The 57,671-nt window shown below is 65.5% G+C and carries 51 protein-coding genes and 1 pseudogene (2 of these 52 cut by a window edge); 28 read left to right on the top strand and 24 right to left on the bottom strand.

Translation table 11 applies throughout. From position 1 onward, the window contains the following. The 10 genes and pseudogenes from ACFW6D_RS11190 to ACFW6D_RS11145 form a co-directional block, all read right to left on the bottom strand. A protein-coding gene (locus ACFW6D_RS11190; protein WP_379327159.1) for an ATP-binding protein crosses the window boundary here: on the bottom strand, positions 1–932 show its 5' portion. The gene continues 487 nt to the left of window position 1, outside the view; the window shows 932 of its 1,419 coding nt (coding positions 1–932); its start codon is at positions 930–932; its stop codon lies beyond the left edge, outside the window. 57 nt (positions 933–989) lie between these two features. Then, positions 990–1,775, bottom strand: coding sequence for an ESX secretion-associated protein EspG (locus tag ACFW6D_RS11185; RefSeq protein ID WP_379327083.1), 786 nt, complete (start codon positions 1,773–1,775; stop codon positions 990–992). Then, positions 1,772–3,163 carry a hypothetical protein gene (locus ACFW6D_RS11180; protein WP_379327081.1) on the bottom strand — a complete coding sequence of 464 codons (1,392 nt, stop codon included), beginning with the start codon at positions 3,161–3,163 and terminating at the stop codon, positions 1,772–1,774. The genes ACFW6D_RS11185 and ACFW6D_RS11180 overlap by 4 nt, the downstream gene beginning before the upstream one ends. Further along, on the bottom strand, positions 3,163–3,522 hold the full coding sequence (locus ACFW6D_RS11175; protein WP_379327079.1) for a hypothetical protein: 360 nt from the start codon (positions 3,520–3,522) through the stop codon (positions 3,163–3,165). The genes ACFW6D_RS11180 and ACFW6D_RS11175 overlap by 1 nt, the downstream gene beginning before the upstream one ends. A gap of 47 nt (positions 3,523–3,569) precedes the next feature. Beyond that, a complete protein-coding gene (locus ACFW6D_RS11170) occupies positions 3,570–4,106 on the bottom strand; it encodes a DUF3558 domain-containing protein (RefSeq protein ID WP_379327157.1) in 537 nt (178 codons plus the stop codon). A 319-nt stretch (positions 4,107–4,425) separates the two neighbouring features. Next, positions 4,426–5,526, bottom strand: a complete 1,101-nt coding sequence (locus ACFW6D_RS11165; RefSeq protein WP_379327078.1) for a hypothetical protein — start codon at positions 5,524–5,526, stop codon at positions 4,426–4,428. Between the two features lie 298 nt (positions 5,527–5,824). Then, on the bottom strand, positions 5,825–6,205 hold the full coding sequence (locus ACFW6D_RS11160) for a hypothetical protein (RefSeq protein ID WP_379327076.1): 381 nt from the start codon (positions 6,203–6,205) through the stop codon (positions 5,825–5,827). A 14-nt stretch (positions 6,206–6,219) separates the two neighbouring features. Next, the gene (locus ACFW6D_RS11155; protein WP_379327155.1) at positions 6,220–9,312 is read right to left on the bottom strand and encodes a toxin glutamine deamidase domain-containing protein; all 3,093 of its coding nucleotides are present in this window, start codon (positions 9,310–9,312) and stop codon (positions 6,220–6,222) included. Positions 9,313–9,605: 293 nt separating this feature from the next. Continuing rightward, positions 9,606–10,133, bottom strand: coding sequence for a hypothetical protein (locus ACFW6D_RS11150; RefSeq protein ID WP_379327169.1), 528 nt, complete (start codon positions 10,131–10,133; stop codon positions 9,606–9,608). A gap of 100 nt (positions 10,134–10,233) precedes the next feature. Continuing rightward, positions 10,234–10,659, bottom strand: a pseudogene (locus ACFW6D_RS11145) (toxin glutamine deamidase domain-containing protein); the annotation flags it as partial. On the opposite strand from ACFW6D_RS11145, the gene ACFW6D_RS11140 reads away from it, so the two are divergent. The 3 genes from ACFW6D_RS11140 (at position 10,660) to ACFW6D_RS11130 (ending at position 12,121) form a co-directional block, all read left to right on the top strand. Next, a complete protein-coding gene (locus ACFW6D_RS11140) occupies positions 10,660–11,097 on the top strand; it encodes a hypothetical protein (protein WP_379327167.1) in 438 nt (145 codons plus the stop codon). A gap of 103 nt (positions 11,098–11,200) precedes the next feature. Further along, entirely contained in the window at positions 11,201–11,419 is a 219-nt protein-coding gene (locus ACFW6D_RS11135) for a hypothetical protein (RefSeq protein ID WP_379327165.1), read from the top strand. 243 nt (positions 11,420–11,662) lie between these two features. After that, positions 11,663–12,121: a hypothetical protein gene (locus ACFW6D_RS11130; RefSeq protein WP_379327163.1), complete on the top strand. Its 459-nt coding sequence runs from the start codon at positions 11,663–11,665 to the stop codon at positions 12,119–12,121. Positions 12,122–13,572: 1,451 nt separating this feature from the next. On the opposite strand, the gene ACFW6D_RS11125 is transcribed toward ACFW6D_RS11130, so the two are convergent. The 7 genes from ACFW6D_RS11125 to ACFW6D_RS11095 form a co-directional block, all read right to left on the bottom strand. After that, positions 13,573–13,893 carry a type VII secretion target gene (locus ACFW6D_RS11125; protein ID WP_379327074.1) on the bottom strand — a complete coding sequence of 107 codons (321 nt, stop codon included), beginning with the start codon at positions 13,891–13,893 and terminating at the stop codon, positions 13,573–13,575. Beyond that, complete coding sequence (locus tag ACFW6D_RS11120; protein ID WP_379327072.1) at positions 13,890–14,396, bottom strand: YbaB/EbfC family DNA-binding protein; 507 nt, start codon at positions 14,394–14,396, stop codon at positions 13,890–13,892. Before ACFW6D_RS11120 ends, ACFW6D_RS11125 begins: the two co-directional genes overlap by 4 nt. A gap of 265 nt (positions 14,397–14,661) precedes the next feature. Beyond that, positions 14,662–14,814 carry a hypothetical protein gene (locus ACFW6D_RS11115; protein ID WP_379327070.1) on the bottom strand — a complete coding sequence of 51 codons (153 nt, stop codon included), beginning with the start codon at positions 14,812–14,814 and terminating at the stop codon, positions 14,662–14,664. Then, positions 14,811–15,395, bottom strand: coding sequence for an ADP-ribosyltransferase (locus tag ACFW6D_RS11110; RefSeq protein ID WP_379327068.1), 585 nt, complete (start codon positions 15,393–15,395; stop codon positions 14,811–14,813). Before ACFW6D_RS11110 ends, ACFW6D_RS11115 begins: the two co-directional genes overlap by 4 nt. A gap of 684 nt (positions 15,396–16,079) precedes the next feature. Beyond that, the gene (locus ACFW6D_RS11105; RefSeq protein WP_379327066.1) at positions 16,080–17,045 is read right to left on the bottom strand and encodes a hypothetical protein; all 966 of its coding nucleotides are present in this window, start codon (positions 17,043–17,045) and stop codon (positions 16,080–16,082) included. A 46-nt stretch (positions 17,046–17,091) separates the two neighbouring features. Then, complete coding sequence (locus tag ACFW6D_RS11100) at positions 17,092–18,441, bottom strand: SagB family peptide dehydrogenase (protein WP_379327064.1); 1,350 nt, start codon at positions 18,439–18,441, stop codon at positions 17,092–17,094. A 38-nt stretch (positions 18,442–18,479) separates the two neighbouring features. Beyond that, complete coding sequence (locus ACFW6D_RS11095; RefSeq protein WP_379327062.1) at positions 18,480–19,457, bottom strand: ABC transporter substrate-binding protein; 978 nt, start codon at positions 19,455–19,457, stop codon at positions 18,480–18,482. Positions 19,458–19,671: 214 nt separating this feature from the next. Here ACFW6D_RS11095 and ACFW6D_RS11090 point away from each other — a divergent pair, with 214 nt between their 5' ends. The 5 genes from ACFW6D_RS11090 (at position 19,672) to ACFW6D_RS11070 (ending at position 23,251) form a co-directional block, all read left to right on the top strand. Then, a complete protein-coding gene (locus ACFW6D_RS11090) occupies positions 19,672–21,525 on the top strand; it encodes an ABC transporter ATP-binding protein/permease (RefSeq protein ID WP_379327060.1) in 1,854 nt (617 codons plus the stop codon). 282 nt (positions 21,526–21,807) lie between these two features. Next, positions 21,808–22,176 carry a 50S ribosomal protein L14 gene (rplN, locus tag ACFW6D_RS11085; protein ID WP_056818394.1) on the top strand — a complete coding sequence of 123 codons (369 nt, stop codon included), beginning with the start codon at positions 21,808–21,810 and terminating at the stop codon, positions 22,174–22,176. A gap of 2 nt (positions 22,177–22,178) precedes the next feature. Continuing rightward, positions 22,179–22,496, top strand: a complete 318-nt coding sequence (gene rplX, locus ACFW6D_RS11080; RefSeq protein WP_056818391.1) for a 50S ribosomal protein L24 — start codon at positions 22,179–22,181, stop codon at positions 22,494–22,496. A 1-nt stretch (position 22,497) separates the two neighbouring features. Then, a complete protein-coding gene (gene rplE, locus ACFW6D_RS11075; protein ID WP_056818389.1) occupies positions 22,498–23,061 on the top strand; it encodes a 50S ribosomal protein L5 in 564 nt (187 codons plus the stop codon). A gap of 4 nt (positions 23,062–23,065) precedes the next feature. Beyond that, positions 23,066–23,251, top strand: a complete 186-nt coding sequence (locus tag ACFW6D_RS11070; protein WP_056818387.1) for a type Z 30S ribosomal protein S14 — start codon at positions 23,066–23,068, stop codon at positions 23,249–23,251. Between the two features lie 97 nt (positions 23,252–23,348). Here the strand turns inward: ACFW6D_RS11070 and ACFW6D_RS11065 are convergent, their stop codons facing one another. From ACFW6D_RS11065 to ACFW6D_RS11050, 4 genes are all read right to left on the bottom strand, one after another. Then, positions 23,349–23,750 (bottom strand): PIN domain nuclease, encoded by a 402-nt coding sequence (locus tag ACFW6D_RS11065; protein WP_379327058.1) that lies wholly within the window; start codon positions 23,748–23,750, stop codon positions 23,349–23,351. Continuing rightward, complete coding sequence (locus ACFW6D_RS11060) at positions 23,747–23,971, bottom strand: type II toxin-antitoxin system VapB family antitoxin (RefSeq protein WP_379327056.1); 225 nt, start codon at positions 23,969–23,971, stop codon at positions 23,747–23,749. Before ACFW6D_RS11060 ends, ACFW6D_RS11065 begins: the two co-directional genes overlap by 4 nt. Positions 23,972–24,249: 278 nt before the next feature. Beyond that, positions 24,250–24,903, bottom strand: coding sequence for a Uma2 family endonuclease (locus ACFW6D_RS11055; protein WP_379327054.1), 654 nt, complete (start codon positions 24,901–24,903; stop codon positions 24,250–24,252). A gap of 135 nt (positions 24,904–25,038) precedes the next feature. After that, entirely contained in the window at positions 25,039–25,389 is a 351-nt protein-coding gene (locus ACFW6D_RS11050; protein ID WP_379327052.1) for a hypothetical protein, read from the bottom strand. 144 nt (positions 25,390–25,533) lie between these two features. Between ACFW6D_RS11050 and ACFW6D_RS11045 the strand changes: the two genes are divergently transcribed. Beyond that, positions 25,534–25,746: a hypothetical protein gene (locus ACFW6D_RS11045; RefSeq protein ID WP_379327050.1), complete on the top strand. Its 213-nt coding sequence runs from the start codon at positions 25,534–25,536 to the stop codon at positions 25,744–25,746. Here ACFW6D_RS11045 and ACFW6D_RS11040 read toward each other — a convergent pair. Then, positions 25,739–26,980 carry an alpha/beta hydrolase gene (locus ACFW6D_RS11040; RefSeq protein ID WP_379327048.1) on the bottom strand — a complete coding sequence of 414 codons (1,242 nt, stop codon included), beginning with the start codon at positions 26,978–26,980 and terminating at the stop codon, positions 25,739–25,741. The genes ACFW6D_RS11045 and ACFW6D_RS11040 overlap by 8 nt on opposite strands. A 664-nt stretch (positions 26,981–27,644) precedes the next feature. Between ACFW6D_RS11040 and ACFW6D_RS11035 the strand changes: the two genes are divergently transcribed. The 14 genes from ACFW6D_RS11035 to ACFW6D_RS10970 all read left to right on the top strand — a co-directional run bounded on the left by ACFW6D_RS11035 (position 27,645) and on the right by ACFW6D_RS10970 (position 39,400). Beyond that, positions 27,645–28,373 carry a YoaK family protein gene (locus ACFW6D_RS11035; RefSeq protein ID WP_379327046.1) on the top strand — a complete coding sequence of 243 codons (729 nt, stop codon included), beginning with the start codon at positions 27,645–27,647 and terminating at the stop codon, positions 28,371–28,373. Positions 28,374–28,629: 256 nt separating this feature from the next. Then, entirely contained in the window at positions 28,630–29,028 is a 399-nt protein-coding gene (gene rpsH / locus ACFW6D_RS11030; RefSeq protein WP_194825885.1) for a 30S ribosomal protein S8, read from the top strand. 15 nt (positions 29,029–29,043) lie between these two features. Continuing rightward, complete coding sequence (rplF, locus tag ACFW6D_RS11025) at positions 29,044–29,583, top strand: 50S ribosomal protein L6 (protein WP_379327044.1); 540 nt, start codon at positions 29,044–29,046, stop codon at positions 29,581–29,583. 2 nt (positions 29,584–29,585) lie between these two features. Continuing rightward, complete coding sequence (rplR, locus tag ACFW6D_RS11020; protein WP_378903950.1) at positions 29,586–29,993, top strand: 50S ribosomal protein L18; 408 nt, start codon at positions 29,586–29,588, stop codon at positions 29,991–29,993. 31 nt (positions 29,994–30,024) lie between these two features. Next, a complete protein-coding gene (gene rpsE / locus ACFW6D_RS11015) occupies positions 30,025–30,681 on the top strand; it encodes a 30S ribosomal protein S5 (protein WP_379327042.1) in 657 nt (218 codons plus the stop codon). Between the two features lies 1 nt (position 30,682). Beyond that, positions 30,683–30,862 carry a 50S ribosomal protein L30 gene (gene rpmD / locus ACFW6D_RS11010; RefSeq protein ID WP_056819257.1) on the top strand — a complete coding sequence of 60 codons (180 nt, stop codon included), beginning with the start codon at positions 30,683–30,685 and terminating at the stop codon, positions 30,860–30,862. Between the two features lie 2 nt (positions 30,863–30,864). Next, entirely contained in the window at positions 30,865–31,308 is a 444-nt protein-coding gene (rplO, locus tag ACFW6D_RS11005; protein WP_101464424.1) for a 50S ribosomal protein L15, read from the top strand. 165 nt (positions 31,309–31,473) lie between these two features. Further along, entirely contained in the window at positions 31,474–32,796 is a 1,323-nt protein-coding gene (gene secY, locus ACFW6D_RS11000) for a preprotein translocase subunit SecY (RefSeq protein ID WP_379327040.1), read from the top strand. After that, positions 32,793–33,338: an adenylate kinase gene (locus tag ACFW6D_RS10995; protein WP_379327038.1), complete on the top strand. Its 546-nt coding sequence runs from the start codon at positions 32,793–32,795 to the stop codon at positions 33,336–33,338. The genes secY and ACFW6D_RS10995 overlap by 4 nt, the downstream gene beginning before the upstream one ends. Positions 33,339–33,363: 25 nt before the next feature. Beyond that, positions 33,364–34,161, top strand: a complete 798-nt coding sequence (gene map, locus ACFW6D_RS10990) for a type I methionyl aminopeptidase (protein ID WP_379327036.1) — start codon at positions 33,364–33,366, stop codon at positions 34,159–34,161. A gap of 92 nt (positions 34,162–34,253) precedes the next feature. Further along, positions 34,254–35,333 (top strand): BMP family protein, encoded by a 1,080-nt coding sequence (locus ACFW6D_RS10985; RefSeq protein WP_379327034.1) that lies wholly within the window; start codon positions 34,254–34,256, stop codon positions 35,331–35,333. 10 nt (positions 35,334–35,343) lie between these two features. Next, the gene (locus ACFW6D_RS10980; protein WP_379327032.1) at positions 35,344–36,855 is read left to right on the top strand and encodes an ABC transporter ATP-binding protein; all 1,512 of its coding nucleotides are present in this window, start codon (positions 35,344–35,346) and stop codon (positions 36,853–36,855) included. An 8-nt stretch (positions 36,856–36,863) separates the two neighbouring features. Then, positions 36,864–38,126, top strand: coding sequence for an ABC transporter permease (locus ACFW6D_RS10975; protein ID WP_379327030.1), 1,263 nt, complete (start codon positions 36,864–36,866; stop codon positions 38,124–38,126). Continuing rightward, on the top strand, positions 38,123–39,400 hold the full coding sequence (locus tag ACFW6D_RS10970; RefSeq protein WP_379327028.1) for an ABC transporter permease: 1,278 nt from the start codon (positions 38,123–38,125) through the stop codon (positions 39,398–39,400). The genes ACFW6D_RS10975 and ACFW6D_RS10970 overlap by 4 nt, the downstream gene beginning before the upstream one ends. A gap of 3 nt (positions 39,401–39,403) precedes the next feature. Here ACFW6D_RS10970 and dtd read toward each other — a convergent pair whose 3' ends face one another. Beyond that, positions 39,404–39,847, bottom strand: a complete 444-nt coding sequence (gene dtd, locus ACFW6D_RS10965; RefSeq protein WP_379327026.1) for a D-aminoacyl-tRNA deacylase — start codon at positions 39,845–39,847, stop codon at positions 39,404–39,406. 44 nt (positions 39,848–39,891) lie between these two features. Then, the gene (locus ACFW6D_RS10960; RefSeq protein WP_379327024.1) at positions 39,892–41,391 is read right to left on the bottom strand and encodes a hypothetical protein; all 1,500 of its coding nucleotides are present in this window, start codon (positions 41,389–41,391) and stop codon (positions 39,892–39,894) included. A gap of 298 nt (positions 41,392–41,689) precedes the next feature. On the opposite strand from ACFW6D_RS10960, the gene ACFW6D_RS10955 reads away from it, so the two are divergent. The 5 genes from ACFW6D_RS10955 to ACFW6D_RS10935 form a co-directional block, all read left to right on the top strand. Further along, positions 41,690–43,642 (top strand): hypothetical protein, encoded by a 1,953-nt coding sequence (locus ACFW6D_RS10955; RefSeq protein WP_379327022.1) that lies wholly within the window; start codon positions 41,690–41,692, stop codon positions 43,640–43,642. Next, positions 43,639–44,445 (top strand): ESX secretion-associated protein EspG, encoded by an 807-nt coding sequence (locus ACFW6D_RS10950; protein ID WP_379327020.1) that lies wholly within the window; start codon positions 43,639–43,641, stop codon positions 44,443–44,445. Before ACFW6D_RS10955 ends, ACFW6D_RS10950 begins: the two co-directional genes overlap by 4 nt. 154 nt (positions 44,446–44,599) lie before the next feature. Next, positions 44,600–44,950, top strand: coding sequence for a hypothetical protein (locus tag ACFW6D_RS10945; protein ID WP_379327018.1), 351 nt, complete (start codon positions 44,600–44,602; stop codon positions 44,948–44,950). 2 nt (positions 44,951–44,952) lie between these two features. Then, complete coding sequence (locus tag ACFW6D_RS10940; RefSeq protein ID WP_379327016.1) at positions 44,953–45,471, top strand: YbaB/EbfC family nucleoid-associated protein; 519 nt, start codon at positions 44,953–44,955, stop codon at positions 45,469–45,471. An 11-nt stretch (positions 45,472–45,482) separates the two neighbouring features. Beyond that, positions 45,483–57,671 carry the start of a hypothetical protein gene (locus ACFW6D_RS10935; protein WP_379327014.1) on the top strand. It continues 18,675 nt past the right edge of the window, so only the first 12,189 of its 30,864 coding nucleotides appear in the window; its start codon is at positions 45,483–45,485; its stop codon lies off the right edge, out of view.

The following is a 57,671-nucleotide window of genomic DNA, read 5'->3' as shown; positions in this document are numbered from 1 at the left end:
CGTTCCTTCGACGGGGTGAGACCGATCGGCAGTTCCCCAGCCACGATTCCCTTGTCCACCAACAGGTTCAGCGCACGCGTGAGGCTCGTACCGGCCAGACCGCCTGCAGCACGGGCAATATTGGTGAACGTTCGTTCGCCGCTGCCGATCGCGGAGAGGACCTGTCGCGCCAAGGTGTGATCGGGGAATTCGGCGGCCAGAGACAGCTGCGCGGAGACGATCAGCGGGCTGACCGGGTCGGCCAGTTCTCTGTTCAAGAACGCCCACACGTCCTCGCCCGCGCGCCATCGCGCGCAGATGATCGGCAATCCGCCGGTGATGAGAGTGGCATCGAAGGCCTCCGCGGCACCGGAATCGGTCATGGCCGCGACATCGGCCGGGTTGAGCGGTCCCAAGCGCATCTCGGTACCACGCTGATGAAACGGGCGCCCATACGACGTGAGCGCCGCCATCATGGCGAGATCGGAACCGATCAGGATCAACAGCACCGGTTTGCGGCACAGTTCGCGATCCCACGCGCGCTGCAAGACACTCTCGAATGCCCCGGACTCGTCCATCAGATACGGCAACTCGTCGAGAACGACGATGCTCGGCTCATCGTCGGGCAGAATGCCGGCGAGCTGACGCAGGGCAGCGGTCCAGTTGGCCGGAAGTGCCTCGTCGAAGACTTCGGCATCGGGCAGCGAGGAACGCGCGACCGTGTCGGAGAACTCTGCCAGCGGGTCGGCTCCGAGCCCGATCTCGCTGGTGTAGAAGACATTCGGCACACCACTGCGCTGGGTGAACTCCTCGATCAGCGCAGACTTACCGATCCGGCGACGGCCGCGAAGGATCAGGCAACGCCCCGGTTTCGAGGTTCCGATCGCGGAACGGACGCCGGACAAGGCGTCGTCCAGGGTGTGCAGCTCGTGCCATCGCCCGACGAAGTCCATCACACCTCTTAGTATCATTGATGATAGTAACTTCGATGATACTCCCAAAACTGGGCGTTATATTTGCCGCCGCTCGGTGAACATGGCGATGTGCTTGGCCAGGCGGTGTTGGAGTTCGGCGGGTGGGCCGGGGATGACGGTGAAATTGTCGGCGTCGTGGTGCTGGATGAGGTAGCGGCCGTCGTTCGGATAGTCGAGCCAGAGAAAGGCCTTGCCGTCGGTGGAGGGGCGCGAATCCACTTGGAAGCCCGGGTAGACCGTGATCTCGCCGGTGCTGGTGCGGGGGCGACGGAAGAATCGCTGTGTTTGCTCGACGGGGGACAGGCGCGTGGGGTGGCGGGCGTAGGTGGCGGCGTCGAGGTCGCTGCGTCGACCCTCGAAGCGAGGTGTGGAACCACCTTGTGCGCGAGGAAGTTTCGCGACGATGGCGGCGGCCAACTCTGTCAGCGGAACAACGCTCAATGCGATGTCGCCACCCAGTTCGCGGGTGGGGCCGGATGCCTGGACGGCCAGAGCGGCGTGGTCCTCGATGATCCCGGCGAACACGCGGACCGCCTCGGACTGACCGGGACCGTGCAATCCCTCGATCTCCACGCGAACCTCGGGTTCGAGCAGTGCGCGGAACACTTTGTGCAGACCGTCGTCATAAACCTGCTGCAACCTGGTGAAGGCGGCCTGGCGACGTTCCTCGTGGATCTCGTAGGTTTCGGCGAACTCCGGCTGGAATGTCAGCGGGTAGGGGAGGCGGTCGCGGCCGTGGGCCTCGAGTCCGATCGCGAACGCGTGGGGGTCGAGGTCCCAGCGGCCCGTGATGCGCTGTTCTGTCGCGGTGTTCCAGCTCACGCGCCGATCACCCCGCCCGGCGGAAGGGTCGGCGGGAGCAGCCCGATGAGTTCGTCTTCTCGATCCTGGATGAGGTAATCGGGTATGGCGTGCTCGCTGTCGTCGTCGCCTTTGCCGCCGCCACGGCCGCCGCCACGGCCGCCGCCACCCATCATGCCGGGCATGCCGCTCATGCCCCTGCCGCCTGTGCCTGCAGCTGTTCCCGCGCGATTGCCCGACCCTGCGGCCGCGCCCGCACCGCCGGGAGTGCCCGGCACGGCGGCACCTGGTGCGCCAGCGCTCGGAACTCCGGATCCGGGTGCACCCGAACCCGGCGAGCCCGAACCCGGCGAACCGGAACCAGGCGATCCGCCGCCCGGCGTGGTCGGCGTGCCGGTTCCGGCCGGAGTGGTTCCGGCGGGTGTGGTCGCGGATGGGTCGGTAGAGCTGGGCGTGGTGTCGTCGCTGCTGGTGTCGTCGTCGTCCTGATCGTCACCGGGGTCGGTCGACTGGGGCTCAGTAGTTGCCGGGGTCTCTTGCGTGCCAGCGGGATTCGTCGATGGGGTGCCACCATTGTTGCCGCCGCTGTTGCCGTTGGAACCCCCGTTGTTGCCGTTGTCTCCGCCGTCGGGGACGCTGCCCGGATCGCCGATATTGTTGTGGGGCAGGGGTAAGACCGGAGTCTGTTTGTCGACGGTGATCGAACCGGGCTGATAGGTGCCGATCATGAACAGCCGGGCGTCTTCCTCGGCTTCACTGGCACGATGCTTCGCTGCTTTGACCACGCCGTTACCTGGTATATGGCTGACGAACTCGTCGAAGGAGGAAACTTCCTCCGGCTTCGGGATGGCGATCTTCGCCTGTCCGAGAACACCTTCCATGTAGTCGATGCCGTTGGCGACCATCTGGAATGTGGCGGGCAGCTTCGCGGCTTCGGCCGTGTAGCTCTTCACCCCGTCGATCGCCGCGTTTCCGGACGCGCCCGACCACTTCTCGGACAGCACTCGCTCGAAACTCGTTCGGTAGTTGTTGACCGCGGTCTCGGTTCCCGTGGTAAGCCGCCGCCAACCATCGGCGCTGGCATTGATCTGCCCCGCATCGACGCCCGGCTGACCGTTCTCCGGGTTCAACGCATCCCAGATCCTCTTGTGTGGCCAGGCGCTGAACGGCTCCGGGACTACCTTCTCCCCCTCCATCGTCACGTTCGTCCCAGCGAGCAACCGCGACCATTCGGCACCGATGATGCTGCGGTCGCCCTCCCACTTCTGTTTGCCCTCGTTGTCCGCATCGCGACGTTGCTCGTCGGCGTTGTCAGACCGGTCGTGGTTGTCCAAGATCTTGAAGCCACCGACAGTGCCCACGTGGAAGACGAACATGCCGATGTCGCCGGGGATATCCCAGAAGCCCATCAGATGCTCGCCCCCGTCGCGCCGAGGGCGCCCGCGGTCTGCTGGTCGACGGCTTGCAGCTTGCCGATGGCGGCGAGGAAGGTGTCGCGCTGGTCGCGGGCGATGGCGATGTGCTGGTCCAGGCGTTTCACCGCGGAGTCGTCGGCATCGCCGCCGCCTCCTGCCACTGCCTTGGCTTCGTACTTGGCACGGATGGCGTCGGCGGACGGGAGGCTACCCCAACCGGTCAGGCGATTGAGAGCCTGCGCATATGTCTTCTGTCGCTCCAGGTCTGTGATGTATTGGCTGACCACACCGGCGAGCGCTTCACCTAGATCTTCGTCGAGCTTGAACTCACCGTTGACCGCTTGAGTCTTCATGTTTCGCCAATACGTGGCGTGGTCCTGCGTCATCTGGTCCCCCGGGCTTACTTCGGTAGGTGCGGTTCAATTGCCGCAGCGTATTTTTCTGTCATTCCGCAAAGATCTCCGACCCGAGGTCCTTCTGTGCTCAACCATGAGGTGCGGATTTCGAACATGCCCTGTTCGGCCTTGAAGGACACGTAGCAGGCATCTGGATCGCCCTTCTCCTTCGACACCAGGCCGGGCCGCGCGTTGACGGTCGTGTCTCGAATGACTTCGGCACTCGCCTTCACGCGTGCTTCCTCGAGTGTGTGACTCGTGGACATCACCATGACACTCCGGGACCCGGATCCGTACCGGTTGTCTAGCGGTATCCAGTCGCAGGCCCTCCAGGCCGAGACGCCGGTCGGCGGATCGGTCAAGATACCTTTCGACGCAGGATCGAGCCCCACACCCAGCAATACCTCATCCGACAACGCCCCCCGACACGGATTGAACAGCTCGAGAGCGTCCGAAGTCGTAGGCCCAGCCGACCCCTCCTCAGTCCCCCCGCACCCCGCAAGCACAGCCGCCCCGACCGCACCGCAGACCACAGCCCGCATCACCACAACGCTTCGCACAGCACTCCTACCTGGTCGGACACGGCAGCAACCCGCCTACATCAACTTAGACGCAACCCGAAGCTGGTCGGTTCCATCCCATCACAACCAGTCTTCACAACGCGTTGGGAATTCCCAACGCCGCAGGTAGGACCAGGAACATGGACGCCAACGAGGACGCGGTGGCGGTCGGTGCTGGTCTCTAGCTCGTCACGAGCGAACAGGATCCCCGTCGGGGCCGGATCGCCGCCTACAGCGCGGCCTTTCCGACCTCCGCCCCGCCGACCCCGAAACCCCGCAGTTGGCTGTGATCGTTCGATATTCAGACAGCAGAGTGATACTCAACTTGGTTGTCATCGATTGCCGCACCCTGGCGACGTAGGCTGTCCAGAACCTGTCGGGTGAATTTTCGAGTGGGTTGGTAGTGGGTGCTGTGGTCGCTGATCATGATGACTTTCCCATCGCGTGCTGCGATTTCTCCGGCTCCTGCGGCCGGCGCTCCCGCCAGGAAGCTCGAGTGATGGAACTTTCCGAGGATATGAAATGGGGCCGAATACAGGTTGCCGTCTTGATCCATGGCAAAGATCGCTCGACCTCCCTGCGGAGTCCACAAGGTTTGTGCAGACGTGGTGTCGAACAAATCTCCTCCGACGGTGTGTAACAATCCGTCGTAGCCGTGCAACCGAAAGCGCTGACGCTCGTTGTAGTCCAGATATTGGACTTGCGTTTTTCCCCAAACGGAATTATCGACAAGGTGCTCACCCCGGAAGGTGGCCTGAATTGGCGTCGTCTCATATCGAGTAGCGAGTGGCGAGCACCGTGCGTCCTCGCTGTCGAGAACGAAGATACTCTCCCATCCCAACCTGCCGGTGCTGGTCAGTTCGCGGAGGGCACCCATCGGATCGTGGTCCGGGTTTCCGCTGGCCACCATGGGATCATCGCTGCTCTCCCAATATGGCGAGAAGAAGCCGATGACGGCGCCTGATCGCAGGCGTAGCACGAGAGATACGGCGCCGCTGTCATCGCGATCGAATCGACGGGCCAGTCGGCCTTCGATGTTGTTCATCGATAATGCAATGCGTGCGATTGGTTGTGCTCCGGCGAAGGCCGGAAGCCAGTCGCTCGAAAGCTGGACGTACTCTGGATCTGTCCAAGGGCGCAATGCGTCCATCTGGTCGACAATGCGGTACAGAAACTGATACAGCTCGCCGGGGCTTTGCTTCATCTCCACGACTGTCGGAAGAGGCGCAGAAATCGTGAGGCCTTCGCGGAGCGCGGCGTATTCTTCTTCGGCGGTGTACGTTCTGAGCGGCTCTACGATCAGTGCGTTCGCAATTCTGTGAACTATATCGTCGCCTAGCTCTTTCTCGAACTGGGTCCGATAGAATATGACCGTAACTATTTCCCGCCAACTGTGTTCCACCCGAGCTCCATCTATACTTGCGCCCACCTGCGCCTACTGTGCCGTACGTAAGCTGGCACCTAGGACTGACGGCTACCGAACTTCATCCATGTCCCATCAGTACGGTGCCGGGAAATAGCCATCCCGGCTACCAGTACGGCCATCCTGTCTTCTTTTCCATCCGCGAACGTTACCGTATAATCTGACTTATGGATCCTTACCGTCTGATCGAATTCTCGTTCCGCTCCGCCGAATTCATATATCACCTCGTCATCGGTTTCTGAGGCAAGTTTGAAAACTAGGTAGATCGCCAAAGCTGCTACTTACCTTTCCTGCGAGCGGCAAGCTCCTGTACGGCGCGTTCTCGCGCTTGAGCATCGGGAGTAGCGGCCTGATGGTCGCATGATTCCATATGCGACAGAAACTCTTCCTCGGGCGCTATCCCGTACTCTTCCAAGTAGTACCTCGATGCTGCCGTCCAAATCCATTCACCATCGGTTTTGAAAATGCGTGGAACGACCTTCCCTTTTGATGGGTCGATCTGGTCTTTGGATTTTCCATTGGCTGCTCGGATAGGTGACCCCCCTCTGAGGAATTCCAAGATTCTCTCTTTTTCCGCGGGGTCTGCAACTATCCGTCTCGACGCCGTTATCGGCGCGCCATTGTCGTCTATTCCGTCAAATGGTCGAGAAAACTTCACGATGCAGAATCTCCTCACTGCTGGTTCTCGGGCTCGAACAAGATCCAGTCTCCATCCGGCGGATCTTTTGCATCAACTTCGCCGGTCAACGGGTCTTCGACCTCGGTCGCGACCACGACAGTTCCATCCTCGTCGGTCCAAGCAACCTCGTTCGGTGCCCACACTTGAACGCCCAATTCATTGGCAAGATGCTGAGCGAAAGGATCTTGACCCTGGCCAGTCTCGCAGCAAAGTAACCGGATCGAGCGATTTTGCCAGCGTGGGTCGGCTCTGATGAGCGCGGCGAGGTCTTCCGGCGAAAGTTCATCATCACCGATGAAGACTGCTTCGGGATCTCCGTGCATATCAATGGTGTAGAAGTTGGGCAACGCTCCAACCCACTGGGCGTACTCTCTCATTTCGGAGTCGGATTCCTCGAAGTAGGACCGACCGGCGGGAGTACTTTCCCCAATGTCGAAATATCCTTGCAGGCGTGCAGACAACGGAATCGCCGACAGTACGGGAAGCGGTTGGGTCGGTGAGTCGTCGGGTCCTTGGGAAGTGTCCGGCGGAGGAGCGTGATCGGGTGCCGTGTTGGGGTGAGTTCTTCCCAAACGTCGAGGATCATCAGCAGGCGGGCCATCCTCGTCGGTGTCGATCCGACGGACGTCTGGATCCGGGCTCAGGACTGAATTAGTCCTCCCTTCGGCCAGGACCCTTCCGTCCTGAGCTTGTGCAGAATTCGGCCTGCTGTCGCCCGTGCTATCCCGTCCATCGGGCTGTTGGTTGTCTTGAACTCGCGAGTCTGCTTGTCGATCACCAACGTGCGGTCGCGGTCCGTCTCCGTCGTCCCGAACCGGTATTCGACTTGCGTCGAGGTCTCCTGCACCCGGTCGAAGAACACCAGTAGTGCCATTGTCGGTCTCCAACGTCTGGTCGTATCGCTCGCCGGTGCGAGCAGGGATGTCGTCTTGCCAATTGTGTTGCTGGTTGGCTACGGCGTGCGCATCGGGGTAGGTCGAGTCGGGGTGAGCGCGCATATAGTTCGACTCGGTCAACTCGTGTTCGAGCATCACGATGTCTTGGGACAATGGTCGACCTGCAATAAGGCGAATCCACGCCTCGGCCTGATCTGCTGACGGATCGAACCGACCGAGCACGAAGCCACCGGTGTCGTAATCGCGAAGGAGGTGCTGTTCGCGCATCAGGTGATTCTTGATCTGGGCGATCTCACTGTCAGTAAATCCAGTGGACCCGTCAGACCTCTGGACATCGGCCAACGCTGCCGCGATTCGTGGGACGTCGTCGTCGGAAGCCCGGAAATGGTCGTATGCCTCGGCGGCCCACGCGTCGTCGAAACTTGGGTCGTGTGGACGCATCGCTGCGCCTGACTGGCTCCATTCCTGGTCGGAGTCAATTGAGGTCGCTCCGTCATCTACGTCCAGAGCGATCCTTGGCTGATCAGATCCGGTCTGGCCGACTAATCCTCGATCGTCCCGTCCCTCGGCCAACTCTGCTGCCGTCGGCTGAGCCACTGTGCCTTCGAGATCACCAGTGAGTCCATCGGGCCGTGTTGGTCCCGCTTCAGGGTTTGTTTGTCGAAGGTCAGTTGGTAGGTCTCGGTTGGTTCCGTCGGGTTCTCCAGCGACGTCACTGTCACTTGGTACGTGATCGTCTCGGGAGTCTCGGCCAGGCGCTGGAAGTTCGCCTGTCGGCGTTTCGGGTAGATCTGTCGGCCGTTCACCGGCTGGCCGGTCTCGACCGCCTGGTCGTAGTTCTCCCCGATCGTCCACGGGTGCAGGCTCGGATGCACTGTCACTATCCCGGTCTGCTTGTTGAGGACGTAGCTCGTCTGGCCGAGTCCCTGGCCCGCTGCTTTCTGTTCCGGGCTCAGCTCCGGTCGACAGACCCACCCGTGGTTGAACTCGATCACCGAGAACGTCTGGGTTGGGAACGCTGCCGCCAGGTATGCCTGCGCTTGTTCCTTGGTGACCAGCGGTGGAACCGGCATTTGCTACTCCTTGCGTATCGACGGGCATCGACCAGAGTTCGACCGTTCCGCTGGTCAGATAATGCGGCGGGGTTTCCGAGTATGCCGATAATTGAGGGTCCCACCACACTGGCCCCGTGGCACCGTGTGGATAGACGACGACAGTCGCGTGCGAGCCGTCGACCTGGGGCGACCCATCCGACTCGTACAGCAGTTCGCCGGTATCGCTGTCTCGCGCGTGCCAGGTGTTGACGACCAGTGCTGACGCGCCGGGGCCCATGCTGCGGATCTGGTCGTGCAGCGCCTGGAACTGAGCTGAGACAGCCTGGTTGGCGTCGCCGAGTTGCCAGGTACCGCCCAACCATGCTGTCGCGCGATCGATTCCGTCTTCCTCGCCCCTTCTGGTGTCGAGTTCGCCGTCGTCGTCGAGGTCGGGCCAGCGCGGTGAACCGACTTCGGGTCTGCCGTTGAACGATGACAGTGCGGCCAGTGACCCGTCGAGGCAGTTGTTGCTTCGACCCTGTTCATCCGGTCCGCCGTCGTTTATGAGGTGGCCGTAGTCGTTGGTTCGCGGGTCGGCGCCGACCAAGAACCGGTTGCCGTCGCGCAGAGCGTCTTCCACGTCGTGCTGGTATTCGGCCTGTTCGAGACTGTCGAGTGCCTTCGGGCCTTCGACCCGGGTGTCGGGCAGGCCGTCCAGCGCTGCCGGTGTATTGGCGCGAGCGATGCTGTTGCTCAGTTCGCGTAGGTCGTTCGGATCCAGGTCGGTGCCGTTGGGAGGCAATCCGAGCTGTTCTCTCAGTAGCTCAGTGAGGGTGTCGAAGTCGGCGTCGATCGATGTGCTGTGGGGGCTCGCCGCATCGAGATCGATAGTCATGTCGGCCGCGGCCGGGTCGCTGACTGGGACCAGGTCGACCATCATCCAGTCGCCGGACAGGAGTCGATCGCCACGGTTGAAATGCAGGTCGACGGCCAATTGTGCTCGCTCGAGCAGCGCTTGGACGACCGCGGGATCGAGGTTGCCGGTACCGGTTACGCGGATTCCGATTCGGAGCATCGACACCGGTGCGTCGAACGCGTTGGTGAACCTGCTCCAGGTGAAGCTTCGGCCACTTTGCGGGTTGCCGACATGGCGCACTCCGCCGTCAGGGTGCTGGGAACGAAGGTTCTCGCGGGCTGAACGTGACTGGTTGGCGTTGTCTACCTGCTGCGGAGTCGGGGTTGATTGCGTTGGAGTAGACGGCTGGTGGGAGGTGGGCGTTGTGTCATTGACGGGTGTTGGGGACGTACCAGGGGTCGACGGGGGCGGTGATGTTTGGGTCTGGCTGGTAGGCGTCTTCGGGCCATCTGTCGGGTTCGACGTGGCTTCTGGAGTGGTCGGCGAGGCTTGGGGCGCGGTCGCCGGAGCAGTGAAGTCGCTCGGTCGATCGCCTACTGCTCGATCGTCCCCTCCTCGGGCCACATCCCCGTGTTCTGACTCTGCTCGTACGCCCACGACGTCGCTACCGCCGAGACGCGGTCCGTCGGACGGTGGCGGATCGGATTCTTGGTGATCTCGACTTCCTGGGTGATCCCCGGATCGTCCGGGCTCGCCAAGAAGGTCAGGTGCACTCGGTACACGATCGTGTTCTGATCCTCGAACCGTCGAGTCAGGTGAATTCGGCGCTGTTTCGGGAACACCTGGTAGCCCTGTGGAGGTAGGCCTGCTTCCGTCGTCGCGTCGAATTCCTCCGCGATCACCGGCATCGCCATGCTCGAGTGCGCCGTAATCACCCCCGTATGCTTGTTGATCACGTAATTCCCCAAGCCCATCCCCCGCTGGGCGTCCTCCTGCGGCGACAGCATCGGCTGGCATACCCAGCCGTGTTTGCCCTCCAGAATGCTGTACTCCGGGCTCGGACCGAACACTTGGGCCAGCAAATGTCTGGCCTGTTCCCGGGTGGGTACTGGTTCCGCCATGAGTCGGTCCTCCGTTTGCGTCGATGGGTATGCACTCCAAGGCCGCCGAGTTGTTGGTCAGGTCAGGCGGTGGAGCGTCGAATGTTTGACCGGACTGCGGATCCCACCACACCGGGCCTGTTGCTCCCGGCGGGAAGACGATCACTGTGGCGTGACCGCCGCGGAATACGGGTGAACCGTCCTGGTTGTAGAGCTTGTTGCCGTTGGCGTCACGCGCATGCCACCTGGTTCCGACCATGGCCGCAGAACCCGGGCCGAGGCCGGCGACGTAGTCGTGCAAGGCCTGGTACTGGTCCGGAATCGACATTCCCGAAAACGACGCCCATTCCGCGCCCAGGCAGGCTGCGGCACGTCCCCGCCCGTTCCATTCTCCTGACACGTTGTCCAACTCGCCATTCGGCGTCCGGTCGGGCCACCGGGGCGCGGACACTCGAGGAAGGCCGAAGAACGACGACAAGGCGGACAGTGAGCAGTCAAGGCAGTTGTTGCCGCGGCCTGGGACACTGCGTCCGCCATCGTTGGTCAGATGTCCGTACGGGTGGGTGCGGGGGTCCGCGCCCTGGATGAAGCCGTTACCTGCGCGAAGCGAGTCTTCGACGTCAATTTGGTACTGGGGGTCCTCGACGTCGGTAAGTTCGCGATGATCGATCACTCGGGAATCTGCGGGATCACTGATTCTCGACGGTGTATTCGCGCGGGCGATGTCATTGCTGATCTCGCGAAGATCGTTCGGGCTCAGGAGTTGTCCGGGCGGAGCGGGGAACAAGCCTATGTGGTCGCGGAGCGCGTTGGCGATGCCGGTCGGCCGACTGGGATCCAGGTTTGTGTCGGCGGACGCGGGATCATTGGTGAATTCCACGTCGACCAGGAAACGATCGTCACTGAGCAGAGGGCTGCCGTTGTTGAACGTCGCATCGACGGTCGCCTGGATGTTCTCCATTGCTTGACGCAGGTCGTTAGGTGACATCAAGTGGGCGTTGGGGATATGCGCGCGGATCGTGGCGACGGCGACCCACCGGTTTCCGCCCAGGTGGAACCGGCGAATTCGGTAGGCGGGCGGACGCTGGATGAACGGGCTCCGATTCGCGTCGACCGCAGTGGTTCGACCGTCCTGGGACGGCAAGTTACGCAACGATTCACGGAGTTCGCGGGCCCGATTTCCGGGCGGTGGACTCGTGATGCTCGGCGGGCTGGGACTGCTGGTCGGTGTGGAGTTCGGCCCGAACGGCTGGTGGGTGTTGGGTGAGCTCGGCGGGGTGGGGTTGGTACCGAGCGTCTGCTGTTGAGTCGGGGAAGACGGCTGCTGTGTGACCGGTGCAGGGGTGGGGTTGGGTGTGGTGCCAGGCGTGTTCGACGGCGTTGTCGTTGGTGGAGCGCCGGTGGTTACCGGGGGTGTTGTGGTCGACCTAGGCGATAACGGTGTCGAGATCGGGGTTTGGGTGATCGGGGGTGTCGGCGGAGTGCTGGGCGGGGCGGGAGTCGTTGTGGGCGTCGGGTTTGCGGTTTGAGGTGGAGGAGCCGTTGCTGTGGTGGCGGTGGCGGTCGATGTGTCTGTGGATGTTGGGCGGGTGGTGTCGGAAGGGGTGCTGCTGGGGTTGGTCGTCGGGATCGAGGGTGAGGCGGCGGTCGGTGTGGTCGGCTGTTGGGGTGTCGCCTCTGTGGTTGTTGTTGCGTGCGTTGGCGATGTTGTCGGGGGGTTCGCGGGCGGCATCGCGGTGGCGCCGTCGTCATTCGGGGTTGTCTGCTGCGGATTCGGCTGTCCGGTAGTGGGATTCGCGGGGCTGTTATCGGTCGGAGGGTTCTGGGCCGGGGTGTCTTGGGACGGGAGGTCCAGTGACGTGTCGGGTGTGCTGGGTGTTTCGGTTGTTGGGGTGATTGCGGCAGCGGCGCTGCTGGGCGATGGCGTGCCGGACTCGGCGGGCGTTGATGGCGTTGCCGCGGCCGGTCCCTGGTTTTCGGTGGGGCTGTTGCTATTTGGAGGTTGCTGAGTGGTGTCGTTCGTCGGCGGAGTGTCGGTGGTGCTACTCGGGTTCGGACTGGATGGGGTGGCGTCGCCTGAAGGGCTCTCCGGGGAAGCTGCGCCGTTCGGGGTGGATGGCGGGGCGGTTTCTCCAGGGTTCGGGGTATTCGAATTCGGCGATGCTGAGTCGCCGGGAGCGGGAGATCCGTTCGCGCCGTTGCTATTCGGAGTTTCGGCGGAAGGAGTTCCTCCTGTGGGTGTGTCGGGCGCGCCGCTCTGTGGAGAGGATGCTCCGTTGGCCGCTGAGCCCTGTTCGCCCGTGGGTGCCGATGGGGATTCGGTGTCGGTTCCAGCCGGTGCGGTGGGAGCACCGTCGGTCGGGCTGCTGGTATCGGTCCCGGCCGGGGCCGTAGGGGCGCCATCAGTAGGGCTACCGTTGTCGGTTGGCGATGGGTCACCGCCCCCTGGCGGTGTGTCAGTCCCCGCAGGCGAGGTCGCACCAGGTGCTTCGGTATCTAGTCCGGGAACGGTTGGGGCCGTGGAATTTCCGCCGCTACCACCAGATTCCAGTGCGCTCTGTACACCTCCGGCACCAGCGCTGGTGAACGTATCGACACCGAAATCGAGCTGGAATTCCCGATCGTACAAAGCCGCACCCATACCAGCTGCAGCAAGCTGGGCCGACACGTCGGCACCCAATTCGGTGGCAGTGCCACCGATGACCTTGGTCGCGGCCTTACCCGCGGTCGATGACGCGACATCACCGAGAGCGCCGGTCCCGCCGCCGAGGACACCGCCGACCGCGCCGCCGACCGCACCACCGACAGTCGCCAGACTCCAGTCCTGCCAACCGAACTTGTCGCCGGTGCGGTCGCCGTTGGCGACCTGGATCAATCGGGCGGCCATATCGAGGCCGCCCTCTTCCAACGCTTCGAATGCCGCGCCACGCAACGCCAGTCGAGCGGCGGCTTTCGCGGCGGCGCGGGTGAGCATGCGGGCGATGAGTTGTTTGATCGCCGCACGGATCGCGACCTGCGCCGCGACTCGTGCGGCGACACCTGCGGCCGCTCCGACACCGGTCCAGGAGGTCGCGAGGGCCGCGACGAGCGAGACCGCGGTCACGATCATCGTGCCGATGATCACGAGCTTGGTGTGCTCGATGTCGTTGGCGCCGTCGTTGAGGATCTCGGCTTGGGCTTCGCACCATTTCCGGACCGCGGTGAAGGTGGCCTCGTCACCGGACAACAGTTTGTCGCGGAAGGTAGCGATCGAGGTGTGTGTTTCGCCTTCGGAGATCGCCGATAGCACCACGTTGAGCACTTTGGCGGCATCGTCGTCGACGGTGTTGAGGGTGTTGGCCATCGCGGTCCACCCATCAGCGACCCTTCGCATCGCGGTTTCGTCACCGTCGGGCCAATCACCGGCTCCGAGAACGTATTGCGCGACCCATTGCAGGTCGCCGGGGATATTGATGCCCATTTACAGCGAACCCGCTGCCTGGCCGATAGCGCCGGCCTGGGTGGTGTCTTGGTTTTGGAAGGTGTTCGCGACGGTGACCATGTTCTCGCCCAGCTGGGTCATCGTGGTCGCCAACCCGGTCACTGCTTTTTGGCCGGGGTCGACGCCGGGGGTGTAGTTCTTGGCGAACGCGGAACCGACCTCGTCACCACCCCAGCACTCACCCTCCGCGGCGATGACCGCGGCCAACGCTTGGGCGGCAGTCGTGATCGTGGATGCGACCGCAACGAATCCCGGTTGGGTATTACGCAACGCTTCGGGATCAACGTTGACCGAACTCATCGCAGATAGCTTCGGTTACGGAAGTAATCGCCTTCTTCGTCGTCGGAGTCATCAACGAGACTGGGGGCAGCCTCCACTACCGGCTCCGGCAGCGGTGGTGGTGGTGGGGTCAGCTGGGCGATGAGGTCTTTCATGCTCGGGGCGCCGGGGACCAGGTCCGACAGATCCGGCATCGACCCGGTCAGCGAACCCAATGCCTGTTGTTGGACCTGCGTGGTCTGACGTGCCAGTTCGGCGATGGCTTCGGTGACCGAGCTACCCAACGATTCCGGGGTCGTCCGTTTGAACGCATCGGCGACGATATGGACTTCCGACACGCCCGCGATCGTCCCCGACACCCGCACCAACCCGTCGGCGGACCATACGCTCACCAACTCGGCGGCCTGGGACTGGGCATCGAGCAACGCTGACTTCTCGGCATTGAAGGTCTCGAGCATCGAATCGATCTGCGCACGCAACGCGTTGTTCTCAGCCCGGGTGGGAGCCGACCAGTCGTCGTTCATGAGACCCTCGCTCTGTCAGGAAGCACGTCACTAGTTTGGACGCGCGGGAGTCGTCGTCGGTTGCATTATGTGACGCACGTCTCGCGCGAGGACGGGGATCGTCATGGAGCCGAAGCATTCGACGCCTGCCGGGTAGGTCGCCGAGCAGACCGGCGAAATCGAGACGTGGTTGCGGGCCAATCTGCCGATGGTGTCGATTCGTGGGGAATGGGGTTCGAGGTCGATCCGGACGTGCTCCCTGGGAGCTCGATCGACGGGACCAGGACTAGCGGGAGCGCGAGCCGACCGCAGCCGTCTTGGACCGCGGCGGAAGAGCCTTGCCAAGGAGCTTCTCGGCCTGGCGCCGATGCTCCTCAACCTGCTCCGGCGACAACTCCACCTCGACGACACGCAACGATTCTTGCGTCAGTGCACTCATCGCTCGTCCTCCGTCACAATCGCGTGGATACGCCACATGCTACGCGCCTGGTCCCAGGCGACGCCAACAACGAAGTAGCTGCGTGCGTCGATGAGTAGCACCTCGCGTTCGTCTGGGATCTCGGCGAGTTCACCCAGTCTCAGGGCTGGAGTGCCTGCGGGAACGATCAGGTCCAGAATCACCGGATCGGTGTGTCTCGTTGATCGTGGAGGGTTGGTCGTGCCGCTCGCGGAGAGGAATCCGAGGTGCGTGAATTTCCGGTCGATCAGCGCATAGGCGGACTCGTCACTGACGATGCCCATGTTGCGTGCCTCATCTTCACGGGTGACGCGCACCGTGGTCGGCAGCGGATACTTCATCAGGCCCGATCTGATGGCATCGATGCACTGAGCGAGGGCGTTGGCGATCGGTGTCTGATCCCAGAGAGCCTTATTGATCCGTTCGAACCCGTTGAGCGCATAGGACTGGATCGCGTCGCGCTCGGGGCCGGTGAGTAGGTCTGGCCCCTGTCCGGCGAGTGCTACCCCGGCGACGGGAATCTCCTCGAATCTGAAGCCCTCAGGTTCATCAGAGCTCGCCATCGCTTCCTCCTGCTCGATACGGAGCGGGCTTCGCCCGCACTGTGTTGGACCTCGAGGAGCACCCAGGGGTGCCGGTGTCGTAACCATCCCTGCCCGGTTCCCCGCACCGAACCCCGATTTGCGTCCTCGGCCAACACGATTGGCCCCACGCCTGTTTCGGCATGTGGCGATGTTGGACCTGGGCGAAGGTGTGCACTCCCGAACCGACCAGGTGCGTACGTGCGAGGCGTACGACGAAGGTGCTCGCAGGAGGCTGGGTTAATAGGGTTGTCTGTCCCTCGGTCGGGCTCTCCGATAACGACCGACAGGAGCGGCACACGGCCCAGGGCACGACACAGGTAGCCCGTCGTCGGGGCAGATTTCACCCATGAAACGACGAAAGCCCGACGCAGGGTGCGCCGAGCCGTTGCATGTAGGATTTCATCCCACGGTGCGAACAGCTGTGACTGTTTCGTACCTAGGCCGTTCGGTGAGTTGGTAGCTCACCGGGCGGCCGTTCTTGTTCGTGTGACGCTACACACTCTGGACCTTGCGAGCAACTACTGAGTTCTCGCTCCGGCCAGGCATTTCCGCGTGCGGGGTCTATTCTGGCGAACGTCTGGCCGTGAGCGCGTTCCGGTTTCGGCGGCGCCCCGCGTCACGCGTGGTGAAGTCGCAGTGCGACAACCGTTTCGGTCGTGAGGTCTAGTGGTCGAACGTCCCCTCTGCGGGCCAGGTGCCGGTGGTGTTCTTGCGCATCAGGGCCCAGGAGGTCGCGACGGCGGAGGTCCGGTCGGTCGGTTTGTGACGGATCGGGTTCTTGGTGATCTCGACGTGTTGGGTGGCTGTGTCGCTCTGTCGGTCCAGTCGGGTGACCTCGACGCGGTAGTTGACGGTTCGGGCGTCCTCGGACGTTCGAAAGAGGGCGATTCGTTGAAGTGGTGGGTACACCTGGTAGCCGGCGACTCGCTCGCCCGCTTCGATCGCCGCATCGAACTCCTCGCCGATCAGGTGGGGCGGCAGGCTCCGGTGTGCGGTGATAGCGCCGGTCTTCTTGTTGAGCACGTAGTTTCCGAGACCGAGTCCGGCCCCGCTGGCGATCTCTGCGTCGGTCAAGACCGCCCGGCCGACCCATCCGTGCGTGCACTCGATCATGCCGAACTCTCGACCGGCTCCGAACACGTTGCCGAACAGTTCCTTTGCCTCCGCGCGTGAGGTCACCGGCTCTCGTCGCAGCCGAGGATCCGATGCCGCCGATATCGACGCGTTCACCTCGGCGAGCCACGGCGGTTCAGGCGGGCCGAGGTGGGCGTCGCAGCCTTCGACTACGCGCGGACCGTCGCTGTCGGCATCGGTGGGGGCCAACCAGCGCACCGACTCTCGCGGTATTCCCGTCGCCTCCATCAGGAACTCCACCTGCGGTCGCACGTCTCCGTACCCGCGTACCGCCACATAGGCGCAGGTGCGATCCGGTGGCGCGAACAGGCCGAGCGGCGCGCCCGTTCGCAGCACGAGCAGGAGAAAGGCGCCACCGGTCGGGGAGTGGCTGAAGGCCTGCGAGAATCGTGCTTCCATGGCGGTGACGGGACTGTCGATCACCGCGCACAACGACACGGACCCGTAGTAGGGAAGTTCACTGTCGGGCGAGACGGTGTACGCGAGTTCCCTCATTCGAAGGAACGTACCTGATGCGAGTTCGTCGGTGCGACGGACAGGATCAGCGGGCGGGGGAGCCCACGATGATGCTGCCGACGTTGCATTCTTCGAGTTCGTCGAGGCCGGTGGCGGCGGCGAAAGCTGTTGTGTCGCTGAAACCTTGGGCGACCACGCCGAGGTTCATGGCGGTGGCGGTGAGGTAGACGGTCTGCATGAGGACGCCGACGTGTTTGAGGATGTTGGCGTAGGCGACCTGTTCGTAGCTCCACATGACGCGGCCCGCGCGGGCTGAAACCAGTAGCAGGACTTGCGGTTGCGCGCCGCCTGCCAGGGTTGCCGAGGTGGATTTGAGGAGCTTCTGCACGGCGGGGGAGTCGGTGGGGGCGACGAGGCGGAGGGTGTGGTCGGCCGAATCGTAGTGGTACATGCCGTTTTCCAGGCCTGCGACGTTGCGCACCACGGGGTAGATCTCGAGTTCGTAGGCTTCGCCGCCGGAGGGGTAGGGGCGGGAGCCGTCTTCGCGGGTGCGGGCGGTGCGGAACAGCAACTCGCCCAACTGAACTGACGTGATGGGGGCGGCGTCGTCGAAGGCGCGGGTGGAGACGCGATCTTCGATGGTGGCGGCGAGGCTGGGATCGGAGACGCGCAGCGCGACCAGGTCCGGCTTCGCCAGGTAGATCGGTTCGCCGGTGAATGGTGCACGGCGGGCGGGCAATTCGGGGAACTGGCCGTCGGCCCAGCGGGTGGGGCCGAAGTCGTCCCAGGTGATGGTGCGGGCGCCGAGGGTGCTGCGGCGGTGGAACCACAGATCGGGGGTGTTCCAGGAGCGGGTGGTGAACTCGCGCTCCTCCTCGTCGCCGTCGACCAGGAAACCGCACCACTGCAGATCGGCCATGAACTGGGTTTTCACGGCGGCGGGCACCGGGGAATCGGCGGCGAGCGGGCCGTCGAGGAGGGCGAGCAGGCGCGGGTCGTGGATGCGAAGGTCGCACCAGGACCGGGGGTGTTCGAGGACGAAACCCTGGCTGTCACGGTGCAGGACAGCGAATTTCGACAGTGTCGCCGACCAGGTGGGAAGGGCGGCCTCTGGACGCGGGGCGGGGTCGGCGAAGGGGCGGATGCTGTAGAGATCGCGGCCGCCGTCGCGGACGGTCACCGAGAGCCAGCCGCCGTCGGTGAGCTTGCGCATCAGGGCGGTGATGTCGTCGCCCGCGGCGGCGGTCGCCATCTCCGCGGCCGTCGCCGGGCCCTGGTTGAGGGTTTTCAGTGCCTGCAGCGCACCCGCGCCCAGCCCGGTCAGCTTCTCGTTGCGCGGCGGATTCAGCAGCACGGCGCCCGCGGGAGTCGTCAGGCAGGTCACGCCCGCACGGAGGGCGAATCGGGTCTGGGCGGGGTAAGCGGAGGCGAGCACGGTGAATCCTCGGGGTAGAACTTGAGTTGGGGCAGAACCTATTTCGCGGCTGCGGCGAACGCGGGCTCGAGCTTGTCCAGCATGTACGGCACCGATAATGCACTGGGCTGGTTGATCGCGCTGATCTCCTGCGTGGTCAGGAACACGACCGAACCCTTGCGCACCGACGGCAGATCGGCGTAACCCGGCAGCTGCCGGTACTTCTCGTCGAGGCCGGGGGAGTAGCCGGCCAGCAGCAGGTCGGCGGTTAGCTCGTCGACCTTCTCCGGCGACAACGCCAGGCGACCCTGGTTGGCGGGCATCGCGGTGAGATTGGCGGGGATGCCCATGCCCAGCGCGGTGAACACCTTCGCCGAACCGTCGTTGGGGTCGGTCAGCACCATCAGCTGCGCGGGGCTCGCGAGCCAGGTGCTGGCGAAGGTCTTGCCCTTCAGGCCGGGATTGGCGGTGGCGATGGCGGCGATCTTGTCGTCGACCTTCTTGATCACCGCGCCCGCGTCGGACTCCTTGTGCAGCACCTTGCCCAGTGCGGTGACCTGGTCCTGCCACGGGGTGACGGCGTCCTTGGTGAGCGCGGGAAGGGTGGGGGCGACCTTGGACAGGTCGTCGTAGGTCTTCTGATCAGCGATGAACGGATCGGCCAGGATCAGGTCCGGCTCCAAAGCGGCCACCTGCTCGGCGATGCTGCCGGTGGTGTTGAGGGCCGTGGACTGCTTGAGCGACTCCGGGGTCCACGGCGGGGTGCTCTTGGAGACGGCGGAGACATTGTCGATGTAGCCGACGGGGACCACGCCGAGGGCGAGGGAGCTGTCGAGCCACTGGTTGCCGAGGGCGACGATCTTCTTCGGGGTGGTGGGGACGGTGGTTTCGCCGCGGGCGTGGGTGATGGTCACCGCTTCACCGCCCGTTGCCGCATCCTCGGAGGAGCCGCAGGCTGTGGCACCGCCGAAGGCGAGGGTGCCTGCCAGCACGGCTACCGCCATGCGGCGCCACCCGAGTGAAGTCCGAGCAGTCATTGTTGCGTCCCTCCGACATCGAGGAAGTGGTCCCCGAGCGGCTCTGACGAGCCTGTTCCAGCATAAGTCAGCCTAGGCTAACCTACGTCGTTTCGGGTTGGTCAATCGATGGGCCGAGCCGTGGCCACCGCACCCCGCTCGCGGCGACCGGCGAAGACGTGTTCGGCGGGTTAGACTGCGCCGAATTTCGGCCTTCTTCGGATGGGATGCGTGCGTGGAGACGTCTAGAGACTGGAGCGTCGAGTGGTTCGAGAGCCTGAAGTGGCTCGGGATCGCCTTCCTCATCACCGCAGTGGTATTCGTGGTGATCGCCGCACTGCTGCTCCGGCTGACGAAGTGGGGTCGCCAGTTCTGGTATGTCAGCGGTGATTACTTCCGTGGGCCCGGAGCTTGGCGCACTTGGCTTTTCATCGCGGCATTGTTGTTCATGGCCATGCTGACTGTTCGATTGAGCGTGCTGCTCAGCTACTGGGGCAACGACATGTTCGCCTCGTTCCAGCTCGCCGCATCCGCTTTGAACTCCGGTGACGACGCATCCCTGTCGGACGCGAAAACCGGGTTTTGGAACTCGGCGAAGCTGTTCACCCTGTTGATCTCCATCTGGACGGTCAAAGAGTTGGTGTACCTGTACGCCAAGCTCGCCTTCGACATCCGCTGGCGGGTGTGGTTGACCGAGCGCGTCACCGGCGACTGGATGGAAGGCCGCGCCTTCTATCGGGCTCGGTTCATCGACAACACGATCGACAACCCCGACCAGCGAATCCAGGCCGACACCGACACATTCACCGCACAGTCCCGCGCACTGGCGCTCGGCGCGGTGACGGCCGTCGTCTCGGTCGTGTCCTTCACCAAGGTCCTGTGGGATCTGTCGGGGCCGATGACGATCCTCGGCGTCACCATTCCCCGAGCTGCGCTGGTCATCGTGCTCACCTATGTCCTGGTTTCCACCGTGATCGCCTTCTGGATCGGTCACCCGCTGATCCGGATCAACTTCCTGAAGGAGCGGACCACCGCCGATTTCCGCTACGCGCTTGTGCGGGTGCGTGACGCGGCGGAGAGCATCGCGTTCTACCGGGGGCAGCGCGTCGAACGGACCAATCTGCTCAGCCGATTCGCCGAGGTGATCCGGGTCCAGTGGACCTACATCTACCGGTACATCAAGTTCACGGGCTGGAACTTCGTCGTCAGCCAATCCGCCTATCTCTTCCCGTATCTCATTCAGGCGCCGCGCTTCTTCAGCGGCTCGATCACCCTGGGTGGAATGAATCAGACGGCCACGGCATTCCGGGAGATTCAGGACTCTCTGTCGTTCTTCCGCGAGTCCTACGACGACTTCGCCGAGTATCGGGCCTCCCTGATCCGTCTCGATGGATTGCTGCTCGCCAGCAAGGAATCCCGTGACCTCCCCAAGCTCGCCGCCGTCGACCTGGATGACGCCGTGCGCCTCGACAAGGTCGACGTCCGCAAGCCCGACGGTGAAGTGCTCATAGATGATCTGAATCTGCGGCTCGTCCCCAGTGACGCATTGGTCGTCAAGGGCGCCTCGGGTAGCGGAAAGACCACGTTGCTGCGCGCGCTCGCGCAGATGTGGCCGTACAGCGACGGCGAGATCGGCCGCCCCGCGGGGGCCGAGACGCTGTTCTTGTCCCAGCTGCCCTACCTTCCGCTCGGTGATCTGCGGACTGCGGTCGAATACCCGGCCAAGTCCGAGGACGTCAGCGACGACACCCTGCGCGAGGTCCTCGGCAAGGTTCACCTCGGCCACCTCGTCGACCGCCTCGACGAAGAGGACGACTGGGCGAAGATCCTGTCCCCGGGTGAGCAGCAGCGCCTGGCCTTCGCCCGCATCCTGCTGGTCCGGCCCAAGGTGGTCTTCCTCGACGAGGCAACCTCCGCCGTCGACGAGGGCTTGGAGTACTCCCTCTACAAGCTGATCCGCACCGAGGCTCCGGACACCATCGTCGTCTCGGTGGCCCACCGCAGCACCGTCGACCAGCACCACACCCAGATGCTCACCCTCGACGGTGACGGTGCCTGGCAACTCGGACCGGTATCGCTCCAGAAGTAAGGAATCGGCCGGCTTCCACACTCGGGCAGCCGGCCGATTTCGTTGGACCAGTCACTGCAAGTCGAGTACGAGATCGGCGACTTCTGACCCCGGTTTGGGTCGACCAGCGGGGTCACCTACACTAGAACGGTTGCCTGCGGGAGCTATGCCCTCGCAATCCGGCAGTGAACCCCCAGTGGAAGGTATTTCCGCTGGCAGGCGCGCGTCCGGTGGGCAACTGACCATGTGCGTCGGGTCGGCAATCCGGCGTACGTATACATCCAGGTCCAGGAGGTGCTGAAGTTGATTCAGCAGGAGTCGCGACTGCGCGTCGCCGACAACACCGGGGCGAAGGAAATCCTTTGCATCCGCGTGCTCGGTGGCTCGTCGCGTCGCTATGCCGGTATCGGTGACATCATTGTCGCCACCGTGAAGGACGCCATCCCCGGCGCCAACGTGAAGAAGGGCGACGTCGTCAAGGCTGTCGTCGTTCGCACGACCAAGGAGCGTCGTCGTCCGGACGGTTCCTACATCAAGTTCGACGAGAACGCTGCCGTGCTGATCAAGCCGGACAACGATCCTCGTGGCACCCGCATCTTCGGCCCGGTCGGCCGCGAGCTGCGTGACAAGCGCTTCATGAAGATCGTTTCGCTGGCCCCGGAGGTGCTCTGACTATGAAGGTGCACAAGGGTGACACCGTGCTCGTCATTTCGGGCAAGGACAAGGGCGCCAAGGGCAAGGTCATTCAGGCTTTCCCGGCGACCGGCAAGGTTCTCGTCGAAGGCGTGAACCGCATCAAGAAGCACGTCGCGGATTCCGCGAACCAGCGTGGCGCGTCCTCGGGTGGCATCGTCACCCAGGAAGCCCCCATCCAGGTTTCCAACGTGATGGTCGTCGACTCCGACGGTAACCCGACTCGCGTCGGCTACCGCACCGACGAAGAGTCCGGCAAGCGCGTCCGGATCTCCCGTAAAAACGGGAAGGACATCTGACATGACCACCTCTGAGCAGACTCAGCCCCGGCTGAAGGCGCGCTACCGCGCCGAGATCAAGGACGCGCTGAACGGCGAGTTCGAGTACGCCAACGTGATGCAGATCCCCGGCGTCGTCAAGGTCGTCGTGAACATGGGTGTCGGCGACGCCGCCCGTGACGCGAAGCTGATCAACGGTGCCGTCAAGGACCTCGAGCTGATCACCGGCCAGAAGCCCGAGATCCGCAAGGCCACCAAGTCCATCGCGCAGTTCAAGCTGCGTGAGGGCATGCCGATCGGCGCGAAGGTCACCCTTCGTGGCGACCGGATGTGGGAGTTCCTGGACCGTCTCGTGTCCATCGCGCTGCCCCGTATCCGCGACTTCCGCGGCCTGTCGCCGAAGCAGTTCGACGGCAACGGCAACTACACGTTCGGCCTCAGCGAGCAGTCGATGTTCCACGAGATCGACGTGGATTCCATCGACCGCCCGCGCGGTATGGACATCACGGTTGTCACCACGGCGACCAACAACGAAGAAGGCCGCGCGCTGCTGAAGCACCTCGGCTTCCCGTTCAAGGAGAACTGAGCACATGGCTAAGAAAGCACTGCGCATCAAGGCCGAGGCGAAGCCGAAGTTCGCGGTTCGCGCCTACACCCGCTGCCAGCGTTGCGGTCGCCCGCACGCGGTCTACCGCAAGTTCGGCCTGTGCCGTATCTGCGTCCGCGAAATGGCGCACCGCGGTGAGCTCCCTGGCGTGCACAAGAGCTCCTGGTGAGCTCGCGCTCCTCGTGAGCGCTGCCGTCTAGGCGAATATCGAAGCAAGGCACGGACTCTCAGTAAAGGGTCCGTGCCTTGCTGCGTTTGTCGTGACTTCAGTCGATGCACTGAACGGGCTGCCCGGTGAGGCGGGCGATGGTCTCATAGTCCGAATCCGCGTGCAGCACAGTCAATTTGTGGTGTGCGGCGGTAACCGCGACGAGCAGATCAACCGGGCCCGCGCACTGATGCCAGCCCTTCTCGGCGAGGCGATCCTGCAGTTGCGCGGAATCCTCCCAGCAGGAATCGGGCATCGCGAAGTAGGGAAAGATCTCGTGAAGCAGACCAGCTGCCTCGTAGTAAGCGGGACGCCCCCCGGTTGCGCGCAGGTACTCTTGGCGAACAGGTTCGCAGATCCCCAGCAGACCGGAACTGGCCAGCTGATCCCATTGCGCACCGGTCTGGCCTCGAAAGAATCGCACCAGGGCGGTGGTGTCGGCGAGGAATCGTTCGGTCACGCCGCCGACTCATGACCTGGGCGTGCAGGTTCAGTTTCGGGAAGGTCGATCTCGCCACTGGCTACCATCGCCCGCATCCGGGCGATCGCCTCAGCGCGGCGGCGGCGATCGATGATCTCGCGCAACGCGGCGTTGACGGTGTCCTTCTTGGTCGTTGTTCCCAGGTATCGAGCCGCCTCGGCGAGCGCGGCGTCATCGAGATCGACCACTGTCCGTGCCATCTTAACCTCCGGTTGATATCTAAATTTCAAATAGTATATCCAACCTGGCTCGGCCGAAGGAACGGATCTCCAAGGCGGTGGCCGTGCCTTCGGCAGATCGCTGACTACCTGGCTGACGTGACTCCGATCCGTCGAAGCCGGTCCGTCTCGACCGCGAACGCCCAGCGATCCTTCGTCGGAATTCCGGCACTGGATGCGGACGAACTACGTCGTGACCTCGACGCGCGATGGTGGATGACGAACTCGCCGACGATCCGAATATCGCCAGTGGCGGGTGGTCACAGCGTCAACTCCGACCACGGGATGTTGATCGGGAACGGGTAGGCGATGGTGATCTCGGTGGAGTTGGCCGGCGACCACGCGCCGACCAGGAGATAGTTGGCCTTGCGGAGCGGTGACACGCCCTCGGGCAAGGTCCCGGTGCCGGATGCCAGGCCGTATGCCTGCGCATACGCGATCTCACTGCGCCGCGGATGCAAGGTCACTTCCCAGTACCACGGAATACCCGCACCTGCGTATCTGGCCCTTTTGGCTTCCATTTCGGCGGCGGTGTTCGACGGTGAGAGAACCTCGCCGACCAGGAGTGCATCGTCGGCGCGAACGTGCGCGTACGCCTTGTCCAGGCATCGATGGATCATGAAATCCGGAGTCACGAAATCGGATTTGCCGTGCTGGCCGAAGAAGACGTTCGTCTCGGTGCGAACCTGCCAGCAGTGCTCGGGCTCGTTGGTCATCGCGCGCTTGGCATCTCGGCGGAGAGCGCTCCACAGCAGGTTGCTGGCTTCTTGATGTTCTCCCGGTCCACGCCGCGCCCAGACCACGCGCCCCTCCCACAGCTCGATGCACGAGGCGATTTCCTCGGGGAGTTGCTCGAGTTCTTCCCAGGTCATGTATTCGGGCAGGTCGGGGCGCTGGGGATGCGCGTTCGTCATGGCTCGATGATAGGCGCGGGGGCGGTCAGTGTTCGTGGTGGCGAGTCCATTCCGTCCAGGCCTCGTCGAGTAGTGGTGCGACGGCCTCGTAGGTTTCCCAGGTATCGGGTGCGTGGTAAATGGTTTCGTGGCGGGCTATTTCGGGGACGTACGGGCTATTTCGGGGACGTAGTCGTAGGAGCGCAGATAGGGGCGGTAGGCGGCGTCGGCGAACGCTCGGCCGCGGGGGTTGAGGTCAGCGAGGTTCAGTTCGCCGCAGCAGTGGTCGAGCAGGTAGCGGCCGGGTGTTTTGGTGCGGTTGAACAACGCGACCAGCTCCGGTCGGGGCTTTTCCTCTGGTTCGCCCCAGATGGGCACCGTCGGCGAGTGCAAGTCGTTGGCGACTGCCCACGCGTAGAAGATTCCGATGTGCGTGGCTCCTGCTTCTCTGTCGAGTCCCAGCTCCGACGTCGAGTCCGAATGCCATCCGCAATCGTCGTAGGTCATGTGCTTCCCCCTCGTGATTCGTGTCTTGAAAGGCTAGCTCCTGCGGGGTAGTTCGTGCCTGCGTGATTTGTGGGATATCACGGAATTTGGATGAAATGTTTACATTTCACTCCATTGGGGGCGGTCGGTGTGTTCTTTGGGCGCATGAAGAAGTTCGCCACAGTTGCTGTCCTTTCCGTTGCACTGCTCAGTGCGCCCGCTGCCGCATCCGCAGCCCCCATTGCCGATTCCGGGTCCGGGGGTGGGTCGGGGTCTTCGGAGACCTCGCTGATCTGCTCGCCGCTGGCGGGGGTTCTGTTCGCTACGGGCAGTGTGGAGAAGCCGCCGCTCTACGATCTGCTGTGCATGTTCAGCTGAACGGGGAGCGGTCGATTCCGCAGCTGATGCCGGCCGGTGGTAGCTGGGCTGTGAACAGGTAGTCGCGTTTGAGGTGTTCGGCGCAGGTGCTCTGGACGTACATGGAGCTGTGGCCCGCGCCTTCGATGACTACTACCTGGGCTCGGTTGAGTTGGGCCGCACCGGCTTTGGCGCCGCGCAGTGGAGTGGCGGGGTCGTAACGACTGTTGAGGACGAGGATCGGGGCGGCGGTTTCGCGGTTCCATGGGCCGGTGTAGCGGTCCAGGTCCTCGGCCTGCCAGAAGGCGCAGGGAGTGGCGTTGAAGACCGCGGTGCGGCCGAAGTAGCGGGACTGGAGGTCCTCGGTGGCTGCCACCCGGCTGTAGACGGCGGGGTCGCGCGGGACGGTGCTGTCGGAGCACTGGATGGTGTAGAACGCTTCGACGCGGTTGGCGGGGTGCTCGCTGGAGAAGAGCGCATCGGGGGTCCGCGTCGGCAGAACTGTCGCCGAGTCGAACAGGTTCTGCAGAAGGATCGCCAGGTCGGGATAGGTTTCGGGGCGGGAGAGGCTGCCCGCGGCGCTCACCACCTGGGAGAAGGTCCATGGGGTGCCGTCGATGGTGATCGGGGCGAGGCGGGCGCGTTCAGCCACGGCGATCCACTTGAGTTTCGGATCACCGGCGGCGAACGCGCAGCGTGGACCCGCGGCGGAGCAGTCACGCAGGAAGGTGTCGAAGGTTTCGGCGATCCCCGCGGCGACGCCCTGGCGGGTGTCGAGGGGCAGGTTCACGCCGTCGGCGCCGTGGCCGTTGACATTGCCCTCGAAGTCGAGCGAACCGTCGAACGCCATCGCGCGGACCCGGCCGGGGAACATATTGGCGTAGACCGCGCCGACCTGGGTGCCGTAGGAGATGCCGTGGAAGGTCAGGGCTTCGTCGCCGACCGCACGGCGCAGGAGATCCAGGTCGCGGGCGGTATTTGCGGTGGAGGCGTGGTGCAGGATCGGGCCCGCGTTGCGCGCGCAACGGTCGGCGATGTCGGCGGACGCGGCGAAGAACGCCGGTTCGTCGTTCGGGTCGGTGGGCGTTCCTGGGAACGATCCGAGGTAGCTCGCCTGCTCGGCCGGACTGGTGAAGCACTGTGTGCCCGCGCTGCGGGAGACCGAACGCGGATCCCAGGAGACGAGGTCGAAGCGGGCGCGCAGTTCGTCGGAGAACAGCCACGGCCAGCGGGCCCGTTCGCGGAGTCGATCCACCCCAGATGGGCCGGGCCACCGAAGTTGACGAACAACGAGCCGATGCGCCGTGCGGGATCGGCGGCGGGCAACTTGATGACGGCCAGATCGATCTGTGCGGCTCGCGGGCTGTTGTAGTCCATCGGCACCTCGGCCAGCGCGCATTCGAACCCGTCCGCACAGGCCTCCCAGGCCAGCGTGGGGGTGGCGGCGCCATCGGCGAGCTGGTCGGTCGACGTACGGATCGGCCTGCGCGGGTGCGACGAGCGCGCCGATCCCGAGCAGTGCGGCGAGCAGAACGGCCGAGCCCCGGCGGTACGCACGGTGGGAAAACAACGGCCGAGCCTCCTGCGCAGATCCGACGAACCTCGCGAAACTACCACACTCGTGAGCACGGCTTATGAGCGCAAAGTCGTTGTGATCGAACACAATTCGAGCTGGCAGCGCGTTCTGTCACGGCATCGTCGCAGGTCACGCGGTCCATTGTTCGGAATTAATTGCAAATTGTTCGGTTACCGCAATATTACCCGCATCTGATAATCCTGTGTATTTTCCGAGAGTGTGATCTCAATGCTGGTCGGCAATTTGTTTCGTCGCTACAGTCGAGGTCGTTGCGTGACAATGCAGCATGTAGATGGGCGTCAGTGTCGATCCCTTGCCGAGTGAATGCAGAGGATGTGAGTTTGTGACCCTGACCACAGAGAGCAGAACCCGTGACCTGGCCCACCGGCCGCCCCTGCGCGGGATTCCGGCGGGCGCGATGCCGATGGTCGCCTTTCTTTCGATTCTGGCCGGATTTATCGGCGCGGCCGCTTATACACATTCCGCCGGGTATTTCGTGACATTTATGACCGGTAATACCGAGCGTGCCGTTCTCGGCTGGTTCGACAACGATCATCTGCTGGCCATCGGTGCTATTACCTTGCTTTTCTCGTTCGGCCTCGGTGTGTTCGTGGCCTCGATGCTGCGACGGCGGCTGTGGCGCAGCGGGCACTACGGCGCGTCCGTGGTGACCACCGTGGCGCTCGCGGTGGCCGCGGTCGTCGACTACGCCCTCGACCAGACCGGCGGCCAGGAGGTCGGTTTCATCCCGATCGCGTTCGTCGCCTTCGCGGTGGGCGCGCTCAACACCGCCTTCGTCAAGAACGGCGAGGTCAGTGTGCCGCTGAGCTACGCCACCGGAACGGTCGTGAAACTGAGCCAGGGCATCGAAAGCCATGTCAGCGGCGGCAGTTCGCGCGATTGGCTCGGCTACGGCCTGCAATACGGCGCCTTCGCGCTCGGCGCCCTGCTCGGTGGCCTGATGAGCATGGTCGTCGGCGGTGAGATGATGCTGATCGTCGCCACGGGCGTCTCGGCGTCGGCCATCCTGATCACCTACCGGTCCACCGGGGCCGATCACACCGCCGCGTGACGAAGGTCGCCGTACCCCCGGGTTTTGTCCTGACCACGGGATTGCCTACACTAGAGCGGTTGCCTGGGCAGATCTGTGTCCGCTCCACGTTCAGCGTGAGTGGACCCCCAGGCGCCGAGAGCTCGCAAGAGAACTCATCCGGTCGGTAAGTGCCGACCGGACCAGCCGAATTGTTGTAGGCCCACGGTCACCTGCGCGTATGCGTGCCGGAGATGTTGCATGGGAACCGCAGCGAGAAAGGTGTCGAGGTCTAACCATGACCATGACTGATCCGATCGCAGACTTCTTGACGCGTCTGCGCAACGCCAACTCGGCGTACCACGATCAGGTGAAGGCTCCCCACTCGAAGATCAAGGTGAACATCGCCGAGATCCTCAAGCGTGAGGGCTACATCGCCGATTACCGCACCGAAGACGCGACCGTTGGCAAGGCCATCGTCGTCGATCTGAAGTACGGCCCCAGCCGTGAGCGCAGCCTGCAGGGCCTGCGTCGCGTCTCGAAGCCGGGTCTGCGTGTGTACGCGAAGTCCACCAACCTGCCCAAGGTCCTCGGCGGCCTCGGCGTGGCGATCATTTCCACGTCGACCGGTCTGCTCACCGACCGTCAGGCATCCAAGCAGGGCGTCGGGGGCGAAGTCCTCGCCTACGTCTGGTAAGGGAGGTCAGGACTAATGTCGCGTATTGGTAAGAAGCCCATCGAGATTCCGGCCGGCGTCGATGTCGCAATCGACGGCCAGGTTGTCACGGTCAAGGGGCCCAAGGGCACCCTCTCGCACACCGTGGCCGAGCCCATCGTCGTCACCAAGGGTGAAGGCAATGAGCTCGAGGTCGCTCGTCCCAACGACGAGCGCGCGAACCGTTCGCTGCACGGCCTTTCCCGCACCCTGATCGCCAACATGATCGAGGGTGTCACCAAGGGCTACGAGAAGAAGATGGAAATCTTCGGCGTCGGTTACCGCGTTCAGGCCAAGGGTTCGAACCTCGAGTTCGCCCTCGGTTACAGCCACCCGGTGCCGATCACGGCCCCGGCAGGCATCACCTTCGCGGTGGAATCGCCCACCAAGTTCTCGGTGTCCGGGATCGACAAGCAGGCGGTCGGTCAGATCTCCGCTGTCATCCACGGACTGCGTAAGCCCGACCCGTACAAGGGCAAGGGCATCCGCTACGCCGGCGAGGTCGTTCGCCGCAAGGTCGGAAAGACGGGTAAGTGATCATGGCGCAAACTGCTAACCAGAAGGCGAAGCGGATTCCGCTGGGCAAGGACGCTTCCACGAAGCGTCGTCTGTCCAAGACCCGTCGTCACTTCCGTCTTCGCAAGAAGGTCGAAGGCACCACCGTGCGTCCGCGCCTGGTGGTCAACCGCTCCGCGCGCCACCTGCACGCTCAGCTGATCGACGATTCGGTGGGCCGCACCATTGCCGCCGCCTCCTCGATCGAAGCCGACGTGCGCGCGCTCGAAGGTGACAAGTCCGCCAAGGGCGCGAAGGTCGGTCAGCTGATCGCCGAGCGTGCCAAGGCTGCCGGTATCGAGGCGGTCGTGTTCGACCGTGGTGGTCACGACTACCACGGCCGTATCGCGGCGCTGGCTGATGCCGCTCGTGAAGGTGGGCTGAAGTTCTGATGACTGAATTTGCGAACGAAGGGAACGTCTGATGCCGGGACGTCAGCGGCGCGATGGCGGCGGCGGACCCGCCGGACCGAACAACAACAACAGCAACGCCGGTGGCCCTGAGGGCAACCGGCGTGGCGGTGGCGATCGTCGCGGTGGTAACGACCGTGGCGGCAACGCTGCCGAGAAGAACCAGCTCGAGCGCGTCGTCGCGATCAACCGCGTCTCCAAGGTCGTGAAGGGTGGTCGTCGCTTCAGCTTCACCGCCCTCGTGATCGTCGGTGACGGCAACGGTCTGGTCGGCGTCGGCTACGGCAAGGCCAAGGAAGTTCCCGCGGCCATCCAGAAGGGTGTCGAGGAGGCTCGCAAGAGCTTCTTCCGCGTCCCGATGATCGGCTCGACCATCGTCCACCCGGTTCAGGGTGAGGCGGCGGCCGGTGTGGTCATGCTGCGTCCGGCTTCGCCCGGTACCGGTGTGATCGCCGGTGGTGCGTGCCGTGCCGTGCTCGAATGTGCCGGTATCCACGACATTCTGTCGAAGTCGCTCGGTAGCGACAACGCGATCAACGTCGTTCACGCGACGGTGGCCGCGCTCAAGATGCTGCAGCGTCCCGAAGAGGTTGCCGCTCGTCGCGGTCTGCCGATCGAGGATGTCGCTCCGGCGGGCATGCTGCGTGCGCGTGCGGGACAGGGAGCCTGACATGGCTGATCTCAAGGTAACTCAGATCAAGAGCACGATCGGTGCCAAGTCGAACCAGCGCGACAGCCTGCGGACGCTTGGTCTGCGGAAGATCCGCCAGTCGGTGGTTCGTGAGGACAACGCTCAGAACCGCGGTCTGATCAACGTCGTGCGCCACCTCGTAACAGTTGAGGAGGTCTAGACATGACCATCAAATTGCACCACCTGCGTCCCGCCCCTGGCTCCAAGACCGAGAAGACCCGTGTGGGTCGCGGTGAGGGTTCCAAGGGTAAGACCGCCGGTCGCGGTACCAAGGGCACCAAGGCACGCAAGAACGTCCCCGCGGCGTTCGAGGGTGGCCAGATGCCGCTGCACATGCGTCTGCCGAAGCTTCGCGGCTTCACCAACCGCTTCCGGGTCGAGTACCAGGTCGTCAACGTTGGTCGCATCGCCGAGCTGTTCCCCCAGGGCGGCGTCATCGGCAAGGCAGAACTCGTCGAGGCCGGCGCCGTTCGCAAGAACGAGCTCGTCAAGGTTCTCGGCGACGGCGAGATCGGTGTCGCCATCCAGGTGACCGCCGACAAGGTGACCGGCTCCGCCAAGGAGAAGATCACCGCAGCCGGTGGCACTGTCACCGAACTGGCCTGACGGTACTGTTAGTTAACAGCTGACACCGGACGAGTCGCGAGCTCGTCCGGTGTCACTGTTAGAGTTCCAAGTGTTGTCTGCCAAGCTCGTCATCGGCTGACGATTCCACATGCTGTCCAGTGGTTCAGTCGCATGGCATGACCATGTCGTTCGCCAGGAGGATTTGTGCTTTCCGCCTTCGTATCGGCCTTCCGGACTCCGGACTTACGGCGGAAGATTCTCTTCACGCTGGGGTTGATCGCGCTGTACCGGTTGGGTGCCGCGTTGCCGTCCCCCGGCGTCAACTACCAGAACGTCCAGGAGTGCGTGAAGCTGGTCTCCGGTGGCGATTCCGCCGGTATCTACCAGCTCATCAACCTGTTCTCCGGTGGTGCGCTACTTCAACTTTCGGTGTTCGCGATCGGCATCATGCCGTACATCACGGCGAGCATCATCATCCAGCTGCTGACCGTCGTCATCCCGCGGTTCGAGGAACTGCGCAAGGAAGGCCAATCCGGCCAGACCAAGATGACGCAGTACACCAGGTATCTGTCGGTCGCGTTGGCGATCCTGCAGGCCACCGGCCTCGTCGCGCTCGCCGCGCGTGGTCAGCTATTGCAGGGCTGCCAGGAGGACATCCTCGAAGACACCAGCATCTTCGGCATGGTCATCATCGTGCTGGTGATGACCGCGGGTGCCTGCTTGGTCATGTGGTTCGGCGAGCAGATCACCGAGCGCGGTGTCGGTAACGGCATGTCGCTGCTCATCTTTGCCGGTATCGCCGCCCGTATTCCGCTCGACGGCAAGGCCATCCTCGACACCCGTGGTGGCCTGGTCTTCGGTCTGGTGTGCGTCGCCGTGCTGGCGATCATCGTGGCCGTGATCTTCGTCGAACAGGGTCAGCGCCGGATCCCGGTGCAGTACGCCAAGCGCGTGGTCGGTCGCAAGATGTACGGCGGTTCTTCGACGTACCTGCCGTTGAAGGTCAACCAGGCCGGTGTCATCCCGGTGATCTTCGCGTCCTCGCTGCTGTATCTGCCCAACCTGGTCGCGCAGCTCACCAACTCGAGCACCACGACGGACCCGAGTTGGTGGCAGAAGATCATCCAGACGTATCTGGTCGACCCGACCAATCCGGTCTACATCGCGATCTACTTCGGCTTGATCGTGTTCTTCACCTACTTCTACGTCGCGATCACCTTCAACCCGGAGGAACGCGCCGACGAGATGAAGAAGTTCGGTGGCTTCATTCCGGGCTATCGTCCGGGCAAGCCGACCGCCGACTACCTGAATTATGTTCTGAGTCGCATCACCCTGCCCGGCTCGATCTACCTCGGTGCGGTGACCGTGCTCCCGAGCTTGTTCCTCGGCGCGGGCAGCACCGGCCAGTCGGCGAACATGGCCTTCGGCGGTGCCGCGGTGCTCATCATGGTCAGCGTGGGTCTCGACACGGTCAAGCAGATCGAGAGCCAGCTGATGAATCGAAATTACGAAGGGTTCCTCAAGTGAGAGTTGTTCTGCTCGGTCCGCCGGGTGCCGGCAAAGGTACTCAGGCCGTCCTGCTGTCAGAGAAGCTGGGCGTTCCGCACATCTCCACCGGAGACCTCTTCCGCGCGAACATCAGCCAGCAGACCGCCCTCGGTCGCGAGGCACAGAAGTACATGGACGCGGGCGACCTCGTCCCCAGCGACGTGACCAACCGGATGGTCGAGGCCCGCGTGGCCGAGCCGGATGCCGCGAACGGTTTCGTGCTCGACGGTTACCCGCGCACGGTCGATCAGGCCGATGCGCTGAAGAAGATCCTCGAGCACCACGGCACCGAGCTCGACGCCGTGCTGTGCTTCGTGGTCGCCGAGGACACCGTGGTCGAGCGGATGCTCGCCCGTGGGCGCGCCGACGACACCGAGGACGTCATCCGCAACCGGCTGCGGGTCTACCGTGAGGAGACCGAGCCGCTGCTCGAGTACTACGACGGCCTGGTCGTGACCGTCGACGGTATCGGCGAGGTCGACGAAGTCAACGCACGGGCGCTCAAGGCGCTCGGTCAGTAATCACCGATCGGAGTACTGAGGCCGGATGGTCTTCAACCGTAAGAAGAAGGTCGTGCCGTTCCGTTCGGCGGGCGAGCTGGATGCCATGGCGGCAGCCGGCGCGATCGTCGGACGGACGCTGGTCGCCGTGCGCGCGGCGGCCAAGCCCGGCGTCTCGACGCTGGAGCTCGACCAGGTCGCCGAGGCGACGATCCGCGACGCGGGCGGTGTCCCGTCGTTCAAGGGTTATCACGGCTTCCCCGGCTCGATCTGTTCTTCGGTCAACGACCGTGTGGTCCACGGGATCCCCTCGGCGAGTGACATTCTCACCGAGGGCGATCTCGTGTCCATCGACTGCGGTGCCATCCTCGACGGCTGGCACGGCGACTCGGCGTGGACGTTCGGCATCGGCAACATCATCGAGGCCGACAACCTGCTGAGCGAGGCGACCAAGCTCTCGATGGAAGCGGGCATCGCGGCGATGCGGCCGGACAACCGGCTCACCGACGTCTCGCACGCCATCGAATTGGGTACGCGCGCGGCCGAGCAGTTGCACGGCCGCAAGTACGGCATCGTCGACGGTTACGGTGGCCACGCCATCGGCCGCGAGATGCACATGGATCCGTTCCTGCCCAACGAAGGCGCGCCCGGTAAGGGCCCGCGCCTGGTGGTGGGGTCGGTGTTGGCGATCGAGCCGATGCTCACCCTCGGCACCACCGACACCAAGACTCTCGACGACGACTGGACCGTGGTGACCACCGACGGTTCGCGCGCCGCGCACTGGGAGCACAGCGTCGCCGTCACCGAAGACGGTCCGCGCATTCTGACCCTGCGCCCGGAGTAGCTCGAGTTTCTGCGCCCGGAGTAGCCCGACTCGTCGGCGGGGTGAGCCCGCCAATCCGGCTGGTTGTCGGTGTGGTCCTGTATTCCTGAGTAATGAGATCTCGCATCGCGTTGATCGTCTGCGCTTGCACGGCGCTGCTCGCTGCCTGCGCCGAGCCACCGCCGAATGCGCGCTACGCGGGGTCGGGCAACACCTACGGCACCGCCAACGCGGGTTTCGAGACCTGCATGGTCACCGATGCGGGCGGCGTGGACGACAAATCGTTCAACGAATCCGGCTGGAACGGGGTGAAGGCCGCGATCGACGCCAACCCCGGCGTCTACGGTTCCTACCGCCAGTCCAACAGTTCCGCCGACTACGAACCCAACCTGCGCGCCTCGGCCGATGACGACTGCGATCTGGTGATCGGTGTCGGCGGCCTGATGGCGGAGGCGGTGGCGCAGGTCGCCTCGGAATACCCCGACCAGCGTTTCGCGATCATCGACGCGCACATCGACTCGGCCAATGTGTACTCGATGGAGTTCAACGCGGCCCAATCCTCTTATCTCGCAGGCTATCTCGCGGCGGGAATGTCCAAGACCGGTCGCGTCGCCACCTGGGGTGGGATGCAGATTCCGGCGGTGACCATCTTCATGGACGGATTCGCCGCGGGGGTGGTCGGCTACAACGCGGCGCACGGGAGCAAGGTCGAGGTGCTCGGCTGGAATGTGGGTGACCAGAACGGCTCGTTCACCGGCAACTTCGACGATACGAGCGCGGGTCGCTCGCTCACCGAGAACTTCATCGCCCAGGGCGCCGATGTGATCCACCCGGTCGCCGGTCCGGTCGGGATGGGTGGGGCTTCGGCGGTGCAGGACGCGTCGAATGTGTCGATGATCTGGGTGGATTCCGATGGCTACCTTGCGGTTTCGGAATACAGGGACATCATGCTGTCGTCGTCGATGAAGGACATCGCCGCCGCGGTGCGCGTGGCGATCGACAATGCCTACAGCGGGGGTGTCAAGGACGGCCGGTACGTGGGCACCTTGAGCAATGACGGGGTCGGTCTCGCGCCGTTCCACGACTTCGACGCGAAGGTGCCCGAGCCGCTGAAACAGGAGCTCACCGCCCTGCGACGCGACATCGTCGACGGCAAGATCGTGATCGACTCCCCGGCCGCCCCGAAGCTGTAGAGGACTCCTCATGCGACTCGAAGTACAGGGATTGACCAAGGCATTCGGCTCCTTTCTCGCCGATGACAGCATCGACCTGATCGTCGAGCCGGGGCAGGTGCACGCGATCCTCGGGGAGAACGGCGCGGGCAAGTCGACGCTGATGAACATGCTGTACGGCATCCTCGAACCGACCAGCGGTCAGATCCTGATCGACGGTGAGCCGGTGCGGCTGCGCTCGCCCAGCGATGCCATCGCGGCCGGAATCGGCATGGTGCATCAGCATTTCAAGCTGGTCGGGCCGTTCAGTGTCGCCGACAATGTGCAATTGGGGCGCGAACATGTGAAGCGGGGGAGTCTGGATCGGGAGACCGCGCGGCAGGCGGTGCTCGAGGTTTCACAGCGGTACGGTCTTGCACTCGACCCGGACGCGATCTGCGCGGAGCTGCCGGTCGGGGTGCAGCAGCGCGTGGAGATCGTGAAGGCGCTGTCGGGTAGGACCGATCTGCTGATCCTGGACGAACCGACCGCGGTGCTCACCCCGCCCGAAGTCGCTGAGCTGCTGGGGATCGTTCGCAACCTCACGGCTTCGGGGATGTCGGTGATCTTCATCAGCCACAAGCTCAAAGAGGTGAAGGCCATCGCGGACTCGATCACGGTGCTGCGGCGCGGGAAGGTGGTGGCGCAGGCGTCACCGTCTGATACCGAGGCGGAGCTGGCGGCGGCGATGGTCGGCAGGTCTGTGGTGTTGACGGTGGATCGGCCGCCTGCGCAGCCGGGTGCGGTGGCCCTGGACGTCAAGGATCTGACGGTGCTCGGTGAGCGGGGGACGCCGATGCTCGACGGGCTGAACCTGCAGGTGCGCTCGGGTGAGATCGTCGGGCTGGCCGGGGTGGAGGGCAACGGGCAAACCGAGCTGGCCAGGGCGGTGCTCGGGACCGTCACGCCGGATGGGGGTTCGGTCGAGATGGGTGGTGTGCCGGTGACCGGGTGGGATCCGTACCGGCGGATCGTCGCCGGGCTGGGTTACATTCCGGAGGATCGTGGTCGCGACGGGCTGGCCGCCGATTTCACCGTGGCCGAGAACCTCGTGCTCAATCAGTACCGCGACAAGCCGCTGTCGCATCGGGGCGTTGTCGATACCGCGGCGGTGAAGACCCTGGCAGACAAGGCTATCGCCGACTTCGACATCCGCACCAGAGGGCCCGGCGAGTTGGTGTCGGCGCTGTCGGGCGGTAATCAGCAGAAGGTGGTGATCGCGCGCGAATTCTCCAGGCCGCGTTCGGTTCTGGTGGCCGCGCAACCCACCCGAGGCGTGGATGTCGGTGCCATCGAGTTCATTCACCGTCGCCTGGTCGCCGAACGTGATTCGGGTACCGCGGTCCTGCTCATCTCCGCCGAGCTGGACGAGATCCTGGCCCTGTCCGACCGCATCGCGGTGATCCACAACGGGCAGATCGTTGGCGTCCTCGACCCGGATACGCCGCGCGAGATCATCGGTCAGCTGATGGCAGGCCACCGTCCCACAGACCCCGCGAGCTGAGGACATCCATGCCGAGTACGACTATCGAATCGCCCGGCGCGCGTAAACCCAAACGGGACGTCGGCCGCACCTTCATCGGGTACCTGACCGAGGCCAACAGCGTGATGGTGACGATCTATTCGTTGCTGCTGGCCTTCGCCATCGGCGCCCTGCTGATCATCTTCTCCGATGCGTCGGTGCGAGGCGCCTGGGGCTACTTCTTCCGCAAACCGTCCGACGCGCTGAGCTTCTCGTGGCAGGCGGTGAGCACGGGATATCGCGACATGTTCGAAGGCGCCATCATCGACTTCGGCCGCCTCCAACAGTATTTCGACGGCGACGCCACCCTCGCCCAGGTGCTGCGGCCGATCTCGGAGACGCTCACCTACGCGACCCCGCTGATCTTCACCGGACTTGCCGTCGGCCTGGCCTTCCAGGCCGGACTGTTCAATATCGGCGGGCACGGGCAGTTCATCCTCGGGATGCTCGGCGGGGTGATCGTGGGGTTCGCGCTCGATCTTCCGCCGCTGCTGCATGTGCCGCTGGCACTGCTCGCCGGTGCGCTGGCCGGTGGATTGCTCGGCGCGGTTCCCGGTGTACTGAAGGCGAAAACTGGTGCGCACGAGGTCATCTCGTCGATCATGTTGAACAATATCGCCACGTATTTTCTGATCTGGGCGTTGGGGACCACGTTCATCCACTCGACGACCTCGCAGGAACTGGTCTCCAAACAGGTAGACGTCTCGGGGCGGCTGCCGCGGCTGCTCGGCTGGGCAGGGTCGGGGTTGCGGGTGAGCGTGGGGTTGCTGATCGCGCTCGCGCTGGCCGCCGGAATCTGGTGGCTGCTCAGTAAATCCACCTTCGGGTACCGGATTCGCGCGGTCGGCGCCAACAACCACGCGGCCGAGACCGCGGGCATCGACATCGGGCGGACCTGGGTGACCACGATGGGGGTGTCGGGCGCGCTGGCCGGGCTCGGCGGGGCCGCGCTGGTGCTCGGGCTGAACCCGTACACGGTCAATCCCGGCACGGTCGCGGAGTTCGGGTTCGACGGGATCACCGTGGCGCTGCTCGGGCGGGCGCATCCGGGCGGGATCGTCGCCGCGGCGCTGCTGTTCGGTGCGCTGAAATCGGGCACCTTGCACATGCAGCCCGCTATTCCGGTCGAGATGTCGACCTTGCTGCAGGCCGTGATCGTGCTGTTCGTCGCCGCACCCGCGTTGGTGAAAACCCTGCTGCACCTGCGAACGCCGCGTGGTGGGCTCAACGCTCTGGAAGCGAGGGGCTGGTGAGTACCGCTATCGCGTCGCCGGTCGAAACCACCCGGCACAGTGCGGCCGGGGTGGTGCTGGTCGTGCTCGGTCTGGGTCTCAGTGTGCTCGGGCTGGTGTTCATCGCGGACGGTCGGACCACCACATTCCGGTTGGATCAGACCGTCGAGAGCAGTTGGACACTGCCCACTCTCTCGATCGTCGCGACCCTCGGTGTGCTTACGGCGCTGCTCGGTCTCGCGCTGTTGGCTCGGGAGCTTTCTCCGCGCGCGCACGGGGTGATCGTCGGCGTCGCGGTGGCGGCGTTGGTGATCGCGGTGCTGTCGTGGGTGGTGACGCCCGGCGTCGGGTTCCCGGTGGAGTTCGTGCTGGCATCGACGCTGTTCCTGGCGCTGCCGTTCATCTTCGGTGCTCTGTCGGGCGTGGTCTGTGAACGTTCGGGCGTGATCAACCTCGGTATCGAAGGGCAGTTCCTGGCGGGCGCGTTCACCGCGGTGCTGTTCGCCTCGATCGCCGATAATCCCTACGTCGGCATCCTCGCCGCAGTGCTCAGCGGCATGCTGTCGACGTTGCTGCTGGCCTGGCTGGCGACCCGTTTCGAGGTCAACCAGCTCGTCACCGGCGTGATCTTGAACCTGCTCGCGCTCGGGCTCACCGGATTCCTGTTCGAACGTCTCATGCGCATGGATCATTCGCTCAACCGGCCGAGCACGGTGCCGCGGATCGGCGAGTTCCTCCACGATATCGGCCTCGGCTTCCTGACCGACATCCCGATCTTCGGTCCGGTGCTGTTCGACCAGAACCTGTTCGTCTACGTCGCCCTTGCCTGCGTATTCGGCCTGTCCTACCTGCTGTTCCACACCCGCTGGGGCCTGCGCACCCGCGCCGTCGGCGAACACCCCGCCGCCGCCGACGCCGCAGGCATCGATGTGAACCGCCTGCGCTTCTGGAACGTCACCTTCGCCGGCGCTCTCTCGGGCTTCGGCGGTGCGTTCTTCACCATCGCCAACAACGTGGCCTTCAGCAAGAACATGACCGCCGCCCTCGGCTTCGTCGCCCTCGCGGTGATGATCGTCGGCCGCTGGAAGCCGATCGGCGCCCTGCTCGCGGCCCTGCTGTTCGGCTTCTCCAGCGCACTGGAACGGTTTCTCAACACCATGCCAGGCAACCCGATCCCGACCGAATTCCTGGGGATGCTGCCGTACGTGGTGACGCTGGTCGTGGTGGCCGGGTTCATCGGAAAGGCAGTCGCACCCGCTGCCGACGGCATTCCGTATCGGCCGGGGGACAAGTAGCGTTCAGCTTTCGAGCAGGACTGTCACCGGGCCGTCGTTGGTGAGTTCGACGTGCATGTGGGCGCCGAATTTGCCGGTGGCGACTGTGGCGCCGAGTTCACGCAGGGTTTCGGCGAACGTGTCCACCAGGGGTTCGGCGATGTTGCCGGGGGCGGCGGCGTTCCAGGCGGGGCGACGGCCTTTGTTGGTGTTGGCGTAGAGGGTGAACTGGCTGACGACCAGGATGGGGGCGCCGAGGTCGGCGGCGGAGCGTTCGCCGTCGAGGATGCGCAGGCGGTAGGCCTTGTCGGCCAGAGCTTTCGCGATGGCGTCGGTGTCGGTGTGGGTGGCGCCGACCAGGGCCAGCAGGCCATGCGGGGCCCCTGTTGCCGCCGGGTCGATGCGCCCGACGACCTCGCCGTCGACACTCACCTGGGCGGTGGTCACACGCTGCAGCAGTACTCGCACAGTCTCCGATCATGCCGGGCGACTGTGCTTTCCTGTCGGTCGGGTCAGTTCTTCCCGAAGAACAGGATGTTCGGGCCGTAGTCGGTGAGGGGGGCCTTCTCGGCGGCTTGGCGGATGCCCGCGCCGGGGAGTTCGGTGACCTTGGCGAACATTTCGGCGTTGCCGAAGGCGGCTCTGACCTGGGTTTCGGAGGCGTAGTCGGCGCCGTAGTCGGCCAGTGTCGCGAAATCCAGGGGTGCCAGCGGGGTGTCGAGCGGTGCTTGTCCGGCGGGTCGGCCGAGGGCGGCGTACTGGGTGGCGACGCCGTTGTCGTAGAGGCACAGTTCGTAGGAGATCTTCTCGATCGTGGCGACGGTGAGTACCGGCCACTTCGCCGAAAGGGCAACGGCAAGAGGGTGTTTGCCGAGTGCGCCGATCTCCCAGTTGAGGCTCTTCACCGAAATCCAGCTGCCCGAGACCTTTTCGACCAGCACGACGTCCGCGCCGAGTTCGGTGTCGAGGTTCGTCTTGGGATCTTTGACGCCCCAGTGCTTGTCGTGCACACCGGCGAAGCGGCCCGCGTCCACGGGCTCCGCGCCGTCCTGGGCGTAGGCGGCGACGATGGCGGCGCGCACCTGGGCCAGCCCGTCCGGTGCCGAACAGCGCACGGCGATCGCACCGTAGGTCGCCGAGATCTCCACCGGTCGCGACGGCGGCTCCGGCATCGCCCCTGCGGCAAGGGGTTTGAGGCCGACCAGGGCCAGCCGCCAGTTGATCTCGTCGATCGTGGCCAGGTCGCCACCCGACTGGTACAGGATCTGCTGCTGGGTGAGTCGCCCCGCGCGTTCCAGCGTATGCGCCCCCAGCTTCACCAGTGCCTGCCTGGCCTTGACCGTGAGATCCAGTTCCTCGACCCGGGTTTCGCGCAGTTTCGCGGTACTCGCGGTCGTGGTCACTTCGGCATACAACGTGCGATAGCTCGCGATGGCCTGTTTGCGCGACCGGCCCACCATCAGAGTGCGCAGCAGGCTGCTCAGGCTCGCCAGGTACTTGCCCGGCTGCTCGGACGTGCGCGCGTACATCCCCGCGCGAATCCGCACCGCCGACTCACTCGCCGCCACCGCCGCGTCGTGATCGAGCCGCATCAACCACACGCCGCACTTGGACAACCCGTCGGCACACATGGCCGAAACGTCGGGATAGTCCTGCGCGACCTGCCGATACGCCGAACAGGCGCTGCGAATGGTGTTGGTCGCGAGCTGGCGATGCCCGACCAGCCGCGTCGCCTGCTCGAACAACCGCAACGCATCCTGCAACGCACCCGCGTACTCATAGGAGACGAAGCCCTCGACCAGCCAGTGCAGCCGGATCGCCACCGCTTCCTGCGCGGGCTCCAACGCCTCGGCGGTGCGATCGCGACCCGACGGGTCATCACGGGTGGCGAGCAGGCTTTGCGCGAATTCGGTGAGGGAACCGGCCAGGCGCAGATAGTCGTCGGCGTGCTGGCTGCGGGTGTTGGCGCGGTTGGCTGCTACGCGCCGCTCGAGGTCGCTCAGGTCGGTCATGAGCAGTTCCTCTGTGACGTCAGTGCCTGGCCCGGATGACGTACCCCCGTTGGCTGGGAGCTGCTCGCTTGTGACGTCAATCTGGGCCCCATCAGTTGTTCGTGCCGACCGCCGGGCGGCCTTGATGCTTCGGTCGAGTCTGCCATAGATGGGGCACGGGTGCGCTCGGCATCGGCCACAGGCATGGAATCGGTTGCGCCGGTAGGGTTTCACTCGACGGCCATGCGCTCGTAACCGGTTCTGCATACTGTGTTTCGCGCGACGGCGGCGGAACCGGTACGGGGTTAGGAGAAGGCACATGGGTGATGACAACTGGGCCGGTCTTGCTACAAAAGGGAAGGTCAAGGTCGATCCAGATGTCGCCATCGCGTGTGCGAGTGCGTGCGCGAACCTGATCGAGGCGCTGCGCCGGTATCAGAGCGCCGAGGGCTCGATGAAAATGAAGGACGACACCTTCGGCAACCTCGACTCCGGCGACAAGATGGTCAAACGTTTCAACGACAAGGCACACGACTTCGCGCAGACGCTCGGCAAACACGAGAAGACGCTCACCGATCTCGCTGACTTGTTCAAGAACGCCGGCCTTGCCTACAAGAACACCGACGAAGGTTCCGCGGCCGATCTGAAAGCTCTCGAGAACTTCAAGATCCCCAGCGGCGGTAAACCGTCGTTCGAGGTGAAGAAGAAGGATTTCGAAAAGCCCGAGGGTCAATCGCTGAACGTGCCCAAACCGCAGCCGGGCGACAAGGGCTGGGATCCGGGCAGTGTGTCCCCCGAGGAGCCGAAGAGCCTCAACTTCGCCGCGCTTCACCATTTGAGCAATTCGATCAAGCCGGACCCGCCGTGGGATGTCAGCCTGATCTGGGGAGAGGTTGCCACCGATCTCGGTACCCAGAAGATCGCCTTCGAGGAAGCCATCGAGAAATTGACTCGCGACACGTGGCAGAGTCGAGGTGCGGACTCGGCTCTCGCGGCGGTGCAATCGTACGGAGAGGACCTGCAGGCGCTGATCAAACAGATCGGCTATGTCAAAGAGAATCTCCTGTTCTGTTCCGAATGGCTATGGCGCGCCAAGGACCTGCTGCGTACGTGCTGCGAAAAAGACCACCAATTCTGTGATCAAACCCCCGAGCAGCAGCAGCAGTACAAGGAAACCTATTTCGTGGGAATGGAATCCACGGACAAGGTTTTTCCTGCTTTCGGCGAGCCGCCGGTACCGGGGAAAGTCATCGATCCGGGCAAGCTGCCCGACAACCCGGCCGACGGCAAAGGCGGTGGCGGGAACAACGGTGGTGGCAACGGCGGCGGAGGTAATGGCGGAGGTTCCGCCGGCGGCGGGTCCGGCCACGGTGCTTCCGGCGGTGGGTCAGGCGGTGGGCCGAGCGCTGCGGACACGGCGGCGGGCCAGGCGAAGGTCGATGCGGCGGGGCGTCTGGCTGACCCGTCGGCAGCATCGGACGAGGCAGTGCGCGCGGCCCAATCGGAGGCGCAACGTGCCGCAGCCCAGCGTGCCGCAGAACACGCCAGCGGCGCGGCGACGGGGACGGGGTCCAACGGTGCGGGCGCGGGTGCTGGTGGCTCGAAAGGCACCGGGAGCGGCGGAACCGGCACGGGAGCTGGAACAGGGGCCGGAAGCGGCGGATCGACGGGATCTCAGCAGGGATCGCAGGCGTCCGACGCTGGCACCGGCACCGAGATGATCAGCAGTTTGATCAGTGCGATCTCCTCCGCGATCACCCAGGTCAGCCAGAGCGTGCCCACGCTGGTCGAAGCGCTGCAGCAGTTGCAGACGCAGGCGAGTGCCACCGCCGCGCCCGATCTGCAGGCGCTGGTCGGTCAGTTCCCCGACGTCGCGCAGGTGATCGCCGCTCATCCCGAGCTCGCGCCGCTGGCCGAGATGCTCGGCATCTCGACACCGACGCCGCCGGAGGCGCCGGCCGATGGTGCGACCGACAGCGCGGCACAGAGCAACACCAGCCAGGGCTCACGGTTGTTTCCGCGCGCCTCGATTCCCGGCATGGACCAGCTGATGCCGTCGGACTTCGGCGCCGAGTCCACGCCCGCCGCCGCGCCCTCGGCGGGGCTACCGTCCGCTGCGGATGATTCCGCGTGGCACAGTGGCGTTCCCAGTGTGGCGGCCGGTCCGTCCGCGGATCACGAACCGTTGGTCCGCCAGACCGAGATCCCCGTCGACGGTGACGCTGGTTTCGCCGATTCGATCCAGCGGGCGAATCCGGCGGTGGAGGCATGACGAAGCAATGGTCGTTCACCGATATCGAATTCAGCGTGATGTGGGAGCGGATCGCGCACCGCGAGCGAATCCCGCGCCCGCTCACCTACCTCGCCAGGACATCGTCGGCCGAGGAGTACGCGCGTGCGACCTATCTCACCTGGGAGCGACTTCGCGAAGAACTCGACCCGGTGATGTGGGACGTGATCGCTGTGCTGGCGCGATCGGAGATCCGATTCCGCTCACGGGCCTGGTGTGATGCCGACCCCGCCGACCCGAAACTGTGGATTCGGGCGCGTGCGGGCCGTACCGGTATGCACGGCTATGTGGTCGTGCAGACGCCGGGCGAGACCAGAGAGCACAGCGGTGGATATACCGTGATCGATTGCGGTGCACGGGGAATCGCCGAGGTGCTCGTCGGCATGCTGCCGCAGGTGCAGGCGGGGTCGCAGTCCGACATCCCGATTCAGCTCGAGCCGGTGCGCGAGGCGAACAACGGCATGGACTCGATGTCGATGGTGTCGGTCTTCGACTCCGAGGACACTTCGACGGTGTCTCGGGCGGACCAGTTCTGGGCGCAGCAGGCCACGCGTACCGGCCTGATCATCATCGAGCAGGGTATTTCCAAATTCGGGCCGCAAGGTCGGCAGCAAGAACTGATGATCTGGCGTGATCTGCCCGACGACGGTCGGTATGTCATCGCGCACCCGGCCGCGAACCCGGTCGCTGTCGGAATGGATGCGCGCCGCATGACGGCAACGCTCGACGCCACCATCGACAAGATTGTCGATCGCGTCGAAACGCACTGGGAGATGGTGCCGTAGACATCGGCATGGTGTCGATGCGTAAGGCGGAGGGTAACTTTCGTTCACCTGGTGGAAATGTTCGCGTCCGGACCGGATGCGACGCTGTGGGTTAGTGTCGAAAGTGGCTGTCGCGGAGCACACCTCCGCCGAGAGTAGAAGGCGAGGTCGGACCATGGCTGACAAGGTGAAGGTTACCGAGAGCCAGTTGCGCAAGGCCGCGGGGCGGACCGGGGATGTGCGGGACGCGATCAGCGCGGTGCTCAACGGTCTGCAGACTTCGCTCGACGGGCGCGGCGCGCCGTGGGGCGGCGACACCACCGGCAAGCAGTTCACCGATGGCGAGAACGGCTACTTCGCCGGGCGCGAGGGTCTGATGCAGAGCGCCGCGAACAGCGCGGAGACCATGGACAGCTACTCCAAGGCGCAGAGCAAGGGCGCCGACCACTTGCGCGACATGGACCTCGAAGGTGAGCGCAACTATGGGGGCGGGAGCAGCGGCGGCGGCAACGGCGGCAGGCGCTGATCGTGTCGAACGAACAGGCACGCGCCGACATGGAGAACATCCTCGACGGCGTGCAACAGCAATTGCGCAATATCGCTCGCGTGCAACAGGAACGGGCCGAACTCACGGCGACCGTCACGGTGCGTAAGCGGGTGACCGTGTCGGTGAACGCCGACGGCACGGTGATCGAAACCAAGTTCGCCACCGATATCGCCGACCTCAGCTACAGCGAGATCGCCACCGCGATCACCGAAGCCGCGCAGAAGGCGGCGGCCGAGGTCGCCGCGCGTGGGCAGGAGTTGCTGGAACCGATGCGGGAGACGCGGGCGCGGATGCCGAAGTTGTCCGATCTGGTCGAGGGTGTGCCCGATCTGACCGGCGCGATCGCACCGTTGCCCGTGGTCTCGACCGCGCCGCCCGGCGCCGAGGAGCGCCGGTTCCGCACCACTGCCGAAGACGGCACCAGGTCGATGGTGTTCGACGATGTCGTGCCGGGTGCCGCGGAGGGTCAGGGCAGGGGAGTCACCGATTCCAGTTGGTGACACGGTGATCCATGGCTGAGATTCCTGGCTATCTGCAGTTCCTCAGCTGGGTAGCGGGTTCGGAGTATCCCGAGGGCGATCCCGAGGGGATGTTCGGCGTCGGTGACGACTGGCAGGTCGCCGCCGACGGGTTGCGGGCGATCCTCGACGACATCGTCGTCGCTAAGCGGGCCTCCCAGGATGCCTATCCGGACGGCGACGGCATCAAGGAGATGTTGGCTCGTTTCGACGAGATGCGTTCCGGCGACATGTCTTTGGAGAAGCTGGCCGAGCAGTTCGAGGCGATCAGCAAGTCGGCCAACGAGTCGGCCGAGGCGATCGAATACGGCCAGCTGATGATGATCTCCTCGCTGGCACTGCTGTTCATCGAGCTGATCTGGGCGTTCACCGCGGGTCCGTTCGCGCCCGCGGTGGAGGCGGTCGCCATCGCCGCCACCCGGATCGCCATCACGTTCCTCGGGCGACGGGTCGTCACGAGCGTGCTGAGTGCGATGGCGCGCGCCGGCGCCAACCGGTTCGTCAGCTTCCTGGCCAAGGAAGTCGCACTCGATACCTTCATCGGCGTCGGCCAGGACGTGGGTGTCAAGGCGGCGCTCGGCCATGACATCAAGCTGAAGGACGTCGGGATCACCGCGTTCACCTCGGCGGCCGGTGCCGCGGCGGCCAGTCCGGTGGCCGGGATGATTTCCAAGCGGGTGTTCACGCGGCCGGGGGCTAATCCGTACGCGCCGCGGGTGCAGCGGTGGAGTTGGGCTGGGCAGGGGACATCGGGGCTGGTCGCGGGTGGTGCGGCCGGCTTGGTGGGTGCGCAGGCCGGCTACATGGCGGGCACTCTGTTCGGGGACAGTCCGCTCGACCCGCGGATGTATGTGGGTGGTCTGCTCAGTGGCGCTGGGGCGGGTGGTTTGCGTGGGCGGATGTCGCAGATGGCGCAGACACGTCCGAATTGGCAGCGGCGTGGGTTCACGCTGGATCCGGCGAATTGGCATCGGATCGGGCTCGATCAGGATGCGCGGCAGGCGGCGCCGATTCCGTCGCCGACGCCTGGGCGTGCTCCCGGCCCGACGCCCGCGCCTGGGCCGACGAACCCGAGCCCCTCGCCGAACTCGCCCAACTCCCCGAACTCGCCGAGTTCGCCCAACTCCCCGAACTCGCCCAATTCACCGACCAACGACCCGAGTCGCACGCCATCGACACCGGATGACGAGAACAACACGCCAGGCAACCGGCCCGAAGGCGAACCGCCTACCACTCCGGGCGATGATGAAGCGCGAGTGAACGATCCCGGTGCGCAGCCGGAAGGGGAGAATTCGGCGCGCGTGCCCGGTGAGCCGCCGCCCGGCGCACCGTCGCCGGACGAACCGGCGAACGCCCCGCAGGCGGGTGATCCGAACGCAGTCAACAATCCGTCGAATCCTGGTGCAGGGCAACAGGAACCAGCGCGAGCCGGGATCGCCGAGGGTGCGAACAGTCCGGGTGTCGCACCGTCGGATGCGCCGGGGCTCGCGGCCGGACCGAGTGGGAGCCCCGCCCCCGGCGAGGCCGGATCTATCGGCGAACAGGCCGGCGTCACAGCGTCGCCGGAGCCGGGTAGTCCGGGACAGGTCGGCGAGGGCGATCCCACAGCGTCGAATGATGCTGGTGCCAAGGCTGATTCGGCTCCCGTTGTCGACGAGGACGCCGGGCGGGATCGCAGTGGCGACGATGACGTCCGCGCCATCGCCGACCCGAACGCGGCGGCCACAGCGGAGCCCGCCGCCTCGGCGGACCCGGCGTCCGATCCTGCGACGGCTGAATCGGGTAACCGCCCCGAAGCGGAGGCCGACGATCATGACGGCGGAGACGCGGCTCTCGGCGCGATGGTGGGCGGTGGCGCCGCCGGTGTGGTCGCGGGTGCGGCCTCGGCGGTAGGCGCTGGTCGGGGTGCGGCCAGCGGGACGTCGGCGGCGAATACGCGGCGGAACCAGAACGACGCCGAGTCCGCTACTCGAAGGACCGGCAACGACCCGGATCCCGATCGCGCCGACCCCGCCATCGACGAAGAAGACGAAGCCGAACTGCCGACCTCGACCACCGACGAAGACGGGCGGACACCTACCGAGTCACCTGAATTCGACAGTGGTGCAGGCGATTCGGACGGCGGGACCGGAAGCTTCGCACAGCTGGCCGGAATCACTGATGGCGCATCGCCATTTCAGTCGATCGGCGAGTCGAGGGCCGGAGTCGCTGGGGCGGACGCCGCCGGTGTCGTCGCTGGTGCCACCGTTGTTCGGGGCGGTGACGAGGTCGGGATCGCCACCGCGAGTACCGGTGTCGTCGCCGACGCGGGCCGGCGCGAGATGGGTGTGCAGGACACCGAGCTCTCGACCGCGGAGCATCCCGCGGCGCACGACGAACCCGGACAGCAGTCGGACAACGCCCGAGATCGTGCACGTCCCGACGAGCCGAGCACGGCCTCTGACCCTTCGTCGTCGAGAAATGCCGACGATGACGCCACCACCGGGAACCATCGAGCCGAGACCGCCGACCGCGCCGACAGTCACGACACCGAACCGGACCAGCGCGCGGCGGACGGTGACGACGCACCCGCTGGGAATCGCCGCGACACCGGTGCCGATCGGGATGGTCGTGACCTCGGCGACGGCCGCGCGCCCGGCGGCGCCGAGAGTCGGCAGCCTGCGCAGGACACGAATTCGACTGACGCCGAAGCGCTGTCGAGCAATACCGGTACCCCGCCGAGTGGCAGCGACGCCGACAGAGTCGGCAACAGCGCGGAAGATGGCACACGCCAACAAGATTCGGCCGATCAGCGGGTAACCCCGCAGAGCGCCGCATCGCCGATGCCGTTGGCAGGCACCGTCGTTCCCATCACACCCGGTGACTCCGTCGATCCCGCGACCGGAGCACCCGACAGCAACCCCGAGGCCTATCGTCCCCGTGCGCTCAATCGGGGCGAATGCTTGCGGTTGGCTGTTTCGGAGATCGCCAGAGCGACGGGAAGTCGCTGGATCACCGTGCCGCGGTTCAGGATCGGGCCCGCGGGGATGACGTTGGCGGATGCGGCGCGGGCAGCTGGTGCGCCGCTGCGGGATGTGGAGCCCTCGAGCCCCGATGAGCCGCCACATCAGCGCTTGGCCGACGAGCTCTTGGCGCTGGGTGAGGGTGCGCAGGCGCTGGTCGTGGACACCTACGCGACCGGGCCCGACGAGTTCGGCGTCGGCTCACACGCGTATCGGCTGGTGGTGCGGGTCGACGGCGACACCGGCAAGCTGTATATCGAGGTCTCCGATCCGGGTCTGTCGCGGCGCACCGGATTCCCGCCCAGGATTCCGGCCGACCTCGCCAGGATCAGGGCGGTGGTCTATAACGCCGCGGGTGAACCGGTGCCGACCCCGGTCGCGGGGGAGCTGCTCGATGATGCCGATGCCGATTCCGAACGTGTCGGTACCTCGCTCGAGCCGTACCCGAACCAGGTGCGCTCGCTGCTAGAGGAAACCCGGGTGGGCCGTGATCTGCTCCGGCGCTCCGACGAGCACGGTGTTCGACCGCAGTACCGGCCTGCCGCCGACGCACCGGCTGGCACGCAGGGCTGGTGGAGCCGCCACGATCTGGAAGCCAATGTGGTCGGCGAGTCCGTTCCGCAACTGCAGCAGGCGGTGACTCTCGTCCATGAGCTGACCCACGCCGAGCAGTCATTGACGGGCCGATCGCGGCACGGCGATCTCGCGCGGATGGCCGAGCTGGGGCGCGAGGGCTACATCGACGCGATGGTCACCGAAGAGGCGAACTGTTTCGCGCGGCAGTCGGAGTTCCTGCGTGAGCTGGTCGACGAGCACGGCTATCCCATCGGGGAATTGGACGGTCCGGAGGGGGCCTATTTCGCCGCATACCGCGAGCGTTTCGATGCCGTGCTCGCAGCGTCCGGTGCGCCGAACGATCCCGACGTGTTGCGCCAAGCCGAAGCCGCGGCGCGCGAGGCAGGCTTCAGAGCGGTCCTCGACGATGTGCGAACGCGCGAGTTCGGCGGCCAGTTCCGGTATGTCGACTTCTACGGGGACGCTTGGGACGCGGTCTTCGCGACCGGCTCGCAGACGTCGGGTACCCACGCGGTTCACGCGGAGCTGGCCGGTCGGCTCGCGGAACTGGTGGCCGCTCGTCGGCACCTCAGCAGGCAACTGAGTGAGATCGAAGGGGAACTGCGCGAGCTGACCGCGCAGGCCGGAATTGCCAAGTGGGGCAACAATCTGGACCAGCTGACCCATGCCATCGACGGCATGCTGGCCCGCAGCGAGGCGGACCTGGCGGCGCTCGCCGGCGAGGTCGGGGTCGCGCCACCCGTGCTGATGCGCGAACCCCTGACAGATGAACTGGGCAGGCGAAGGGTCGAGGGGGCGCGTACCGATCTCGCGTTGCGCCGCATCGCTGATCTGCTGGAGGCGCGAGCGGTGGCCGAATTCGCGCTCGGCCGCGCCAAAGACGATGTGGTGGCGCTGGCCGCGTACGACGCGATCGACGAAATGCGATACCAGCAGGGTGGTTTCGAGAGCCGGATGGTGACCGGGCACGTCGCGCTCGCCGGCACCGAACCGCCGGTGGTGTTCGTTCGCGATCTGCGCGGTGACTTCGACCTGCCGCGAAATCTGGCAGCCGAAACGGACGACGAACTGCGTGCCGCGCTCGACGACCCGGATGTGGAGATCCGTTACCTGCGCGTGCGGGTGGAGGGCGGGGGCACCGTCCGGGTGGTCGAGATACCGGCCGTCGAGGCCGAACGCGGTGATACGAGCACCGAATTGCCGCCCGCCGCAGTCGAACCCGGTCCGGCCGGTGATCGGTTCGACAGTGCGGTGCGACAGCGGATCAGCGCGGTCGAGGGGCTGCTCGACCTGAGCTCGGTGGGGCAACGTATTCAGGACCGGCTCGCCGACGTGCGATATGCACACGAGAGCGGAGCCGAGCCCCGATTCGAGCCGGGCAGACCGCCGAAGCTGGTACTGGACCTCACGCGTGCCGATGTCGAACTCGCGCTGGCGCTGGCCCATGCGTCGGTGCACGCCGACGCGGCGCCGACCGCGCCCATCCCGTCGCGGCAGCGAATCGAGCTGCCCGCCGACGATTACGTCCGACGGATGGTGCTCGAGGAGGCACGCGCCCACGCGACGGAGGTGGAGCTGGCCGATGCGCTGCGGGTGCTCGGTCACGACGTGCCGCCGGACCCGCTTGCCGAGATCTACCACGATGGTTACCGCCGGGGCCGTCGCGCAGCCGAGCTGGGCGGTGCCACGCCCGAGGCGGCGCACGAGGCCGGATTCCGCGCGGGTGCCACGGCGCTGGCGAACCATCTGCTGCACGCGACCGACGATCCGAACGCCTACGGCGAGATGTACGGGCGGGCCTGGGGCATCACGCACGGGCTCCCGGTGGGCGGAATGCTCGATCTCGCCGAGAGCGTGACCGACGGCAGTTCCGCGCACCCGTCCGATTTCGCGGGCGTATCGCCACCGATGGTCGCCGACCCGCCGACCCCCTCGCGATCCGGCCCACCCGGTGATCCCGATGCGCCGGGGGCAAGGCCCGATACTGTGCCTGCGGCACGAGAACCGTTGTCGTCCAATGAAAATGATGGGTCAGTGGCGAGTCGCCCGCACGTCGACGGCCTGGCCGAGGCGGGCAGTGCGGCCGATCGCTCCACACCGGCTGACGGGCGCCGGAACAGCGTCGGCGCGGACGCCGACGCTAACCGTTCGTCGGGCGAGCCCGGTCCTGCCGACAGGCAACCCACATCGGTAGGACAGGGCGGCGCCGGTCGCCCACCCGGTGAACCGCCGTCCCCGACCCCACATCCCGACGACTCAGACCCCGACGATTCCGACCCCGATGACTCCGAGCACGGATCGAAGGCCGCGGACGGATCGAACACCGCGCGTGGGGCGGATGCCGAGGTCGCTGACCTGCGCACCGCTGATGCCCGCGACGGCTCGCAGGGCCCGCGTCGCGAACCGAGCCACCCCACCGACCCCCGGATCGCTTGGCAACGGGGTGAATTCTCGCCGGAAACAACGCAATCCAACGCTGCGAGGCAGCCGGCTTCGCCGTTCGGTTCCGGGCAGCCGACTGCCGAACCATCGCAAGGACCCCCGCCGGACTCGACGACTCCATACGGGCAAGCGGCCCAGCAGGGCGAAGCGACGCCTCGACGAGTGGTACCCGAGCGGCCGGCCTACCCGCCACCGCCCACCTATCCGCCGGCATCGATGCAGCCGCAGGGTTCGTCGGATCAGCCACTGCCTGCTTCGCCGCCGGCATCGGTGCAGTCGCAGGGTTCGTCGGATCAGCCACCGCAGACCTCTCCGCCGCCACCCGCGAATCCGTCGGTGCAGCCGGAAGGTTCGTCGTATCCGCCGCCTCCCGTGCAGCCGCCGCACGTGCCTGCGCCGGGGTGGGTGGCGGGTGGTCCGACAGTCATCCATGCGGTATCCGATTCGACCGCGCCGCTGCTGAATCAGTATGGCGCGCAGCTGAATCGGTCTGCGGGCGAGGCGCAGCGGTTGGCCGCGCAGGTTCTCGCGCAGGCGACGGCCCTCGGTGCACGGGTCACCGGTACCGACCCCGAGGCGGCAATGCGGGCGGCCAACGCTGTGGTCGGTGACCTGCACGCGCAGGTGCGAGCGCCGTTGCCGATCGGGAACGCGGGCGCTCTGCGAGCCCAGCAGGAGGCGCAGCAGCAACTGCGGGCGCTGCAGGCTCGACTCGCCGAAGTGCAGCGCACTCACGCCGCCTACCGGACCGCGGTCGCCGCGGTCGAACGGATGCGGTTCCAGGCGCTGGCACTGGCCCACGCGGATGTGATGGCGCGGGCGCAGGCGCGTGATCTGTTCCGGTGGCGCGGTTTCACCGAGGGCGGCAACCGCATGCTGGTGGTGTCGCCGTGGGCCGACCCGAGTCACCTGGTCGGGCGCAGCGAACGCGTGGATCTCGCCGCGCACGGTGTGCGTGCCGAGTTCTGGCAGGTCAGAGTCGAGCCGAACCCGGCCGATCCCACCAGCCTGCGGGTCCTGCTGACCCCGCTGTTGCCCCCGGAAGGACCATCGACGCCGACCGGGACGGTGAACCGGACCGGGATGGTGAATCCGGCGGGGACGGTGAATCCGGCGGGGACGGTGAATCCGGCGGGGACGGTGAATCCGGCGGGGACGGTGAATCCGGCGGGGACTATGAATCCGCCGGGGACGGTGAGCCCGACCGGGACGGTGGACCCATCGGGGACCGTGAGCCCGACCGGCGACGGCGACCTCCCCCCGGTGGCCCCGCCGATTCCGATGTCGGGTCGCCCGCCGCTCGGTGTGCCCGACGGCGAGCTGATGCACGCGGTGCGCCGCTTCCTCGGCAATGTCCCCGAGGCGGAAGACGCGCCCCGATTGGGCGAGCACGACCGGGATTTCGCCGGGCAGCTGCTCGCGGATCTCGGCCTCACCAGCGCGGTCGGCTCGGCCCGCGACCCACTGGCCGGACTCCAGGCGCTCGCCGAGATCAGCCGCTCCCAGCAGTTGCTCGGCCCCGACCCCGACGACGCCGCGACCGGCCTGCGCCGCCTACTGCGGCGCGCCTGGCACACCGACCCGGACCCGGCTGAGGTCGCCAGGATCGACGCCGAACTGCGCAGGCTCGGCCTTGCCAACCTCGATGACCAGCCGTTCCCGACGCCACGCATCGATCCCGACGACGACACCGCGGTCATCTGGGGACACGACACACCGGTCCTCGAACCGATCGCCGCGACACTGACCAGGCTCGTCGCGCAATTCGGGTTGCGGGCGCAGGCGGTGACGCCGACGAACCTGCCCGCCACGATCGCCAGGCTGCGCTTCGAACTGACGTTGCGCGCGGGCGCGATCGAGGCGTTGCGCGCCGCCGCTGCCTGGCACGACAGCCGGACCGAGCCCGTCGACCGGTTGATCGCCCGGGGCGCGCGGGATCAGTGGGCGCGTGTGCTCGATGTCGATCCCGCGACGCTGGACGGGTCGGTGGCCGATGTCGTCACCGCCCTGCGCGAGGACCTGCTGATCCGCACTGCCGCCGTGGCCGACCTCGCCGATGCGGCCCAGGTCGTCGCCGGACACCACGACAACCCCGAGCAGCCGCACCGGCGCCGGTACAACATCGAGGTCGGCGGTCGGCGGACACCGGTCGATCTCGTAGTCGACGGCACGGGCCGCTGGCGGATGGAACCCGCTGAGCGCCTCGGCTTTCCACCGGAGCCGACACCGCGCACCCCGGAACCGAGTCGCTGGCGCCGGTGGTGGACCGAGTTCAAGCACGCCGCGCACCATCACGTCACAGGTTTGAAGTACCCGTCCGGTTCGCAGCTCGACAGCGCGTGGGTGCAGATGGTCGGGTACTGGTCGCGAATCCTGGTGATGGACGGCCCGGACTTCAATCCCATTCGGGTGGCCAAGGAAACCGCCGAGATCTGGAAGAAGCGCTCGGCGATCGCCGATTTCGTGCTCGGTCCGCGGTGGCGCAATCGCAAGGACAACTTCGAAGCGCCACTGGACAGCGACGGTGCGGAGTATCCGTACTGGAGCATCGAGGCCGATCCCGACCTCGAGCGTCAGCGCGGTGAGCTGCCACCACATCTGGTCGACAAGTGGGCCGCCGAAGACGAGCAGCGAGCTCGGCGTCGCGCCGCCGAACTGACCGAGGGCAAGACCGAAGCCGAATCGGCGCCGCCGAAACTCGACGTCGAACCGATTCCCGAGGTGCCACCGCAGCACTGGGATGGTCACCGGGTACACGAATTACGCAGAGCACACGGCGATTTCGAGCGTCTCGGGGCGATGATCCAACGGCTGGCCGACGAATTGGACGTCGAGGTCGGCGGGCGCGACCCGGATGCCGCAGACCGGGCGCTGAGTCAGGCCCAATACCTCGCCCTGCGCGAGGCGGGCATCATCGACGGTCTGGTCGCGGCGGCGCAGCGGTATCTCGACGAGGACGCGTTCCTCGCCTTCTCCCGCGACCTCGGGGTGCCACGGGTCCGGGACAAGTGGCTCTCGGCCAAGGACGGCAATCCGCTCGGCCGGCTGCTGCGAGACATCCTGCGCGCCAACGGCATCAACAACATCCAGGACGCCCTCCCGCCGAACAACGGCGCCGATCCGCTGAGTGATCCCGACTCCTTCGACGACGAAGGCGAACCCGGCCGCGATACCGGCAGCCGAAAGTGGCTGCTGAACGCGATCCGCCGGGAGGAGATCAGAGCCGAGCGCGCGATCTGGACACAGATGCTCGGTGCCGACCGACTGGCCTTCAACGGTGCCGACGGGTTGGCCGCCGGGCTGGCCGAGCTGCGCGCGGGCACTTCCCGGCGCGCCGAACTGGTGGAGCTGTTCGCGAATCTCGTCGGTGACTACCGCGCCGCGGGGGAGCGGTTGCAGTCGGCGCTGCAGGCGATCGGCGAGCAGGCGGGCGCCGCCTACGTCGCCGCGCTCGGGCCGGACGCGGTGATGGTGACCCCGCAGATCGGTTTCGTGTCCGGTGATCCCGGGCGACTGTTCGTCATCGACGCGGGCATGCAGCACCGGGAAACCTTGGCCCAGCAGCTGATTCATCTCGGCGATCTCGGTGCGCGGCTGGGTGACGGCTCGGTGGTGGTCGAATTCCTCGTGCCCACCGGCGCCGACGACGACGCGGTGACCCTCGGTGTGGTCGAGCGACCCGATGTCGCCCACCTCACCACCGAGCTCGACGGGCGCCGCGTCGATGTCACCGCCGTGCGCGACCCCGACGGCACCTGGCGCATTCTGGTTCCCCCGGCTACCACCGCGGATCTGATCGACACCGCAACGGCACCCGACACCCGGGCGTTGCCGGAATTGCTCACCGATCGCAACGCCCTCGCCGAGCGGCTCGGCATCGACCTCACCGCGGATCCGACGGCGCTGTCACCGGACCGCATCGATGACACGATCGCCGCGCGCACCCACGAGCTCAGAATGCGGGCGCTGCGCCTGGAAGCACTGGCCGATTTCTCCCGGCAGATGCACCAGCTCGACGCCTACTGGAACCCGGAAGTGGTCTTCGAGGGTGATCCGCGCCTGGTCGACACCGAGATGCCGATCCACGATCCGAACGGGCCCGCGTTCCTGCGTGCTGTCCTCGGTGACGATCTCGGCGCGTTCCTTCGCTCGCTGCCCGAACGTGACTACCCGGTCCGGCTCGGTGACGGCACGCGCGTGGTCGATCCGGACCTGGACTGGGCGCGCATGCTCGGGGTGAACGTGCAGGGTGTGTCGCCGCAGCAGCTGGCGGAGGTCTACAACACCTTCCGCGACGGCAAGATCGACGAGCACGAAGCGCTGGACGCGGCCGAACTGGCGCAGGTACACCGCACCATTCGCGCGGAGATCCTCGCCGATCTCGACCTGTTGCGTGAACTCGCAGACGCCGGCGAGCTCTACAACTCCCGTCGCGAGGACGGGCCACGGCCGCCCGCACCACTGCTGGACGTCGGTGGGCCGCAGCGTTCTCCCGCGGAACGGATCGCGCTGCTCGGTACCCAGCGCGGGCAACTCACGACCGGCCTCGCGGCGATCGCCGCCGAGCTGGGGCTCAACGCGGCCACGATAGAACCCGCCGTCCTGGTCGCCACGGTCACCGATCGTCTCGACACCGAAATCGCCCAGCTCGACGCACAACTCGCCGCCGATGACACCGATACTGTTCGGGCCGAACGGGATCGGATGGCCGGTCTGTCCGACGAGCTGTCCCGAACGGCGGCGCTGCACGAGGCGACCGTGCGTGCCGAGCAACGCCTGCGCGATGACGCCACCCGGCCCGAGCCGACCGCGTCGCCACCGGAGCGCCGCCGGCGGTGGATCATCGAACTGTCGGAGCGGCTCAGAGGACGGCAACCGGCCACAGGCGAGATCGAATCCGGTTCGCGCCCACCGGAATCCGATACCAACTGGGTGCGCACGCCGGAGCAGCACCACACGCCGACCGGGGCGGACGGCACGCTGCACAACCACGTCCGCAGGGTCGGGGTGATCGACCGGCTGGCCGGTTTCGTCAGGCAACTCGGGATCGACCCGATCGGCCGCAGCGTCGACGAGCTCGGGCGGCTGGCCCGGCATGTGATCGACAGCGACGCGCACCGCGATCAATTCCAGCAGTTGGTCGACGAATTCCGCACGCTCGGAGGCGATGCCACCGATGTGTCGCCGCGTTCGCGAGCCGAGACCGCCGCGGTGCGCGATGTCATCGCCGCGCTCGGTGGCAGCCGGATCGTGGACGGGCTGGTCTGGGTGCCCGCGGTGAACGGCGCACCGCCGCAGGCGATCATGGTCGGCCTGCACGGGAATCCGGACCACGCCGTCGATCCGGAGCTGCGGCGGGCGCTGCGGGCCGCGGGCGCGGAGGTCACCTACCGGCAGGTGGTGGTCGACGCCGATGGCATCCGGGTACGCGAGCTGCGTTCCTTCGACCTGGGTGGGTCGCGACCCGATGAGCGCACCGAACCCGAAGGTGCACAACGGAAGAGCCTGATCCGACGGGTCGCCGATGCGATCACCGGGCTCCCGCAGTCCCCCGCAGTTGTGGGCTCGAACACCGACCCTGAGCACGCGAACAACGTCCCGGCACAGTCGAATACGGCGTCGTGGCCGCCGTCGACCCGCGACCTCGGCGAATGGTCGAACCTGGACGCGCAGCAGATCATGGCGCTGCTCGCCGAACGCCACGGTGTGACGGTGAGCCGGTTCGACGCCGCCGGGCTCGACCCGGACTCGGTGCGCGAAGCGGCCAGGGCGATCGACGACCTGCTCAGCAGACACCCGTACGCGAACCTGCGGCGGATCTCGGTCGAACCGCTGTCCGACGGCACGGTGGCCAGGGCGCGCACGAATGTGCTGCGCAGCCTGCTCCCACGCGCCTGGGCCAACCAGGCCTCGATCCTCGAACTGAACTATCACGCGCTCACCGCAGGTGCCGAGCCGCACGGGCTCTCGCGCTACGACTCCGCCGACGGCGCCAGGGTGGCCGTCGATGCCAGCACCGTCTACGCGTCGGTGGTGCGTGAGTTCGCGCAGGTGCTCGACCGCGCGTCGGGCCGATTCGCGCGCGATCACATCATGAACGCGCTGGTCGAGGCCTTCGGGCGGAAACAGTCGCCGATCGACTGGGTGGCATTCGACCTGTGG

Source organism: Nocardia sp. NPDC058705, assembly GCF_042749305.1.
Lineage (GTDB): Bacteria > Actinomycetota > Actinomycetes > Mycobacteriales > Mycobacteriaceae > Nocardia.
Note: the sequence above shows the minus strand (reverse complement) of the source record. Positions and strands in the feature narration are given on the sequence as shown.

Bases quoted from the DNA above. Each gene is read 5' to 3' on its own strand.
- rplO (WP_101464424.1), top strand. From the start codon at position 30,865: ATGACCATCAAATTGCACCACCTGCGTCCCGCCCCTGGCTCCAAGACC.
- rplF (WP_379327044.1), top strand. From the start codon at position 29,044: ATGTCGCGTATTGGTAAGAAGCCCATCGAGATTCCGGCCGGCGTCGAT.
- ACFW6D_RS11105 (WP_379327066.1), bottom strand. From the start codon at position 17,045: ATGAGGGAACTCGCGTACACCGTCTCGCCCGACAGTGAACTTCCCTAC.
- ACFW6D_RS10950 (WP_379327020.1), top strand. From the start codon at position 43,639: ATGACGAAGCAATGGTCGTTCACCGATATCGAATTCAGCGTGATGTGG.
- map (WP_379327036.1), top strand. From the start codon at position 33,364: ATGGTCTTCAACCGTAAGAAGAAGGTCGTGCCGTTCCGTTCGGCGGGC.
- rplX (WP_056818391.1), top strand. From the start codon at position 22,179: ATGAAGGTGCACAAGGGTGACACCGTGCTCGTCATTTCGGGCAAGGAC.
- rpsE (WP_379327042.1), top strand. From the start codon at position 30,025: ATGCCGGGACGTCAGCGGCGCGATGGCGGCGGCGGACCCGCCGGACCG.
- ACFW6D_RS11055 (WP_379327054.1), bottom strand. From the start codon at position 24,903: ATGACGAACGCGCATCCCCAGCGCCCCGACCTGCCCGAATACATGACC.
- ACFW6D_RS10945 (WP_379327018.1), top strand. From the start codon at position 44,600: ATGGCTGACAAGGTGAAGGTTACCGAGAGCCAGTTGCGCAAGGCCGCG.
- ACFW6D_RS11125 (WP_379327074.1), bottom strand. From the start codon at position 13,893: ATGAGTTCGGTCAACGTTGATCCCGAAGCGTTGCGTAATACCCAACCG.
- rpsH (WP_194825885.1), top strand. From the start codon at position 28,630: ATGACCATGACTGATCCGATCGCAGACTTCTTGACGCGTCTGCGCAAC.
- ACFW6D_RS11180 (WP_379327081.1), bottom strand. From the start codon at position 3,163: ATGGGCTTCTGGGATATCCCCGGCGACATCGGCATGTTCGTCTTCCAC.
- ACFW6D_RS11170 (WP_379327157.1), bottom strand. From the start codon at position 4,106: ATGCGGGCTGTGGTCTGCGGTGCGGTCGGGGCGGCTGTGCTTGCGGGG.
- ACFW6D_RS11050 (WP_379327052.1), bottom strand. From the start codon at position 25,389: ATGACCTACGACGATTGCGGATGGCATTCGGACTCGACGTCGGAGCTG.
- ACFW6D_RS10975 (WP_379327030.1), top strand. From the start codon at position 36,864: ATGCCGAGTACGACTATCGAATCGCCCGGCGCGCGTAAACCCAAACGG.
- ACFW6D_RS11045 (WP_379327050.1), top strand. From the start codon at position 25,534: ATGAAGAAGTTCGCCACAGTTGCTGTCCTTTCCGTTGCACTGCTCAGT.
- ACFW6D_RS11060 (WP_379327056.1), bottom strand. From the start codon at position 23,971: ATGGCACGGACAGTGGTCGATCTCGATGACGCCGCGCTCGCCGAGGCG.
- ACFW6D_RS11135 (WP_379327165.1), top strand. From the start codon at position 11,201: ATGAACGGGCTCCGATTCGCGTCGACCGCAGTGGTTCGACCGTCCTGG.
- ACFW6D_RS11070 (WP_056818387.1), top strand. From the start codon at position 23,066: ATGGCTAAGAAAGCACTGCGCATCAAGGCCGAGGCGAAGCCGAAGTTC.
- ACFW6D_RS11115 (WP_379327070.1), bottom strand. From the start codon at position 14,814: ATGAGTGCACTGACGCAAGAATCGTTGCGTGTCGTCGAGGTGGAGTTG.
- ACFW6D_RS11110 (WP_379327068.1), bottom strand. From the start codon at position 15,395: ATGGCGAGCTCTGATGAACCTGAGGGCTTCAGATTCGAGGAGATTCCC.
- ACFW6D_RS10985 (WP_379327034.1), top strand. From the start codon at position 34,254: ATGAGATCTCGCATCGCGTTGATCGTCTGCGCTTGCACGGCGCTGCTC.
- rplR (WP_378903950.1), top strand. From the start codon at position 29,586: ATGGCGCAAACTGCTAACCAGAAGGCGAAGCGGATTCCGCTGGGCAAG.
- ACFW6D_RS11175 (WP_379327079.1), bottom strand. From the start codon at position 3,522: ATGAAGACTCAAGCGGTCAACGGTGAGTTCAAGCTCGACGAAGATCTA.
- rpmD (WP_056819257.1), top strand. From the start codon at position 30,683: ATGGCTGATCTCAAGGTAACTCAGATCAAGAGCACGATCGGTGCCAAG.
- ACFW6D_RS11120 (WP_379327072.1), bottom strand. From the start codon at position 14,396: ATGAACGACGACTGGTCGGCTCCCACCCGGGCTGAGAACAACGCGTTG.
- ACFW6D_RS10960 (WP_379327024.1), bottom strand. From the start codon at position 41,391: ATGACCGACCTGAGCGACCTCGAGCGGCGCGTAGCAGCCAACCGCGCC.
- ACFW6D_RS10980 (WP_379327032.1), top strand. From the start codon at position 35,344: ATGCGACTCGAAGTACAGGGATTGACCAAGGCATTCGGCTCCTTTCTC.
- rplE (WP_056818389.1), top strand. From the start codon at position 22,498: ATGACCACCTCTGAGCAGACTCAGCCCCGGCTGAAGGCGCGCTACCGC.
- ACFW6D_RS10955 (WP_379327022.1), top strand. From the start codon at position 41,690: ATGGGTGATGACAACTGGGCCGGTCTTGCTACAAAAGGGAAGGTCAAG.
- ACFW6D_RS11095 (WP_379327062.1), bottom strand. From the start codon at position 19,457: ATGACTGCTCGGACTTCACTCGGGTGGCGCCGCATGGCGGTAGCCGTG.
- ACFW6D_RS11150 (WP_379327169.1), bottom strand. From the start codon at position 10,133: ATGGCGGAACCAGTACCCACCCGGGAACAGGCCAGACATTTGCTGGCC.
- ACFW6D_RS11140 (WP_379327167.1), top strand. From the start codon at position 10,660: ATGTCCGTACGGGTGGGTGCGGGGGTCCGCGCCCTGGATGAAGCCGTT.